34 protein-coding genes are annotated in these 41,349 nt (G+C 65.8%); 9 read left to right on the top strand and 25 right to left on the bottom strand.

Annotation, left to right across the window (positions count from 1 at the left end; genetic code table 11):
* Window positions 1-354 (top strand): peptidylprolyl isomerase (locus AB4Y44_RS37340; protein ID WP_368702304.1); only part of this gene is annotated, 354 nt, incomplete at its 5' end.
* Window positions 355-386: 32 nt separating this feature from the next.
* Window positions 387-1,184, top strand: coding sequence for a UDP-2,3-diacylglucosamine diphosphatase (locus AB4Y44_RS37335; protein ID WP_342921408.1), 798 nt, complete (start codon window positions 387-389; stop codon window positions 1,182-1,184).
* A 70-nt stretch (window positions 1,185-1,254) separates the two neighbouring features.
* On the opposite strand, the gene cysE is transcribed toward AB4Y44_RS37335, so the two are convergent.
* Both cysE and AB4Y44_RS37325 read right to left on the bottom strand, forming a co-directional pair.
* Window positions 1,255-2,079, bottom strand: a complete 825-nt coding sequence (gene cysE / locus AB4Y44_RS37330) for a serine O-acetyltransferase (RefSeq protein WP_342921409.1) — start codon at window positions 2,077-2,079, stop codon at window positions 1,255-1,257.
* 220 nt (window positions 2,080-2,299) lie between these two features.
* On the bottom strand, window positions 2,300-3,106 hold the full coding sequence (locus AB4Y44_RS37325; RefSeq protein ID WP_342921426.1) for an RNA methyltransferase: 807 nt from the start codon (window positions 3,104-3,106) through the stop codon (window positions 2,300-2,302).
* A 526-nt stretch (window positions 3,107-3,632) separates the two neighbouring features.
* Here AB4Y44_RS37325 and AB4Y44_RS37320 point away from each other — a divergent pair.
* The 4 genes from AB4Y44_RS37320 to AB4Y44_RS37305 all read left to right on the top strand — a co-directional run bounded on the left by AB4Y44_RS37320 (window position 3,633) and on the right by AB4Y44_RS37305 (window position 10,106).
* Complete coding sequence (locus AB4Y44_RS37320) at window positions 3,633-4,433, top strand: inositol monophosphatase family protein (protein WP_342921410.1); 801 nt, start codon at window positions 3,633-3,635, stop codon at window positions 4,431-4,433.
* Window positions 4,434-4,588: 155 nt separating this feature from the next.
* On the top strand, window positions 4,589-5,887 hold the full coding sequence (gene lplT, locus AB4Y44_RS37315) for a lysophospholipid transporter LplT (protein WP_368702303.1): 1,299 nt from the start codon (window positions 4,589-4,591) through the stop codon (window positions 5,885-5,887).
* Between the two features lie 96 nt (window positions 5,888-5,983).
* Window positions 5,984-8,668, top strand: a complete 2,685-nt coding sequence (mutS, locus tag AB4Y44_RS37310) for a DNA mismatch repair protein MutS (protein ID WP_368702302.1) — start codon at window positions 5,984-5,986, stop codon at window positions 8,666-8,668.
* A 100-nt stretch (window positions 8,669-8,768) separates the two neighbouring features.
* Window positions 8,769-10,106, top strand: a complete 1,338-nt coding sequence (locus AB4Y44_RS37305; protein ID WP_368702301.1) for a hypothetical protein — start codon at window positions 8,769-8,771, stop codon at window positions 10,104-10,106.
* 7 nt (window positions 10,107-10,113) lie between these two features.
* Here the strand turns inward: AB4Y44_RS37305 and AB4Y44_RS37300 are convergent, their stop codons facing one another.
* On the bottom strand, window positions 10,114-10,659 hold the full coding sequence (locus tag AB4Y44_RS37300; protein WP_342921414.1) for a peptidylprolyl isomerase: 546 nt from the start codon (window positions 10,657-10,659) through the stop codon (window positions 10,114-10,116).
* A gap of 32 nt (window positions 10,660-10,691) precedes the next feature.
* On the opposite strand from AB4Y44_RS37300, the gene AB4Y44_RS37295 reads away from it, so the two are divergent.
* Window positions 10,692-11,924 carry a cupin domain-containing protein gene (locus AB4Y44_RS37295; protein ID WP_368702300.1) on the top strand — a complete coding sequence of 411 codons (1,233 nt, stop codon included), beginning with the start codon at window positions 10,692-10,694 and terminating at the stop codon, window positions 11,922-11,924.
* Window positions 11,925-12,599: 675 nt separating this feature from the next.
* Here the strand turns inward: AB4Y44_RS37295 and AB4Y44_RS37290 are convergent.
* The 3 genes from AB4Y44_RS37290 to AB4Y44_RS37280 form a co-directional block, all read right to left on the bottom strand.
* A complete protein-coding gene (locus tag AB4Y44_RS37290) occupies window positions 12,600-14,870 on the bottom strand; it encodes an ATP-dependent DNA helicase (RefSeq protein WP_368702299.1) in 2,271 nt (756 codons plus the stop codon).
* A gap of 76 nt (window positions 14,871-14,946) precedes the next feature.
* Entirely contained in the window at window positions 14,947-15,180 is a 234-nt protein-coding gene (locus AB4Y44_RS37285; RefSeq protein WP_028204122.1) for a DUF465 domain-containing protein, read from the bottom strand.
* A gap of 87 nt (window positions 15,181-15,267) precedes the next feature.
* The gene (locus tag AB4Y44_RS37280) at window positions 15,268-16,104 is read right to left on the bottom strand and encodes a colicin transporter (protein WP_368702298.1); all 837 of its coding nucleotides are present in this window, start codon (window positions 16,102-16,104) and stop codon (window positions 15,268-15,270) included.
* Window positions 16,105-16,470: 366 nt separating this feature from the next.
* Between AB4Y44_RS37280 and AB4Y44_RS37275 the strand changes: the two genes are divergently transcribed.
* Complete coding sequence (locus tag AB4Y44_RS37275; protein ID WP_368702297.1) at window positions 16,471-18,822, top strand: Tex family protein; 2,352 nt, start codon at window positions 16,471-16,473, stop codon at window positions 18,820-18,822.
* A 99-nt stretch (window positions 18,823-18,921) separates the two neighbouring features.
* On the opposite strand, the gene AB4Y44_RS37270 is transcribed toward AB4Y44_RS37275, so the two are convergent.
* From AB4Y44_RS37270 to ndk, 17 genes are all read right to left on the bottom strand, one after another.
* A complete protein-coding gene (locus AB4Y44_RS37270) occupies window positions 18,922-20,808 on the bottom strand; it encodes a potassium transporter Kup (RefSeq protein ID WP_342925038.1) in 1,887 nt (628 codons plus the stop codon).
* 261 nt (window positions 20,809-21,069) lie between these two features.
* Window positions 21,070-21,639: a phosphoribosyltransferase gene (locus AB4Y44_RS37265; RefSeq protein WP_028204126.1), complete on the bottom strand. Its 570-nt coding sequence runs from the start codon at window positions 21,637-21,639 to the stop codon at window positions 21,070-21,072.
* Window positions 21,640-21,662: 23 nt separating this feature from the next.
* Window positions 21,663-23,009, bottom strand: a complete 1,347-nt coding sequence (locus tag AB4Y44_RS37260; RefSeq protein WP_368617664.1) for an adenylosuccinate synthase — start codon at window positions 23,007-23,009, stop codon at window positions 21,663-21,665.
* 167 nt (window positions 23,010-23,176) lie between these two features.
* On the bottom strand, window positions 23,177-24,328 hold the full coding sequence (locus AB4Y44_RS37255) for an ATP phosphoribosyltransferase regulatory subunit (RefSeq protein ID WP_342925036.1): 1,152 nt from the start codon (window positions 24,326-24,328) through the stop codon (window positions 23,177-23,179).
* Window positions 24,329-24,449: 121 nt separating this feature from the next.
* Entirely contained in the window at window positions 24,450-24,641 is a 192-nt protein-coding gene (locus AB4Y44_RS37250; protein WP_028210024.1) for a DUF2065 domain-containing protein, read from the bottom strand.
* Window positions 24,642-24,688: 47 nt separating this feature from the next.
* On the bottom strand, window positions 24,689-25,603 hold the full coding sequence (locus tag AB4Y44_RS37245) for a protease modulator HflC (protein WP_342925035.1): 915 nt from the start codon (window positions 25,601-25,603) through the stop codon (window positions 24,689-24,691).
* Between the two features lie 13 nt (window positions 25,604-25,616).
* Window positions 25,617-27,092: an FtsH protease activity modulator HflK gene (gene hflK / locus AB4Y44_RS37240; RefSeq protein ID WP_368702296.1), complete on the bottom strand. Its 1,476-nt coding sequence runs from the start codon at window positions 27,090-27,092 to the stop codon at window positions 25,617-25,619.
* Window positions 27,093-27,190: 98 nt separating this feature from the next.
* On the bottom strand, window positions 27,191-28,375 hold the full coding sequence (gene hflX, locus AB4Y44_RS37235) for a GTPase HflX (protein WP_342925033.1): 1,185 nt from the start codon (window positions 28,373-28,375) through the stop codon (window positions 27,191-27,193).
* A gap of 59 nt (window positions 28,376-28,434) precedes the next feature.
* Complete coding sequence (gene hfq, locus AB4Y44_RS37230) at window positions 28,435-28,671, bottom strand: RNA chaperone Hfq (protein WP_027793540.1); 237 nt, start codon at window positions 28,669-28,671, stop codon at window positions 28,435-28,437.
* A 162-nt stretch (window positions 28,672-28,833) separates the two neighbouring features.
* A complete protein-coding gene (der, locus tag AB4Y44_RS37225; protein WP_324160615.1) occupies window positions 28,834-30,171 on the bottom strand; it encodes a ribosome biogenesis GTPase Der in 1,338 nt (445 codons plus the stop codon).
* A gap of 328 nt (window positions 30,172-30,499) precedes the next feature.
* Window positions 30,500-31,645, bottom strand: a complete 1,146-nt coding sequence (gene bamB, locus AB4Y44_RS37220) for an outer membrane protein assembly factor BamB (RefSeq protein ID WP_342925032.1) — start codon at window positions 31,643-31,645, stop codon at window positions 30,500-30,502.
* 87 nt (window positions 31,646-31,732) lie between these two features.
* Window positions 31,733-32,362: a tetratricopeptide repeat protein gene (locus AB4Y44_RS37215; protein WP_342925031.1), complete on the bottom strand. Its 630-nt coding sequence runs from the start codon at window positions 32,360-32,362 to the stop codon at window positions 31,733-31,735.
* Window positions 32,363-32,453: 91 nt separating this feature from the next.
* Window positions 32,454-33,791, bottom strand: coding sequence for a histidine--tRNA ligase (gene hisS, locus AB4Y44_RS37210; RefSeq protein ID WP_342925030.1), 1,338 nt, complete (start codon window positions 33,789-33,791; stop codon window positions 32,454-32,456).
* 85 nt (window positions 33,792-33,876) lie between these two features.
* A complete protein-coding gene (gene ispG, locus AB4Y44_RS37205; protein WP_368702295.1) occupies window positions 33,877-35,196 on the bottom strand; it encodes a flavodoxin-dependent (E)-4-hydroxy-3-methylbut-2-enyl-diphosphate synthase in 1,320 nt (439 codons plus the stop codon).
* A 113-nt stretch (window positions 35,197-35,309) separates the two neighbouring features.
* Window positions 35,310-36,488, bottom strand: coding sequence for a helix-turn-helix domain-containing protein (locus AB4Y44_RS37200; protein ID WP_368702294.1), 1,179 nt, complete (start codon window positions 36,486-36,488; stop codon window positions 35,310-35,312).
* Window positions 36,489-36,689: 201 nt separating this feature from the next.
* Window positions 36,690-37,853, bottom strand: coding sequence for a 23S rRNA (adenine(2503)-C(2))-methyltransferase RlmN (gene rlmN, locus AB4Y44_RS37195; protein ID WP_342925028.1), 1,164 nt, complete (start codon window positions 37,851-37,853; stop codon window positions 36,690-36,692).
* Between the two features lie 147 nt (window positions 37,854-38,000).
* Window positions 38,001-38,426: a nucleoside-diphosphate kinase gene (gene ndk, locus AB4Y44_RS37190; RefSeq protein WP_133181406.1), complete on the bottom strand. Its 426-nt coding sequence runs from the start codon at window positions 38,424-38,426 to the stop codon at window positions 38,001-38,003.
* Between the two features lie 303 nt (window positions 38,427-38,729).
* Between ndk and AB4Y44_RS37185 the strand changes: the two genes are divergently transcribed.
* Window positions 38,730-39,428, top strand: coding sequence for a Bax inhibitor-1/YccA family protein (locus AB4Y44_RS37185; protein ID WP_342925027.1), 699 nt, complete (start codon window positions 38,730-38,732; stop codon window positions 39,426-39,428).
* A gap of 123 nt (window positions 39,429-39,551) precedes the next feature.
* Here AB4Y44_RS37185 and AB4Y44_RS37180 read toward each other — a convergent pair whose 3' ends face one another.
* Together AB4Y44_RS37180 and bamC are read right to left on the bottom strand one after the other, a co-directional pair.
* On the bottom strand, window positions 39,552-40,328 hold the full coding sequence (locus AB4Y44_RS37180) for an MBL fold metallo-hydrolase (RefSeq protein ID WP_368702293.1): 777 nt from the start codon (window positions 40,326-40,328) through the stop codon (window positions 39,552-39,554).
* A gap of 11 nt (window positions 40,329-40,339) precedes the next feature.
* The coding region (gene bamC, locus AB4Y44_RS37175) for an outer membrane protein assembly factor BamC (protein WP_368702292.1) at window positions 40,340-41,349 on the bottom strand (1,010 nt) is incomplete at its 5' end.

The raw sequence follows: 41,349 nt of genomic DNA, 5'->3' as shown, positions 1-41,349 counted from the left end.
TTCATGATCCAGGGCGGCGGCTTCGACGCCGGCATGAAGCAGAAGCCGACCGAAGCGCCGATCGAAAACGAAGCGAACAACGGCCTGAAGAACGAGCGCGGCTCGATCGCCATGGCGCGCACCAACGACCCGCATTCGGCGTCGGCACAGTTCTTCATCAACGTCGCCGACAATGACTTCCTGAACCACTCGTCGCCGACGCCGCAAGGCTGGGGCTACGCCGTGTTCGGCAAGGTCGTGGAAGGCCTCGAAGTGGTCGACAAGATCAAGAAGGTCAAGACGGGCTCGAAGGGCTTCCATCAGGACGTGCCGGTCGACGACGTCGTGATCGAGAAGGCTGTCGTCGTCGAGTAAGCTTCATACAACTCTCACGCCCCCCTTCATCGATGCTGCAGGAAAAGGCTTTACGACACGCTGCCGCGGGCGTGCCCGGCGAGGGCAAGCGCCCGCACGCGGCTCGTCCGTTTCTGTTCATTTCCGATGTGCATCTGAACGAAGGGATTCCGCGTACGGTCGCCGCGTTCGAGCGCTTCATCCGGGTCACGGCCGATCAGGCCGACTCGGTGTTCATACTCGGCGATCTCTTCGAATACTGGATCGGTGACGACATGCTCACCGATGCGTTCCCCGCGCGCATGGCTGCGCTGATGCATACGCTCTCCGAGCGCGGCATCGCGCTCTACATCATGCACGGCAACCGCGACTTTCTGATGGGCAAGCGCTTCATGAAAGCCGCGGGCGCGATCTGGCTGCCCGACCCCATCGCGATCACCGCGTTCGGCACGCGCCTCGCCCTCGCGCACGGCGACGCGATGTGCACCGACGATCACGGCTATCAGCTCTTTCGCAAGCTCGCGCGCAACCGGCTCGTGCAGTTGCTGTTTCTGGCGTGGCCGTTTCGCTGGCGGCGTGCGATCGCCGAGCGGGCGCGCCGCGCGAGCGAGAACAAACGCAGCGGCCCGCGCCTGCCGAAGTACGACGTCACGGTCAAAGGCGTTGCGGCGCTCTTCAAGCGTGCGCGCGCGAACACCATCGTGCACGGCCACACGCACCGGCCGGCGCGCCACCAGGAGCCCGGCGGCACGCGCTGGGTCTTGCCCGACTGGGATCTCGATCACGGCAAGCCGCGCGGCGGCTATCTGCGCGTGGATGCCGAAGGCTTCAGGGTCTTGCCGCTGGACTGAAGTGCGGCGCTTTTACTTTTAGCACCGCGCTTTTGGCGCCTCGCTTTTAGCACCCGCCGGGCGCCATGCCTCAAACGCGCGCAGGCGCCTTCTCGTCTTCGCGGCTCGACGCTTCGGCTTGCGGGCCGCCGCATTCCAGCCCCTCGGACAGACGCCGCAATTCGGCGAGCGCCGCATCGGCGCCATGCAGCGCCTCGAGTCGCGCGCCGAGCCGCTCGAGCGCGACGACGATCGCATCGACGCGCTGCGTCTGCGTAGCCGCGTGGTCGATCAGGCCGTGGATCGCGAGCGAAACCGGGTCGTCGGCATTGGGCGTGATGCCATAGGCGCAAAAGCCCTCGCGCGCCGAGGCCGGCTTGACCTGCACCGGCGCGGTCTTCGCGGGCGCGACGACGCGCGCGGGGTTGCCCACCGCCGTCGCGCCTTCCGGCACCGGCTTCACGACCACGGCGTTCGAGCCGATTTTCGCCCCGGCGCCCACGGTGAAGCCGCCGAGCACCTTTGCACCCGCGCCGACGATCACGCCCGGACCCAGCGTCGGATGGCGCTTCGCGCCCCGCGTGAGCGACGTGCCGCCGAGCGTCACGCCCTGGTAGATCGTGCAGTCGTCGCCCACCTCGGCCGTCTCGCCGATCACGACGCCCATGCCGTGATCGATGAACACGCGCCTGCCGATGGTCGCACCCGGATGGATCTCGATGCCCGTCAGGAAACGCGCGATCTGCGAAACGTAGCGCGCGAGCCAGCGGCGCTTCGCGAGCCAGCACGCATGCGCGAAGCGATGCAGCACGAGCGCGTGCAGACCCGGATAACAGGTCAGGACCTCCCACGCGCTGCGGGCGGCGGGATCGCGCTCGCGGATCGTGGCAATGTCTTCGCGAAGTCTCTTGAACATGGCAGTCACGCTAAAAACGGGTGAAACACGGGGAATGGCGGCCGCGCGACGCCGCAGCGCACGCGCAAGCGGCGCAGCGGCTATTGCAGCCGCGCGCATTTGCTTATGAATTTTTCGCCGGTTTTCAGCCGATTGTAGGCGCAAAGCCGATTCGAGGTCGGAAGCCCCCGTCGGCGGCAAGGTTGGATGCCGGCGAGCGCAGCCGCGCCGGCGCAGAGGATCAGCGGTTCTCGCCCTTGCCGTCGCCTTTGCCCTTGAGCAGGAGGATGTGCTTGGCGATGCCGCGCACGATATTGACCTCCTCGCGCTCGAGCCCCGAGCGGGCGAACAGCCGCCGCAGCCGCGACATCAGCTTCTTCGGATTGACGGGGTCGAGGAACTCGAGCGCGATGAGCGCGTTCTCGAGGTGCACGTACATGCGCTCGATGTCGTCGCTCGTCGCGAGCGGCGACCCGGCCGCAGGCTGGGCGGCGCCGCCCGCTCCGCCCGCCGCCGGCAGTGCGGCGGCCGGTGCGCTCTCCCCGAGGTACGCGAGGCGCAGCTCGTAGGCGAGCACCTGGACCGCCTGGGCAAGATTGAGCGAGCTATAGGCGGGATTAGCCGGGATATGCGCAAGCGCGCTGCAGCGCTCGACGTCGTCGTTCGACAGGCCCGTGCGCTCGTTGCCGAACACGAGAGCGATGTCGCCGCCGTGCACGGCCTGGCGGCAGGCGTCCTGCACCGCCTGGCGCGGCGCTGCCGGCGGCGGCCCGTACTCGCGCGTGCGCGCCGTCAGCGCGAGCGACCATTGCACGCCCGCCAGCGCGTCGGCGAGCGTCGGCACGATGTGGGCAGCCGCGAGCACGTCGTCGGCGCCGCTCGCCATGGCCACGGCTTCCGGGTCGCAGTGGACCTGCGGCACGCGCGGCGCCACCAGCACGAGGCGCGAGAATCCCATGGTCTTCAGCGCGCGCGCGGCCGCGCCGACGTTGCCGGGGTGGCTCGGCTCGACGAGCACGAAGCGGGTAGACGTGAAGCCGCCGCGCAGCGGCTCGTGGGCGTCGCCGGAAGCCGGCGCCGTAGCGTGGGAAGTTGCGTCGGAATCAGGTGAATCGGGGTGCGCCAAGATGGTTCTCTAACCGCGAAAAGGATATTGAAATGTCTATGTTAGCGCGCCCGGCGCCGCGGCGATGCGCGCTCATGCACGTCCTGCCGCGCATGGCCGCCGTGCGCCACGTTGCCTGGGCGGGCGCGCTGACCGAACGTCCTATCCATAGAAATCCCGATATCCTGCCCGGGAGAAGCCATGGAAACGCCGATACTCGGGTAAAATGGCGCTTTCGCGCGCGTCGGGCGAATCGTGCAGCCGTGTTGCTGCCCGCCAGGCGCCCGGCAAGTCGCTGGCCAGCAGCGCCGCCGCGCCCCGCTCTTATCCAATTCGTCTCCGTTGACGGGACAGGTTCCGCAGGTCCGCTCGAGGCCCGCGCCCTGTCCAATCGTTAGACGCTTTAATCTTTTGCACCACCGGCGCGCATCCAGCCTTCGCGAGCGCCGGACAACAAGGATCCTGGCTCATGCATCCCATGCTCAACATCGCTGTCAAGGCCGCGCGTCGCGCCGGACAGATCATCAACCGCGCGTCGCTCGACCTCGACCTCGTGCAGGTCGCGAAGAAGCAGCACAACGATTTCGTCACGGAAGTCGACAAGGCGGCTGAAGCCGCCATCATCGAAACGCTCAAGGCCGCCTACCCCGACCACGCCATCCTCGCTGAGGAATCGGGCCAGTCGGAGAACGAGTCCGAGTACCAGTGGATCATCGATCCGCTCGACGGCACCACCAACTTCATCCACGGCTTCCAGTACTACTGCGTCTCGATCGCGCTCGCACACAAGGGCCTCGTCACGCAGGCCGTGGTCTATGACCCGACGCGCAACGATCTCTTCACCGCTTCGCGCGGCCGCGGCGCGTTCCTGAACGACCGCCGCATCCGCGTGGGCCGCCGCGACCGTCTCGCAGACGGCCTGATCGGCACCGGCTTCCCGTTCCGCGAAAAGGACGGCCTCGACAGCTACTGCGAGCTGTTCGCCGCAATGACCAACGCGTGCGCGGGCCTGCGCCGCCCGGGCGCGGCCGCGCTCGACCTGGCCAACGTCGCCGCCGGCCGCATGGACGGTTTCTTCGAGCAGGGCCTCAACCCGTGGGACGTCGCTGCGGGCGGCCTGCTCGTGACGGAAGCCGGCGGCCTGATCGGCAACTACACGGGCGACTCGGACTTCCTGCACGTGGGCGAAGTCGTCGCGGGCAATCCGAAGATCTACGCGCAGATGGTGCCGATCCTCTCGAAGTACACGCGCGTGCCCAAGGCGGCGTAAGCGCCCATGCGCGTCGCGGTGCACGCCTTGTTCCACCGCGACGCGTGCAGAGCGCGCGCCAGTTCACGCCTGGCCCACGCATGCGCAGCGAGCGGCTTCGGCCGCTTTTTTGTTTCGCCCGTCGCCCGGCTGCAAGAGGACCACGCACGCATCCGATGAAAAAAGGCTTCTACACGATCATCGCCGCGCAGTTCGTGTCGTCGCTCGCCGACAACGCGCTCCTCATCGCGGCGATCGCGCTGCTCACGGTGATTGCTTCGCCCGCCTGGGTGACGCCGCTGCTGCAGATCTTCTTCACGATCTCCTACGTGCTGCTCGCGCCTTTCGTGGGCGCGTTCGCCGACGCCCTGCAAAAGCGCCACGTGATGTTCGTCTCGAACGCGCTCAAGGCGTGTGGCTGTCTGCTGATGATCGCGGGCGTGCATCCGATGATCGCGTATGGCGTGGTCGGCCTCGGCGCGGCGGCTTATTCGCCGGCAAAGTACGGAATCCTGACGGAATTGCTGCCGGCCGAAAAGCTCATCGCCGCCAATGCGTGGCTCGAATCGGCCACGGTGCTTTCCACCATCGTCGGCACGATGATGGGCGGCGCACTCGTTTCGACATACGCCGACCGCTTCGTCACGCGTCATCCGTGGCCGGCGATCCATTCGGCCGCCGACCTTGCGATGCTCGCCGTCATGATCACGTATGTGTTCGCCGCGATCATCAACATCGGCATTCCCGACACGGGCGCGCGCTATGAGAACCGGCTCCGGGAGCCGGCTCGTCTCATGGGCGATTTCACGCATAGCTTCAACGTGCTCTGGACCGACAAGCTCGCGCAGATCGCACTCTGGGTCACGACCCTGATGTGGGGCGCGGCGGTCACGCTGCAACTGCTCGTGCTCAAGTGGGCCGACGCGAATCTCGGACTCTCGCTCTCGAAAGCCGCCGTGATGCAGGGCGTGACGGGACTCGGCATCGCGCTCGGCGCGGGCGCGGCCGCCGCATGGGTGTCGCTGCGCGCCTCGCTGCGCGTGCTGCCCGTGGGCGTGCTGTGCGGGGCGGTGGCAACAGGCATGGCGTTCTACAGCAAAGGCCTCTTTCCGCAAGGCGTTGGCGTGCGCTTCGGCACATTCATCGTGCCCTTCTATCTGCTTTTCGCGTACCCGCTGATGGTGCTGCTCGGCGTGCTCGCCGGTTTTTTCATCGTGCCCATGAACGCCCTGCTCCAGCATCGCGGCGCGACGCTGCTTTCGGCGGGTCACTCTATCGCGGTGCAGAATTTCAACCAGAATCTCGCGGTGCTGCTCATGCTCGGCGCATATGCGCTGCTGCTCACCGCGAAGATCCCCGTGCAGTGGATCATCGTCGTGTTCGGCCTGTTCGTTTCGACGATGATCTGGCTCGCCATGCGGCACAGTGCGGCAAACGCGCGCACCGTGGACCTGCTGGCGCTGGTCGACGAATGACGGAAGCACGCGTGACGGCGTTAGCCGAAAGGCTGGCTTTACATGCAATCGGCGCGCGTTAAACTCACGCCCTGAACCCCTAGCAAGACACCGAGGATGGCTACACACACCGCAAGCGCAGCCGACATCGCGCAACACACCCCCATGATGCAGCAGTACCTGCGCATCAAGGCCGACCATCCGGGCACGCTCTTGTTCTACCGCATGGGCGACTTCTACGAGCTCTTCTTCGAAGACGCCGAGAAGGCCGCGCGCCTGCTCGACCTCACGCTCACGCAGCGCGGGGCCTCGGCGGGCAATCCGATCAAGATGGCGGGCGTGCCGCATCACGCGGTCGAGCAATATCTCGCGAAGCTCGTGAAGCTGGGCGAGTCGGTGGCGATCTGCGAACAGATCGGCGACCCGGCCACCTCCAAGGGCCCGGTCGAGCGCAAGGTAGTGCGCGTGGTGACGCCCGGCACGCTGACCGACGCCGCACTCCTTTCCGACAAGAACGACGTCTACCTGATGGCCGTTTGCCCCGGCCACAACCGGCGCGGCGCGACCGTCAACGTGGGCCTCGCGTGGCTCAATCTCGCGAGCGGCGCGCTGCGCCTCGCGGAAGTCGCGCCGGAACAGGTCGCCACGGCGTTCGAGCGCATTCGGCCCGCCGAAATCCTCGTCGCGGAAATGCCGGCACAAACCGCCGCCTGGGCACCACCGTCCGGATCAGGCGCGCTCACGCGCGTGCCTGCCTGGCACTTCGATGTCGGCTCGGGCAAGCAACGCCTGTGCGACCAGCTCGACGTGGCGAGCCTCGACGGCTTCGGTGCGCAAACGCTCACGAGCGCGTGCGGCGCGGCGGGCGCGCTGCTGCTCTACGCGGCGGCCACGCAGGGCCAGCAACTGCGCCACGTGCGCAGCCTGAAGGTCGAAGCCGAATCGGAATACATCGGGCTCGATCCGGCCACGCGCCGCAACCTCGAGCTCACGGAAACGCTGCGCGGCACCGAATCGCCCACGCTCTGCTCGCTGCTCGACACGTGCAGCACGGCCATGGGCAGCCGCTTGCTGCGTCACTGGCTCCATCACCCGCCGCGCGAAGCGGCGCTCGCGCAAATGCGCCAGCAGGCCATCGGCGCGTTGCTCGAGGCGCCGCCGCAAGCGAGCGTCGATACGTTGCGCGGCGCCTTGCGCCAGATCGCCGACGTCGAGCGCATCACCGGGCGCCTCGCGCTGCTTTCCGCGCGCCCGCGCGATCTGTCGAGCCTGCGCGACACCTTCGCGGCGCTGCCCGCGCTGCGCGAACAGGTCGTCGCCGCCAGCGGCGCGGCCACGTCGCTCGCGCGCATTGCCGAGGCGCTCGAACCGCCCGCCGGGTGCGCGGCGCTCCTGCAGCGCGCGGTCGCGCCGGAACCGGCGGCTATGGTGCGCGACGGCGGCGTGATCGCACGCGGCTACGACGCGGATCTCGACGAACTGCGCGACCTCTCCGAGAACTGCGGTCAGTTCCTCCTCGACCTCGAAACGCGCGAGCGCACGCGTACCGGCATCGGCAATCTGCGCGTCGAGTACAACAAGGTGCACGGCTTCTATATCGAAGTCACACGCGGCCAGACCGACAAGGTGCCCGACGACTATCGCCGTCGCCAGACGCTCAAGAACGCCGAGCGCTACATCACGCCGGAACTCAAGACGTTCGAGGACAAGGCGCTGTCGGCGCAGGAACGCGCGCTTTCGCGCGAAAAGGCGCTCTACGACGCGCTGCTGCAGTCGCTGCTGCCGTTCATTCCCGATTGCCAGCGCGTGGCCGCCGCACTCGCGGAACTCGACCTGCTGGCCGCGTTCGCGGAACGCGCGCGCGCGCTCGACTGGAATGCGCCCACGTTTACGCAGGCGCCCGGCATCGAGATCGAGCAAGGCCGCCATCCCGTGGTCGAAGCGCAGGTCGAGCAGTTCATCGCCAACGACTGCCTGCTTTCGGCCGAGCGCAAGCTGCTGCTCATCACCGGCCCGAACATGGGCGGTAAATCGACCTTCATGCGGCAGACCGCGCTTATCGCCCTGCTCGCTTATGTGGGCAGCTACGTGCCGGCAAAGCGCGCGAGCTTCGGGCCGATCGACCGCATCTTCACGCGCATCGGCGCCGCCGACGACCTCGCGGGCGGCCGCTCGACCTTCATGGTCGAGATGACCGAAGCCGCGGCCATCCTCAACGACGCCACGCCGCAAAGCCTCGTGCTCATGGACGAGATCGGGCGCGGCACGTCGACGTTCGACGGCCTCGCGCTCGCGTGGGCCATCGCGCGACATCTGCTCGCGCACAACGGTTGCCACACGCTCTTCGCCACCCACTACTTCGAGCTCACGCAACTGCCGGCCGAATTTGCGCAGGCGGCGAACGTGCATCTTTCGGCCGTCGAGCATGGCCACGGCATCGTCTTCCTGCATGCGGTGCAGGAAGGCCCGGCGAACCAGAGCTACGGCCTGCAGGTCGCGCAGCTCGCGGGCGTGCCTGCCGCCGTGATCCGCGCCGCGCGCAAGCATCTCGTGCATCTGGAGCAGCAATCGGCGGGGCAGCCCACGCCGCAACTCGACCTGTTCGCCGCGCCCGCCGCCGAGTATGAGGACGATGCACCCATCGTCGAAGATCGCGCCGCGCCGGTCGAGGAGGATCGTGGCGCGTCACTCGTCGCACAGCGGCTGCGCGAACTCGATCCAAACGAACTGCGCCCGCGCGACGCGCTCGACCTGTTGTACGAACTGCATGAGCTGGCCACGGCGCCGGACGCCAAACGCTGAGCGTCGCCTCGCGACGCCGCCGCGGCCGCCGCAACCGGCGGGCCGCGGCAGTCCCCGCTCGCGCTATCTGAAAATGATGCGCCGTGCGTCGTGCACGTTGATGCTGGCTGCTTCGCTGGGTTCGCCGCTCGCGGCGTTCGCGCAGGCGCCGCGCTATGCCTTCGCGGTCGTGGCGAACGCGCTCACCTCGCAGTCCGAGGAGGCGTCGGCGCAGCGACTCATCGACGCCATCGGGCGCGATCCGCAAATCGCGTTCACGGTCTACGACGGCAATCTCAAAGGCGCACACGAAACCTGTGCCGACCATCTTTACGAGCAGCGTCGCGACCTGCTCGATGCGTCACGTGCGCCGCTCGTGTTCGTGCCCGGCGAACGCGACTGGGTCAGCTGCGGCATGAACGGCTCGGGCGCCTACGATCCCGCCGAGCGACTCGACTTCCTGCGCCAGAACTTCTTCTCCGATCCCAACGCGCTCGGCCAAACCCCCTTGACGCTCACGCGCGAGAGTGAAGTCTCGCGCTTCCGGCCGTATCGGGAAAACGTGCGCTGGCAACTCGGCGACACCGTGTTCATCGGGCTGAACGTGCCGGACGGCAACAATCACTATCTCAATGCGGGCGGGCGCAACGGCGAGTTCGAAGACCGCGTGATCGCCAACGGCTTCTGGCTCGAACATGCGGCCGAATATGCGAAGCGCCGCAACGCGCGCGCGATCGTCATCTTCATGCAAGGCAACGCGATGCCCGAGCATTACGAGCGTCCCGACCGCTTCGCGTGGCTGCGCTTTCACCGCGCACCGCGCGACGGCTATCTCGAGTTGCGCCGCAGCCTCGTGAAGCTCGCCGAGATTTTCCGCGGCCAGATCATCGTCGTGAATGCCGACGACTCGAAGCTCGCGCATGGCTTCACGATCGATCAGCCGCTGCGTAACGACAAGGGCGCAAAGATAGAAAACGTTACGCGCATCGCGTTCTCACTGCGCGATCCGCTCACGCAATGGCTGCAGGTGGACGCCGACATGGCGCGCCGCACGCCGCTGCGCGTGAGCGTGCGCGATGTACCGAAGCATCTGCCGCTGTTGCCCGCGCAGCCTTCGCCGTACACGCCCGGCGCGGGATCGTCGCCGGCGATGCCAGAGATGCCCGAAGTATCGTCGATGCCGGACGTGACCGAGATTCCCGGCATGCCTCAGTCGCCCGACGTCGCGCCTGCGACGCCTGGCGCATCGGGAACCGCCGTGCCGCCCGGCTTGCCGCCGGCCGGCAACGGCGTGCTGATGCCGGCGTGGCCCACCCAGGGTGGCCAGAATGGACTAAATGGTCGGAACGATGCGAACGGCCAGAACGGCCTGGAGGGTGGAAACGGCAGCGGCAATGGCCAGCCGCCTGATCAGCTGCAGCCGCCCGGCGCACCGGCGTCAGGCGGCTTCGCGCATTGAGCGGCGCTTAGTGCAGGGTGGGTTTCGAGGCGCCTTCGTCGCCGTCGTCTTCTTCGTCTTCGTCGATGATTTCGAGGCCGTCCGCGCCATGCGCGTGCTCATGTTCGATTTCGTCTTCGGTGGCGGTGCGCACTTCCTTGACCGTCAGCGCGAAACGCAGCGCCATGCCCGCCAGCGGATGGTTGCCGTCGAGCACGACCTTGTCTTCGGCAACATCCGTGACCGTATAGATGAGCGTGTCGAGATCTTCGTCGCCTTCTTCGGGCGTGCCTTCGAACTGCATGCCGACTTCGAGCGGCTCGGGAAAGCGGTTGCGCGGCTCGATCTTCACGAGCTCGGGATCGTACTCCCCGAAAGCGTCCTGCGGCTCAAGCTGGATCTGGGTCTCGAAGCCCGGCTCCTGCCCGTCCAGCACTTCCTCGATCTTGGGGAACGTGCCATCATAGCCGCCGTGCAGATAGACCATCGGCTCGTCGCTTTCCTCGATCAGATTGCCCTGCGCATCCGATAGCTTGTAAGCGACCGACACGACGGTGTCCTTTGCAATTTTCATTCGATCCTCCAGATTACAGACCACATTATACGATGCCGAAGCGGTCCCCAGACCACCCGGTGGACGCGCGCAAGCGGCGCGCCTCCCTCCCCCCGGCATGCCCCGCGCCCGATGTTGCCACGCCGCTTCTGGGCGGCCTGACGCCGGCGCAGTTCATGCGCAAATACTGGCAGAAAAAGCCGCTGTTGATCCGCCAGGCGATTCCCGACATCGAAGCGCCGCTCTCGCGCGAAGCCCTCTTCGCGCTCGCAGACAGCGAAGATGTCGAGTCACGTCTCGTCACACACTTTCGCCGCCGCTGGGCGCTCGAGCACGGCCCGTTCTCGCCGGACGACCTGCCGACGCCGAAGACCCGCCAGTGGACGCTCCTCGTGCAGGGTGCCGACCTGCACGACGATCGCGCGCGCGCCCTGCTCGAGCGCTTTCGCTTCGCGCCCGACGCGCGGCTCGACGACCTCATGATCTCGTACGCATCGGACGGCGGCGGTGTCGGCCCGCACTTCGATTCGTATGATGTCTTCCTGTTGCAGGTGCACGGCAAGCGCCGCTGGCGCATCGGCGCCCAGCGCGATCTCTCCCTGCAGGAAGGCCTGCCGCTGAAGATTCTCGCGAACTTCGAGCCTGAAGAAGAGTGGGTGCTGGAGCCGGGAGACATGCTGTACCTGCCGCCGCATATCGCCCACGATGGCATCGCCGAAGGCGAATGCATGACTTGCTCGATCGGCTTTCGTTCTCCTTCCACGAACGAATTGACGAGCCAGTTTCTTTACTGGCTCGCCGAGCGCGGCGCCGATGACGGCAACGGCAAGCCCACGCTGTACCGCGACCCCGACCAGCCGGCCGTGGCGCAGCCCGCGCAGCTTCCTCCGGCACTCGTAGAGCGTGTCGGCGGCGTGCTTGCTAAAGTGCGCTGGAGCGACGCCGACGTCTCCTCGTTCGTGGGCTCGTGGCTGTCCGAACCGAAAGCAAATGTCGTGTTCGACGCCCCCGAAAAACCGCTCGACGAAGCCCGTTTCGTTGCGCAAGCGGCAAAAAGCGGGATAACACTCGACCGCAGGACGATCCTGCTTTACGATTCGCGGTCGTATTACCTGAATGGGGAACAGTACTTGCTCAAAGAGGCAAGAAAGTGGCTGCCGGCACTGGCCGACAGGCGCTCTATGGACGGGAAACGCTTTGTAACACTCTCACACGATTCGTGTGTGACAGCGTTGCTACACGAGTGGTATCGTGCGGGCTGGATTCGGACCGGGGTGCTTGCCTAAGCGCTTCGGACTGTTATACCGTACTAAAATAGTGCTTGTATGAGAAAGACAACGTATTGTCCCCGGATTTGTCGACGGTCGATACGAAAGTGCCTATAATTTCCGGCCAGGCCGTAGGGAAGATTCACGCTCTTGCAGTGCGTCTCCACCAGCGGCTCAGGTCGGTGTTGGGGCACATTTACCGGTATTATTTTGCGCTGTTGCTTACCTTTAACCATAAAAGGACGTGATCATGAAGAAATCCCTCCTCGTAGCATCCCTGCTGGCAGCTGTTGCACTTGCTGCGTGCAACAAGAGCAGCGATCAAGCTGCTGCGCCGGCTAGCGATGCTGCTGCTGCTTCGGCACCGGCTGCTGCTGCTTCGGATTCGGCAGCTGCTGCTTCGGGCGCTGCTGCTGCTGCGAGCGACGCTGCTGCTTCGGCTACCGCCGCTGCTTCGGACGCTGGCGCTGCTGCTTCGGACGCAGGCGCTTCGGCTCCGGCTGCTGCTTCGGGCGCAAGCCAGTAAGTTGCGTTCGCGCGACGCTCGCCCGGGGCCTCGGTCCCGGCGGGCAGCGCAGCGAATCGCCGTACGGTCTGCTGCTTGCGTCAAACGCGCTTCAGACATACGGCGGGCAAGCAAAAAAGCCACGAACTCACGTTCGTGGCTTTTTTGTTATGCGGCGCGCATGAAACTCAATGCGCTTCGCCAGGCTCCCCCGCCTGCCCGTTCTTCTCTTCGAAGAACGCCTGCACCACTTCGATCTCCCGGGTCCGCTTGAACGGCGGCAGGCTTTGCCAGATGCGTCGTCCGTACGGCTTGTCGACGAGACGGGTGTCGCAAATCATCAACACGCCGCGGTCGGTTTCCGCGCGAATCAATCGCCCCGCGCCCTGCTTGAGCGTGATCACCGCCTGCGGGAGCTGGTGGACCGCGAACGGGCTCAGACCTTTCTTCGCCAGCGCGTCGAGGCGCGCCGCCAGCACTGGATCGTCGGGCGGCGCGAACGGCAGCTTGTCGATGACCACGAGCGAGAGCGCATCGCCGCGCACGTCCACGCCTTCCCAGAAGCTCTGGCTGCCCACGAGGATCGCATTGCCATAGGCACGGAAGCGTTCGAGCAGTTCCGTGCGGCTCGCGTCGCCCTGCACGAGCAGCGGCGTATTCCAGCCGCGCGCCTCGATCGTGTCGCGCAGCTTCTGGGCAATGCGGTCGACGGCACGCAGCGTCGTGCATAGCATGAAGACACCGCCGCCCGACGCCTCGATCGCCGGCAGCGCCGCATCGAAGACGGCGTCGGTGAACTGCGGCGACGACGGCTGCGGCATGTTGCGCGGCACGTAAAGCAGCCCTTGCGTGGGATAGTCGAACGGGCTCGGCAGCGTCATCGAACGGCGCGAACTCAGGCCCATTTGCGCCGCGTAGTGCGTGAAGTCGCCACGCACCGAAAGCGTCGCCGACGTGAAGACCCACGTGCGCGGCACACCGGCGCGCTGCTTGGCGAAGATCGGCGCCACCGAAAGCGGGGTTTCGTGCAATTGCACCGTGTGCGAGAACACCTCGACCCAGCGGACTTTCTCGTCCGCGTCGTCCGGCGCGTGCGCGTTGTCGTCCTGCCCGTCCGCGTCGGCCTTGCGTGTTTCGCGCGCTGGCGCGGCGCCCTGCGGCGCGGTCCAGCCCGCGAGGATGCCCTGCAGCTCGCGCGCGCGGCGCAGGCACGCGCCGATCGATTCAGCGCGCTCGGCCTGCCCCGCAAGTGCCGTGGCAAGCGTGCCCAGTTCGGTCTGCAGCGCGTCGAGGGCATCGAAGAGCGGGTGATCCTCGGGCAACTGCGTGATCGACAGCCGCAGCGAATCTTCCTTGAACGCGAGCCGCACGTCGCGTGCAGCGCGTTCCAGCGCCGCGCCGAGCTTGACCCACTCCACCGCGTCGCGCGCGTGGCTCAGGCCTTCGGCCACGCAATCGCGTGCGAGCTCGAGGAACTGCGCCGTCGAGAGCGTTTCGCCGAAAAAGAGCGTTGCCGTTTCGGGCAGCTGGTGCGCTTCGTCGAAGATGATCGTATTCGCGCTCGGCAGCAGTTCGGCCATGCCGGTGTCGCGCAGCATGATGTCGGCGAAGAACAGATGGTGATTCACCACCACGATATCGGCCTGCTGCGCCTCGCGGCGCGCCTGCATCACGAAGCAGTCCTTGTAATGCGGGCACTCCTGGCCAAGACAGTTATCGCGCGTCGACGTGACCATCGACCAGACGGCAGCCGTCTCGGGCACGCTCGCGAGCTCGGCCTTGTCGCCCGAGCGTGTGATCTTTGCGAAGCGCACGATTTCCTGCAGATACGCGGTTTCCTGGCGCGACGGCAGCCGGCCGTTGTCGGCCGTGCGTTGCAGATAGTAGTGACACAGATAGTTGGCGCGGCCCTTGAGCATCGCCACGCTCACGGGCACCGCGAGGGCGTCGCGCACCGTGGGGATGTCGCGTGCGAAGAGCTGATCCTGCAAATGCTTCGTGCCCGTCGAGACGACCACCTTGCCGCCCCACAGCATGGCCGGCACGAGGTACGCATAGGTCTTGCCCGTGCCCGTGCCCGCCTCGACGATCAGCGTGTTGTCGCCGTTCTCGGCTGCGGCGCGCGCCGCTTCCCCAGCGGCGGGCTGCGCCGGCGCACCACGCTCGACCCGCCGCGCCGGGCGCGACTGGAGTTCGAACGCCGCGGGATCGGGCAGGGATTGCGCGGCGGCTTCCATTGCGGCCGCGACCGCGCGCGCCATTTCGATCTGGGCAGCGCGTGGGCGATAGCCGTCGATCTCGCGGGCGAGCAAGCCGTCGGCCGCGAAGAGCTCCTCGAGCTCGGCGGCGCGGCGGGCGCTCAACATGGGTGCAGCGGCTGTTTGCGCCGCGCGCGCGTCGGCCTCCGGCGCGCCGCCTTCGCGCGCGGGCCGGGAACGGGAAACGGTCGTTGAATTCAAGGCAAGCGGTTCCTGCTCGGTCCGGAACGGCGCAACGCGCCGACTGCCGCGCCCCGGCGCCTGCCAGGACCCGGAATCAGGCGTGCCCGTCCGAAGTCTTCGTTGAATCGGGGTCCAGCTGCAGTTGCAGCAGGAGGATGTTGTCCTTGACCTTGAGCTTGCGCTTCTTCAGCCTCTGCAGTTCGAGATCGTCATAGTCCGGGGTGTCGGACATCCTGTCTATCAGGCGGTCCAGATCGCCATGTTCCGATTCCAGTTGCAGAATGCGGTCACGAAGGACCTCGGTCTTGACTTCACGATGCTCGCGCATGCTCGCCTCCTCGACATATGCGGCGCGCGCTTGCGAAGGACGACGCGCCTGAGGTTGCAGTCCGGCTGAAAAAGCGTGCTACTCGTGCTACTGGTCCTGCTGTTCTTCCTGCAGCTGCTTTTCCTGTTGCTTCTGCTGTTCTTCTTGTTGCTGCTTTTGTTGCGCCTTCTCGGCCGCCTGTTTCTGACGCTCTGCGACATCGGCCTTGTGCTTCGCCGCGTCTTCCTGCTTCTGCTGGTAGCGCTGGGCCTTGTCGGCGCGTTCCTGAGCCTTTTGTTCGCCCTGGCGGCGCGCTTCGTCGAGCTGGTTCTGGTAGTTCGCCTGCTTCTGGTCGTACGCCGCCTGGTTCGCGTTGCGCTGCGATTGCTCGCCCTGGCGTTGTGCCTGGGCCAGCGCATGCTGCCGCTGCTTTTCCTGATACGCCTGCTCGTTCGCCGCACGCTGCGGCGCTTCGGCCTGGCGCTGCGCCTGATCGAGCGCGTGTTGCTGCTGCTTCTGTTCGTACGCCTGCGCGCTGGCCGCTTCGTTGGCGGCGCGCTGCGGCGCATTCGCTTCGTCCTGCGCGCGTTGCAAGGCGGCCTGCTGGTCGCGCTGCTGCGCATGCGCAGCACGTTTTTCGTCGTCGAGCGCCAGTTGCTCGCGGCGGATGTCGGCCTGCACGACACGCATCTTGTCGCGCGCCTTGCCGATGCAATGATTCACGAAGAACGTGCTGTAGCAGTTGTGCTGCGCGACTGCAAACTGATAGTCGTTCTCCGCGCTACGACGGTCCAGCACCTGTTGCCGCGCGTCGAAGTCGCTCGGCTGCGACTGTGGCGCGCCGGCGGCCCCAGCCGCGTCGGACGCCGCGAGCGGCGCGTTGCCCGAAGGCGCCGGCTGCACCGGCGCAGTTGCCGCACCCTCCTGCTGCAGCGGCCCTGTCACCCCGACCGCCTGCGCGAGGGCCGGAACGCTCGCACCGAGGCTCAACGCGACGGCACAAATTGCCCCGAGAGCGGGGAACCGCCGCGAGACGCCGTGGGGCGTGCGAAACCGGGCAAGGGGCGAATCAGGGGAGAAGCGGGAGGTCGTCAACGTCTTCTGTGGGCAGCGGAACATGGGGGAAATTCTATCACCCCCCGGGTTGAGCGCTCGGCCATTTATGGCAAAATGCCCCGCTCCACCGGCCGGCGGGCGCACCCGGCAACGTGCCGTTTTGCACACTGGGCGCCCCGGGCGCTCGAGCCCGCACCGGCCGCCGGACCGCAAACCCGGACCGCAATCCGATCCTCGCAGGAATATCCAGACCCTATGACGGAAACCGTAGCACTCAAGATCGTCCAGCGTATCGCCACTGAACTGAGCGTGCAGCCGCGCCAGGTCGCAGCCGCCGTGCAGCTTCTCGACGAAGGCTCGACCGTTCCGTTCATCGCCCGTTACCGCAAGGAAGTCACGGGCAATCTCGACGATACGCAACTGCGTACGCTCGAAGAGCGCCTGCTTTATCTGCGCGAACTCGAAGACCGCCGCGCGGCGATCCTCGCGAGCATCGAGGAACAAGGCAAGCTCACCGACGAATTGCGCAGCGCCATCGAAGCGGCCGACAGCAAGCAGGTGCTCGAAGACCTCTATCTGCCCTACAAGCCCAAGCGCCGCACGCGCGCGCAGATTGCGCGCGAAGCCGGCCTGCAGCCGCTCGCCGACGCCCTGCTCGCGAACCCGCTGCTCGACCCGCAAACGGAAGCCGCACAGTACGTGGACGCCGAGAAAGGTGTCGCCGACATCAAGGCCGCGCTCGACGGCGCGCGCGACATCCTCTCCGAACAGTTCGGCGAAACGGCCGAGCTGCTGGGCAAGCTGCGCGACTGGCTGCACAACCAGGGCGTAGTGATGTCGAGCGTGGTCGAGGGCAAGGAAAACGAGGAAGGCGAGAAGTTCCGCGACTACTACGACTATTCCGAGACCATCAAGACCGTGCCGTCGCACCGTGCGCTGGCGCTGTTCCGCGGCCGCAACGCCGGCGTGCTGATGGTCAAGCTCGGCCTTGGCGGCGAGCTGGATGCGCAGGTGCCGCATCCCGGCGAAGCGATGATCGCGCGCCACTTCGGCATCGCGAACCAGAATCGCCCGGCCGACAAATGGCTCTCCGATGTCTGCCGCTGGTGCTGGCGCGTGAAGGTGCAGCCGCACATCGAAAACGAGCTGCTCACCAACCTGCGCGAGCAGGCGGAAAACGAAGCGATCCGCGTTTTCGCGCGCAACCTCAAGGATCTGCTGCTTGCCGCGCCGGCCGGTCCCAAGGCCGTGATCGGCCTCGATCCGGGCCTGCGCACGGGCGTGAAGGTGGCCGTGGTCGACCGCACGGGCAAGCTGCTCGCCACCGACACGATCTACCCGCACGAGCCGCGCCGCGACTGGGACGGCTCGCTCGCGAAGCTCGCGCGCATCGCCGCGCAGACGCAAGCGGAACTCATCAGCATCGGCAACGGCACGGCCTCGCGTGAAACCGACAAGCTCGCGAGCGAGCTGATCTCGAAGCATCCCGAACTGAAGCTGCAGAAGATCGTGGTTTCCGAAGCCGGGGCGTCGGTTTATTCGGCATCCGAACTGGCTGCGAAGGAATTCCCCGAGCTCGACGTGTCGCTGCGCGGCGCCGTTTCCATCGCGCGCCGTCTGCAGGACCCGCTCGCGGAACTCGTCAAAATCGAGCCGAAAGCGATTGGTGTGGGCCAGTACCAGCACGACGTGAACCAGCGCGAACTCGCACGCTCGCTCGATGCCGTGGTCGAGGACTGCGTGAACGCCGTGGGCGTCGATGCGAACACGGCCTCCGTCGCCCTGCTCGCACGCGTGTCGGGCCTGAACTCGACGCTCGCGCGCAATATCGTCGACTTCCGCGATGCGAACGGCCCGTTCCCCTCGCGCGAGCATCTGAAGAAGGTGCCGCGTCTGGGCGACAAGACCTTCGAGCAGGCCGCCGGCTTCCTGCGCATCAACGGCGGCGACAATCCGCTCGATCGCTCGTCGGTGCACCCGGAAGCGTACCCCGTCGTCGAACGCATGCTCGCGAAGATCAAGCGTACGATCGGCGACGTGCTCGGCAGCCGCGAAGCGCTTTCGGGCCTTGCGCCCACCGAGTTCGTGGATGAACGTTTCGGTCTGCCGACGGTGCGCGACATCCTGAGCGAGCTGGAAAAGCCGGGCCGCGATCCGCGCCCCGAGTTCAAGACAGCGACGTTCCGCGACGGCGTCGAGAAAGTGTCCGACCTCGTGCCGGGCATGCTGCTCGAAGGCGTCGTGACGAATGTGGCCGCGTTCGGCGCATTCATCGACGTGGGCGTGCATCAGGACGGGCTCGTGCACGTCTCGGCGATGTCGACGAAGTTCATCAAGGACCCGCACGAAGTCGTCAAGGCAGGCCAGGTCGTGAAGGTGAAGGTGCTCGACGTCGACGTGAAGCGTCAGCGTATCGCGCTCACGATGCGTCTGGACGACGACCCCGCGAGCGCCGGCGCGTCGCGCAGCGGCGGCGGCGCGGGCCAGCCGGGCAACCGCGACAATCGCGGCGGTGGCAATCGTGACAACCGCGGCGGTCAGCGTTCGCGCGATGCGGAACCGGCAGGCGCGATGGCGGCGGCGTTCGCGAAGCTCAAGCAACGCTGATGTCCGCATGACGCAGCGTGGGCCGCAATGGCACGCGTTGCGTGCGCAACAAAAAAGGCACCCCGCAGGGTGCCTTGTTTACTGGTCGAAACGACGCGATCAGATTTCGATTTTCGTCCCGAGTTCGACTACGCGGTTCGCAGGAATGCTAAAGAAGTCGGTGGGCTTCGCGGCGTTTTGATGCATCCACGCGAACACGCGTTCGCGGAAGATCGACATGCCCGGCAACTGCGTCGGTACGACCGTCTCGCGCGCGAGGAAGAACGACGTGTCCATCATCTCGAACGTCATGTTGTGGGTGCGCGAAATCTCGTCGAGCACCGCCTGCACGTCGGGCGTTTCGTTGAAGCCGTAGTCGGCCTTCACGAGATAGAGCCCGCCGCCGATATCCTTCACCGTCACGCGCTCCGCGTCTGCCACATACGGAATGTCGCGAATCACGAATGTGAGGAAGATCGTGCGTTCGTGCAGCACCTTGTTGTGCTTGAGGTTGTGCAGCAGGCTCACCGGCACGAGCGACTCGCTGCCCGTGAGATAGATCGCCGTGCCCGAAACGCGATGCGGCGGGTGCGCGAGCAGCCCCTGCAGGAAGGGCATGAGCGGAATACCGTCGGCGGCCGTGCGGTCCTTCACGATCATGCGGCCCTTGAACCAGGTCATCAGCAGGAAGAACAGCAGCGCGCCGATGCCGAGCGGCAGCCAGCCGCCCTCCTCGACCTTCAGCAGGTTCGCGCCGAAGAAGCCCAGATCGACGGCCAGCAGCACCGCGATGATGCAGGTGACGAGCGCCTTGTTCCACTTCCACACCTTCGTCATCACGACGGCGACGAGCACCGTGGTGATCACCATCGTCGCGGTCACGGCGATACCGTATGCGGCCGCCAGATTGTCCGAACTCTTGAAGGCGACCACGATGCACAGAATGATGAAGAGCAGCATCCAGTTCACGACCGGCACGTAGATCTGGCCGATGGCGAGGTCCGACGTGTGCAGCACCTTCATGCGCGGCACGTAGCCAAGCAGAATGGCCTGGCTCGTGAGCGAATACGCGCCCGAGATCACAGCCTGCGAAGCGATCACGGTCGCCACCGTGGAAAGCACGACGAGCGGCAGCAGCGCCCAATCCGGCGCGAGCAGGAAGAACGGATTTTCGATCGCGCGATGGTCCTGCATCAGCAGGGCGCCCTGCCCGAAGTAGTTGAGCACGAGCGAGGGCATCACGAGCGCGTACCAGGCAAAGCGAATCGGCTTCGCGCCGAAGTGGCCCATGTCGGCGTAGAGCGCCTCCGCGCCGGTCAGTACCAGCACGACCGAGCCGAGGACCACGTAGGCCTGCAGCATGTGCGCGCCCATGAAACTGATCGCGTAATACGGGCTGAGCGCCGCGATGACGCCGGGCGCCTGGACGATGCGCGAGACGCCGAGCACGCCGATGGTGATGAACCAGAGCACCATGATCGGCCCGAACAGGCGGCCCACCAGCGCGGTGCCGTGCCGCTGGATCCAGAACAGCAGGATCAGGATCACCATCGTGATCGGCAGCACCAGATGCGAGAGCTTGGGCGCGGCGATTTCGAGGCCTTCCACCGCCGACATGACCGAGATGGCCGGCGTGATGACGGCATCGCCGTAGAACATGCACGCGCCGAAGATTCCCAATGCGGTGAGCAGCGCAGCCGACCTGCTCTTGCGGTTGAACGAGCGCATGGCGAGCGCCATGAGCGCGAGCACGCCACCCTCGCCGTTGTTGTCGGCGCGCATCACAAGAAGGACATACTTGACGCTCACGACGATCACGATCGCCCAGAACAGCAGCGAAATGACGCCGAGAATGGACGTGTCGTTGAGCGGAATGCCGTGCGATGGGCTGAAGGCCTCTTTCAGCGAATACAGCGGGCTTGTGCCGATGTCGCCGAACACCACGCCGATGGCCGCTACGGCGAGAGTAGGTAGCGGCTGCTTGGCCACGTGTGTGCTAGTTGTCATATACGCGGTAATCCGTTGCGAGGCGGAAAAAACGAGCGCTATTCTAAACCGGGCTGCGGCGGAAACCGAGCGGTCGTCGCGGCACTGCGACATCCGCCGATCCCCGCGCAGTTTAGCACCGGCCCCAGATGCCGTCTGCCCGCCTGCGCCGCCGCCGGCGATTCAGTGGGCGACGCACAAAAAAAACGGAGCCATGAAGGCTCCGTCACTGGATCTGTCCGCCGCGGATATGGGAACCCTGGCGGCGGCACGAATCCTCCATTACTTCTGCGCGTCTTGCGCTCGCTGCAGACCACGCTTGATCCACGCACTGAGATTGTGCGGGCGTACTGTATCCCACTCCTCGAACGGCTGGTGGATCCACGGATTGGTCGGCAGATGCTGGACGAAATAGTCCGGCGTCACCTTCGAGCAGCCCTTGTACCAGAGCACCGCCGAGCGCACGCCGGTCACGGCCGGGTAGCGCTCCTTGAGATGCTCCTGCACGCGTGCGAGCGTGACGCCTGAGTCGACGAGATCGTCGACGAGCAGCACGTTGCCTTCCAGGTGACCGCGCGTCATCGTGATGTACTGCGCGATGTCGAGCTCGCCCTGCTCCGTGCCGGCGGCTTCGCGATACGAGCTGGTAGCGAGGATCGCCAGCGGCAGGTCATAGATGCGCGAGAGCTGGTCGCCCACGCGCAGACCGCCGCGTGCGAGGCACAGGATCTGGTCGAACTTCCAGCGCGACTCGTGCACCTTGAGCGCGAGCAGTTCGATCAGCCGGTGATACTCGTCCCAGCCGACCCACAGGTTCTTTTCGTCGTTGCGCGGGTCCATCATTTGAATCATTTTTGCTTCTGCCTTCTTACCACTTAGACCTTGAACGGATGACGCAGCAGGATCGTTTCGTCGCGATCCGGACCGGTCGAAACCATGTCGATCGGCACACCGGCGACTTCCTGCACGCGCGTGAGATACGCCTGCGCGCTCTTCGGCAGCGCGTCGAACTGCGTGATGCCGATGGTGCTTTCGTTCCAGCCTTCGAACGTTTCGTAGACCGGCTCGCATGCGGCCACTTGCGAGGCGCCGCGCGGGAGAATGTCCACGTCCTGGCCAGCCACCTTGTAGCCGACGCAGAGCTTCACTTCGTCGAGACCGTCGAGCACGTCGAGCTTCGTGATGCACAGCCCCGTCACGCCGTTGATCTGGATCGAGCGGCGCAGCGCGGCGGCGTCGAGCCAGCCGGTGCGGCGCGGACGGCCGGTGACCGAACCAAATTCCTTGCCGACCTTCGCGAGCGTGAGGCCCACTTCTTCCTGGCGATCGGCGTTGTCGGCGTCGTACAGTTCGCTCGGGAACGGGCCCGAACCGACGCGCGTGCAGTACGCCTTGGTGATGCCGAGCACGTAGTTGAGCTTTTGCGGACCCACGCCCGCGCCAGCCGATGCCGCGCCCGCGACGCAGTTGCTCGACGTGACGAACGGATAGGTGCCGTGGTCGATGTCGAGCAGCGTGCCTTGCGCACCTTCGAACAGGAGGTTGCCGCCTTCGTGGTTCACGTCATACAAACGACGCGACACGTCCGTGACCATCGGCTTCAGACGATCGGCGTACGAGAGCATCGTGTCGAGCGTTTGCTGATAATCAACAGCCGGCGCACCCAGGTACTGCGTCAGCACGAAGTTGTGGTAGTCGAGGTTCTCGCGCAGGCGCTCGGCGAAAGTTTCCGGCTCGAACAGGTCCTGCACGCGCAGGCCGCGGCGTGCCACCTTGTCTTCGTAGGCCGGACCGATGCCGCGACCCGTCGTACCGATCTTCGCGGCGCCGCGCCTGGCTTCGCGCGCCTGGTCGATGGCGATGTGGTACGGCAGGATCAGCGTGGTGGCTTCGGAGATGAACAGACGCTTCTGGACGTCGATGCCCGCATCTTCGAGCTCGCCGATTTCCTTGAACAGGGCCTCGGGCGAGAGCACCACGCCGTTGCCGATGTAGCAGGCGGTGCCGGCACGCATGATGCCCGACGGGATCAGTCGGAGAATGGTCTTCTTGCCGCCGATGATGAGCGTATGGCCGGCGTTGTGACCGCCCTGGAAACGCACCACGCCTTGCGCGTGGTCCGTCAGCCAGTCGACGATCTTGCCCTTGCCCTCATCGCCCCATTGGGTGCCCACGACGACGACATTGCGCCCCGGGGTTACATTCACTGCGCTGGCAGACATGGTGTTTCGTTAGCTGGTTAAAAACGTATTCTACCTGGGTTCAGCGGCAAGGCCGCCTTTTTTTCCCGAAATTCGCGGAATTTCCTTTTGCACTCAACGGCATGCGCGATGTTAAGCATGCTTTGGCGCGCTTGCGCGGCGGCGCGAATCGCCGCCCGGATGCGCTATCAGGCGTGCTTTTCGACGACCCAGACGCCGTCGCGCTCGACGAGCACGCGGTCGCAGGCGAACTCGTCCATGTCGTGCTCGTGGCCCGGCAGCGCCTGGATCACGACCTCGCCCGCATCGCGCAGTGCGGCGACCGCGCTGCGCAGCGCCTCGTCATGGCGCCACGGCGCGAGGATCGCGCTGCTGCGCGCTTCGACCGGCGAAATACGCGCCACTTCGCGCAAATCGAGCGAAAAGCCCGTTGCGGCCCGAGCGCGGCCATAGACCTCGCCCACCTTGTCGTAACGGCCGCCGCGGGCCACGGCGTTCGGCACGCCGTCGACGTAGGCCGAGAACATCACACCGCTGTGGTACGCGTAGCCGCCGAGATCGGCGAGGTCGATCATCAGCTCCGCACCCTTGATCTCGCGCACGAGGAACGCGAGGTCGTCGAGCGCACGAGCAATGCCCGGCAGCGCCGGCAGACGCGTGCGCGCCTCGTCGATCACGCTCGCGTCGCCGTAGAGCGACGGCAGCGCGCGCAAGGCCTCGCGCGTGGCGGCTTCGAGGTATTGCGTGAGTTCCGCGAGACGCGGCACGTCCTTGCCAGCGAGCGCTTCATACAAAGCATCGCCGAGCGCCGCCGCAGCGGGATCCGCTTCGAAGATCGCCGCGAGTACGCCGGCGTGCGAAAGGTCGAGACGCACCTTCGCGAGGCCCGCGAGGCGCAGCGCATCGAGCATCAGCTGCTGGATTTCGAGGTCCGCTTCGAGGCCCGCGTGACCATAGATTTCCGCGCCGGTCTGGATCTGTTCGCGCGTGGCGTGCAGACCGCGCGGCAGCGTGTGCAGCACGTTGCCCGCGTAGCACAGGCGCGTCACACCCTGGCGGTTCAGAAGGTGCGCGTCGATACGCGCGACCTGCGGCGTCATGTCGGCGCGCAGGCCGAGCGTGCGGCCCGAGAGCTGATCGACGAGCTTGAACGTGCGCAGGTTCAGGTCGCGCCCGCTGCCCACGAGCAGCGACTCGAGATACTCGAGCAACGGCGGCATGACCATTTCGTAGCCATAGGCGCGAAAACGGTCCAGCAGGCGGCGGCGCAGCTCTTCGATCTTGCGCGCTTCGGACGGCAGCACGTCCGCAATATTCTCGGGGAGTAACCAGGTCGACATCGGTTGAGTCCTACCACAATGAGGGCCGCGCGCGGCCAAACGCCACGCGGCCCGATATTTCGGAATCCGTCAAAAACGCCAATCGCACACCGCCTCTGAGGGCGACTGCGGCACGAGGCCGTCAGGTCGCCAGCATCAGCAGGACGAGGCCGAGCCCCATCACGATGAGCCCGCCGATCCTGATGTGATGCGGCGGCCGTTCCGCGATTTTACGGAATGTGTCGCGCCACGCCGTCGGAAAGACGAACGGGAACATGCCCTCGATAATCAGCATCAGCGCGATCGCGAGCAAGAGGGAGCCAGCTATGTCCATGCGAAGAAATACGCCGCGCAGTGCGCGGCGCGTGTGTCTCGTTTTGTCTAGTGTTTGCGCGGGGTGGCGGAAGCGGGAGCGTTGTCTGCGCTAGTCGCGCCGCCGTTCGGACCACGCATGAAGCGGAAGAAGTCGCTCGACGAATCGACCACGATGACATCGCCGGGCCGGAAGCTCTCGCGGTACGCGAGCATGCTCTGATAGAACCGGTAGAAGTCCGGGTCGCGCCCGAACGCCTCGGCGGCAATCGCGGCGGCCCGGCCGTCACCTTCGCCCTTGATCGCTTGCGCCTGCGCGTAGGCATCGGCCAGCACGCCCTGCTGCTTGCGCTGCGCGTCGTCCTTGATCTGCTGCGCTTCGGCCGCGCCCTTCTCGCGAATCTCGGCAGCGGCCTGCTCGCGCGCGGCGCTCATGCGCTTGAAGACTGTCTGCGCCAGCTCCGGCGGGTAATCGACGCGCGTGAACTCGATGGCGATCACGTCGATGCCGAGCGGCGCCGCGGTTTGCCTCAGCGCGTCGCGCGCGCCGTTGGCGATCGCTTCCTGCTGCGCGAGCGCCTCGCTGAGCGTGACCTTCGAAATCGCGGCGCCGAGTGCGTCGCGCGACAGCGAAGCGAGACGATCGGATAGCGTCTGCGCATCGCCCTTGGTGGCCGCGAACAGCTTGAGCGGATCGGCGATGCGGTAACGCACGACCGGGTTCACGAGCAGCTCGGTCTTGTCCGAGGTCGTGTAGCGGTCGGCGTCGGGCGCATCGAACGCCTGAATGCGCGTGTCGATGAACGTGACGGTCTGGAACGGCGGCGGCAGCTTCACATGCAGCCCGGGACCGGCCAGCGTGGCGTTGGCCCCGCCCGACGAAGAAATGATGGCGACGTGGCGCGGATCGACCATGAAGACGGCCGACGACGCAACCAGCACGACAACCACGACGGCAACGACGAGCGCAATGATCTTGTTCATATCGGCGCGCCCCTTATTGCACGTCGCTTTCGCGGCCGCGCGAGCGGAACGCATCGCGCGAACGGAAGGCGTCGCTCGCGGCGGCTGCCGCGTCGCTGGCCGTGGTTGCGGGAGCCGCGCCTTGCTGCTGCGAGCCTTGCTGCTGGGCCCCTGGCTGTACGCCCTGCTGCGCGCCTGGCTGTGGCTCGCTGCCGGCTGCCGGCGCGGAAGCCGCATTGGCGTCCGAAGCCGCGCCTGCCGGCGCAGCGCCGGCGCCCGAGGCCGCAGCCGCGCCCGTCGCGCCCGCCGCGACGGCGGCACGCTGACGCGTCGTATCGACGAGTTTGTCGAGCGGCAGATAAATCACGTTGTTGCCCGACTTGCTGTCGACGAACACCTTCGTCGCATTCGAATAGATGTGTTGCATCGTCTCGAGATACATGCGCTCGCGAATCACAGCCGGCGCCTTCGCATATTGTTCGTAGACCTGCATGAAGCGCTGCGCGTCGCCCTGCGCCTGCGAGACCACGCGTTCGCTGTACGCCTTGGCTTCGTCGACGAGACGCGCCGCCTCGGTCTGCGCGCGCGGCAGCAGCTGGTCGGCATAGGCCTGCGCGTCGCGCTTCGCGCGGTCGCGGTCCTGGCGCGCCTTGGCTTCGTCGTCGAGCGCGGCCTGCACCTGATCGGGCGCCGAGACGCTCTGGATCGCGACGCCGGTCACGCCGAGGCCCGTCTTGTACTCGTCGAGCGAGTGCTGGATCGTATCGGCAAGCTGGGCGCGAATCGGCTCGCGGTCCGCGTACAGCATGTCGTTCGTGCTGCGCGCGCCCACCACGGTGCGCACCGCCGCCTGGGCGGCCTGCGTCACGGTGAGGTCGGGATCGACGCTGCGGAACAGATAGTCGGTTGGCTGCTTGACCTGGTACTGCACGGTCAAGCGCACGTTGAGAATGTCGCCGTCATGCGTGATGACCGCGGCGTCCTTCACGTTTGCCGGACGCACGAGGTTGCTGCGGCCAATCTCGACGGTGCGGATCTGACCGATGTTGACGATTTCGTGAGTCTGGAACGGATACGGCATGCGCCAGTGCACGCCCTGGCCAACCGTGTGCCGATACTGGCCGAACTGCAGCACGACGCCGGCCTGGCCTTCCTGCACGACGAACACGCCGCTGCCCACGTAGATCGCGATCAGCACGCCGAGCACGATGCCCACGCCGATGCGCGCGCCATGGCCATTGTCCGGGCGCGGTCCGAAGCCGCCCGGACCCTTGCCCTTGCGGCCGAAGAAAGCGGACATGCGGCGGTTGAAGTCGCGCCACATTTCGTCGAGGTCCGGCGGACCGTCGCCCTTGTCGCCGTTGCCACCCTTGTTGCCGTTATTGCCCGGCGGGCGGCGCCCGTCGTCAGAACGCTGGCCATTGTCGTCGCCCCGACCCCAACGCGGGTCGTTCAACGAGAAAATGGCGCGCGCGCGCTGCCAGCCAGTCCGCTTGTTGTAATCGTTCACCTGTGTTCGTTCACCAGAGTAGACAGCGGGTCAATTGCGTGCGGATTCCGTCGGAGCCGCTGGGCCGGGCTTGCGTGCAAGACAATGCCGGGCGCGCCTCAGCGCTCGTGTTCGGGTTCCCAGCGAGGTTCTTCCTGCACCGCGCTCCAGTCTGCGGCCAGGGACTGCGGCGCATCGGCAAGCGGCTCGGCAGTCGCGATTTCGGCGATGACGGAGCGCAGCGCATCCAGTCCGACACCTGTGCGGGCGCTCAAAAAGACGCGCGAAATATTACCATATTCATCACGCTCGACCGTTCCGCCGCGGGCCGCCAGTTCCGGCACGGCGTCGATCTTGTTGAAGACCAGCACCTGACGGATCGTGTCCGCCCCGATATCGTGCAGCACGCCGTTCACCTGATCGATCTGATCGAGGCGCACGGCGCTCGACGCGTCCACCACGTGCAGCAGCAGGTCGGCCTGCACCGTTTCCTGCAGCGTCGCGCGAAACGCGGCGACGAGCTGGTGAGGCAGTTCGCGGATGAACCCGACCGTATCGGACAGCACGATCTGCCCCACTTCGTCGCCGAGCCAGACGCGCCGCGAGGTCGTGTCGAGCGTCGCGAACAACTGGTCGGCGGCGTAGGCCTGCGCCTTCGTGAGCGCATTGAAGAGCGTAGACTTGCCCGCGTTCGTATACCCCACGAGCGACACCGACATCGTGCGGTTGCGCTCGCGCTGACGCCGCTGTGTGCCGTGCTGGCGACGCAGCTTCGCAAGCTTGCCCTGCAGCATCTTGATGCGCTCGCCGATGAGCCGGCGGTCGGTTTCGAGCTGCGTTTCACCCGGGCCGCGCAGGCCGATACCGCCCTTCTGGCGCTCGAGGTGAGTCCAGGCGCGCACGAGGCGCGTGGCGAGGTATTGCAGCTGCGCGAGCTCGACCTGCAGCTTGCCTTCGTGGCTGCGGGCGCGCTGGGCGAAGATGTCGAGGATGAGGCTCGTGCGGTCGACCACGCGGCGATTGAGCGCGCGCTCCAGATTACGTTGCTGGGCGGGCGACAGCGCGTGATTGAAGATGACGATTTCGATGTCGTTCGCCTCACAGGCGAGACGCAGTTCCTCGGCCTTGCCGCTGCCGATGAACATGGCGGCGTCAGGGCTGGAGCGTCGCCCGGTGAGCGTGACAGCGGGAGTGGCGCCCGCGCTTTTGGCGAGCAGGCTGAGTTCTTCGAGACTGGCTTCGAACTCGGTCTTGCCGAAGTCGATGCCGACGAGTGCGGCGTTGATCAAATTAGAGGATGTCAAAATGAAAGCGGCCGGACCAGAGCAGCCTGCGAGGCGCCCCGGGCCGGCCGCGTCATGGGTCAGGACGCTTCCGTGTCCGGGTGGAAGTTCACCGGACGGGCCGGAACCACCGTGGAGATGGCGTGCTTGTAAACCATTTGCGTAACCGTATTACGGAGCAACACGACGTACTGGTCGAACGATTCGATGTTCCCTTGAAGCTTGATGCCGTTGACCAGATAGATCGAAACAGGCACGTGCTCCTTGCGCAGCGCGTTCAGAAACGGGTCTTGTAACAATTGCCCTTTGTTGCTCATAGCAAACTCCGTATTTTTTTGCAGGTTTAACTTATATTGGGGTGAAGAAAAAGAAATCCACCGCCAATCGCTACACTATAGCCGATTCTCGTTCCCCCGCGCGGTTCCTGGCGGTTCGGCCAGGAGGCCTTTGCGGGGTAGCGAACGCTATTCAGCAACAGCCTAGTTTTTCTCAGTATAGGGATTCGTCGAGGAGCGAAACTCTATGCGCAATGGAGTGCCGGTGAGCGAGAAAGTTTCCCGGAAACGGTTCTCCAGATAGCGCTTGTAGGTTTCCGTCACGGCGTCGAGCGCGTTGCCGTGAATGACGATGATCGGCGGGTTCTGTCCCCCCTGGTGCGCGTAGCGCAGCTTCGGACGCACGGGGCCGCGGCGACGCGGCTGCTGGAACTCAACGGCTTCGATGAGCGCGCGCGTGAGCTTCGGCGTGGGCAGTTTCGCCATGGCGGCCGCGTAGGCGTCGTCGACCGAGCGCATCAGCGGGCCGATGCCGAACTTTTCAGTCGCCGAGATGAAGCGCATTTCCGCGAAGTCGAGGAACTTCAGCTTGCGCTGCAGGTGGTGCTTGGTGCGCTCGCGCGCGTGATCGTCCATGCCGTCCCACTTGTTCACGCCCACCACGAGCGCGCGGCCCTGCTCCACCACGAAGCCCGCGATATGCGCGTCCTGGTCCGAGATTTCCTGCTGCGCATCGAGCAGCAGAATCACGACGTTGGCGTCGGCGATCGACTGCAGCGTCTTCACCACCGAGAACTTCTCGATCGCTTCGAACACCTTGCCGCGGCGGCGCAGACCCGCCGTGTCGATCAGCGTGTACTTCTTGCCGTTGCGCTCGAAATCCACGTAGATCGAATCGCGCGTCGTGCCCGGCATGTCGAATGCGATCACGCGGTCTTCGCCGATCAGCGTGTTGACGAGCGTCGACTTGCCCACGTTCGGGCGGCCGACGATCGCAATCTTGACGCCGTGCTTCGCGGCGTCCTCTTCGCTTTCCTCGGGCTGGTCGGCGTACGCCTTTTCGAGCGCCTCGTTGATCATTTCCGTCACGCCGTCGCCGTGCGCCGCGGAAATCGCGCGCGGGTCGCCGAGACCGAGTTCGTAGAAGTCGGCGGCCACGGCGCTGTACTTCATGCCTTCGGCCTTGTTGACGACGAGGAAGATCGGCCGGCCGGTCTTGCGCAGGTAGTCGGCGATGTGCTTGTCCTGCGGCGCGAGACCATTGCGGCCGTCGCAGATGAACACGACGATATCGGCTTCTTCCACGGCCTGGCGCGTCTGGCGCGCCATCTCGTGCAGGATGCCGTCCTTGGCGACCGGCTCGAAGCCGCCGGTGTCGACCACGAGATACGGGCGATCGCCCGTGCGCCCTTCACCGTAGTGACGGTCGCGCGTGAGGCCGGGCAGGTCGGCCACCAGCGCATCGCGCGAACGCGTGAGCCGGTTGAACAGCGTGGATTTCCCCACATTGGGGCGCCCGACGAGGGCGATTACGGGTTTCATCTGATCTTTTCTACAGTAAGGCGCAGCGCCGGCGAGTCCGGCGCGCTGCGCGGCAAACCCCGCGCCTGCGGGGCTGCATCAGTTGCAAATTATCACGAAATTCACGGGCCGGGCCGTGGACCCGAGCCGAAAACGCGGCGCGACCGGGGCTGGACGCCGCGCGACCGCCGGGTGGCGGTAACGGTGAACGGCGGGGTCGTGCACGCCGCCGTCCGAAAATGCGCATGGCCGGCTTCAGCCGGCCAGCGGGCAAGGCATCGGAACCTGCGGGCTCCGGCGCCTCATGCATCTGTAACCATCTGAGCGCCGCTCGTGAGGCGCCCGATGTTTAATGCGGACGCAGACCGTACAGGTCGCCGTCCTTCGTCTGCACGACGAGCGTGTTGCCAGCGAGCACCGGCGCGGCCGTGATCGGGCTGCCGTCGGTCTTCACGCGCGAGACGAAGCTGCCGTCGTCGAGCGAGAGGAAATGCACGTAGCCCTGAAAATCGCCCAGCACGACCGCGTGGCCCAGCACGGCGGGCACGCTCACGTCGCGGCTCTTGAGCTTCTCGTTCGTCCAGGTCGGCTCGCCCGTCGACACGCTGAAGGCCTTCACGACCGACCAGTCGTCGCCGCCCACCACCGTGGTTTCATCCTGCGCAATGCCGCTCGTGCTCGAGAACGCCTTTTGCCACATCGGACGACCGGAATTGGCGTCGAAACAGCCAAGCTGGCCCTGGAACGTGACCGCGCAGGTCGTGGCACCGACCAGCGTGGGCGGACCGCTCACATCGTTGATGCGCTCCACCTCCGTCACGCCCTTCGGGTACGAGACCGGCGTTTCCCAGAAGGCGTCGCCGCTTTGCAGGTTGATCGCCGCGAACGAGCCGCCCGGGAACCCGGCCAGCACGGCCTGGTCGCCCGCGAACGTCATGCCGGCCGAAACGCGCAGGTTCAGCGGCACGGCGCGGTTGCGGTAGATCCACTTCTGCTCGCCCGTCTGGCCGTTGAAGGCGACGATCTGGCCGTCGATCGTGCGCACGATCACGAGGCCGTTGCCGACGAGCGGCGGCGAGATGATCTCGCCCGGCGCCTTGGCCTGCCACGAGAGCTTGCCATTCGAGTCGAGCACGTAGACGTCGCCCTTCAGGCCGCCGACTGCCGTGAGATTGCCGTCGCTGCCCACGCCCGCCGAGAGGTCGTCCTTGAGCTTGGTGCGCCAGACGTCCTTGCCCGATGCGGCGTCGATCTTCGCGACCGAGCCGTTCTCGCCCGCCGCGTACACAGCGTCGCCCACAGCGACCGGCGCGAACAGATAGCGACCCGCCTTGCCGACACTCGATTTCCACACCTGCTGGACGTCCAGCGCCGGCTTGAATTCGGTCAGCGGCACCGGCACGCGGCGCACGTCTTTCGTCGATGAGCAGGCTGCGAGAGCCAGGACGGTCATCGCGAGAGCGACGGGCACAACGGTTCGTTTCAGCAGATTCATCGGTGAACGACGCATGAATGAAGTTGGTTTGAATGGTTTCGCAACGCGGCGCGCACGTCCGGTACGCTTCGCAATTTAGCCAGCGATTCAGCCGCCGAGCGCATCCAGCTTGAACTGGATCAGCTGACGCTCGGAAGCGTCGCTCTTCGGCAGGCTGTCGAGGGCCAGCTTATAGGCCGCGCGCGCGTCGTCACGCTTGCCGGCCGCGGCCAGCAGATCGCCGCGACCGTCGGCCACGATGCCCTTGAACGGACCCGAATCGGGTTGCGGAATCAGCGCGAGGCCCTGATCGTAGGCCTTTTCGTCGAGCAGGAGCGAAGCGAGACGCAGCTTTGCGATCTGGCGGAATTCGTCGTCCTTCGCGTGGTCGGCGGCCCATTGCAGCTGCGCCTTCGCGCCGGCCGTGTCGCCCGCCATATAGAGTGCCTTGGCCACGCCGAGCGCCGTCATTTGCGCGTACGCCGTGCCGCCGAAGCGATCTTCCATGTCGGACGCCACGCGCGTGAGCATGGCCTTGTCGCTGCTGTTCGCGGCCTGCTGCACCTGGTCGTACAGCACGGCGGCTTCGGCCGCCTGGCGGCGCTGCCAGAAGTTCCAGCCGTTCCACGCTGCGAGCGCGAGCAGAACGATCAGCACGACCCACGTAGTGGCGTTACCCCACTGCCCCCACCATGCCTTGAAGCTCTCGATCGATTCCTGTTCGTCGTGGTAACTCATCGCGTAGCGATTCCTCGTTTATTCTGAAGCCTGTTTTCGAATGCGCAGCGACCCGGGCAGCCCCACCGGGGCGGCCCATTGGGCGGCCCTGTTAGTCGTCGCCGTCTTCGGCGGATGCAACCATCGCATTGATCAGATATTCGGTCAAGTCCTCAAGCGCTACCGTTTGTTGCTCGCTGCGGGCCTCCGCCGCCGTGCCGCGCAGCGCCTTCACACCGGCCTCGCCTCTCGCCACTTCGTCCTCGCCAAGCACCACGGCAAAGGCCGCGCCGCTCGCATCCGCGCGCTTCATCTGCGACTTGAAGCTCGCGCTCTGACCGTCGGCGCTGCAATGCAAGATCACGTCGAGACCCGTATCGCGCAGACGCTCCGCCACGATGAACGCCTGCTCGCGCGCGGCTTCGCCCTGGTGGACAACGTAGACGTCGCAACCATCGTCTTCCGGCACGAGGTCTTCTTCCTTGAGCAGTTCGAGAATGCGCTCGATGCCCATGGCCCAGCCGCACGCGGCCGTCGGCTTGCCGCCCAGCTGCTCGATCAGCGGATCGTAACGGCCGCCCGCCGCGACGGTGCCCTGCGCGCCGAGCTTGTCGGTCACCCACTCGAACACGGTCAGATTGTAGTAATCGAGACCGCGCACGAGACGCGGGTTGATCTTGAACGGTATGTTGTTCGACTTGAGAATGCGCTGCAGCCCTTCGAAGTGCGCACGCGATTCTTCGCCGAGGAAGTCGATCAGCTTCGGCGCCTTGTCGGCGATCTCCTGCAGCGCGGGATTCTTCGTGTCGAGCACGCGCAGCGGGTTCGTGTAGAGGCGGCGCTTGCCGTCTTCGTCGAGCAGATCGACGTGCTGCTCGAGATACTTGATGAGCTCGACGCGATGCGCCGCACGCTCTTCGGCCACGCCGAGCGAGTTGATCTCGAGCTTGATGCCGGTGAGGCCGAGGTCGTCCCATAGGCGCTGGCACATCAGGATGATTTCAGCGTCCGCGTCGGGGCCCGCGAAACCGAGCGCCTCGACGCCCACCTGATGGAACTGACGATAGCGGCCGCGCTGCGGACGCTCGTGACGGAACATCGGGCCGATGTACCACAGGCGCTTCGGACCGTCGTAGAGCATGTTGTGCTCGATCGACGCGCGCACGGCTGCCGCCGTGCCTTCCGGGCGCAGCGTGAGGTTCTCGCCGTTGAGCGCGTCGGTGAAGCTGTACATCTCCTTCTCGACGATGTCGGTCACTTCGCCGATGCCGCGCGTGAACAGCTGCGTATGCTCGACGATCGGCGTGCGGATATTTTGATAGCCGTACGAACGAAGCATCGACTTCACCGTGGTTTCGAAGAATTCCCACAGCCCTGCCTCCTGCGGCAGGATGTCGTTCATGCCCTTCACGCCCGAGAGCTTCTCGGGCTTGCGTTTTTGTTCAGTCATTGCGTTGCGAATTGGCTTTATGCGGTTGTGCGTATCGAGCGACAAGCGATCTACATGCGAACTACGAGCGGATCGACCGGCTTGCTCAGTTCGTCGCTTCGGCCTTGCCGTACTTGCGCGCGACGTAGTCGCTCACGATCTGCTGGAATTCTTCGGCGATGTGTTCGCCGCGCAGCGTCTTCACCTTCTCGCCGTCGATGAAGACTGGCGCCGCGGGGTTTTCGCCCGAGCCCGGCAGGCTGATGCCGATGTTCGCGTGCTTCGACTCGCCCGGGCCGTTCACGATGCAGCCCATCACGGCGACGTTCATCGTCTCGACGCCCGGATACTCGTCGCGCCACAGCGGCATCTGCACGCGCAGATAGCCCTGGATCTGCGAAGCCAGCTCCTGGAACAGCGTGCTGGTCGTGCGGCCGCAGCCGGGGCACGCGATGACCATCGGAGTGAACGAGCGCAGGCCCATGGTCTGCAGGATTTCCTGGCCGACCACGACCTCGCCCGTGCGCGCACCGCCCGGTTCCGGCGTGAGCGAGATGCGGATCGTGTCGCCGATGCCCTGCTGGAGCAGCACGGAAAGCGCCGCCGTCGAAGCGACGATGCCCTTCGAGCCCATGCCCGCTTCCGTCAGGCCCAGGTGCAGCGCGAAATCGCAACGCTTCGCGAGTTCCTGGTAGACCGCGATCAGGTCCTGCACGCCGCTCACCTTGCACGACAGGATGATCTTGTCGCGACCGAGGCCGAGTTCGACCGCGCGTTCCGCCGAGCCGATGGCCGACTGAATGAGCGCTTCGTACATCACGCTTTGCGCTTCCCACGGCTCCTTGCGGGCGCCGTTCTCGTCCATCATGCGCGCGAGCAGGTCCTGGTCGAGGCTGCCCCAGTTCACGCCGATACGCACCGGTTTGTCGTACTTGATGGCCGCTTCGATCATCTGCGCGTACTGCGTGTCGCGCTTCGCGCCCTGGCCCACGTTGCCCGGGTTGATGCGGTACTTCGACAGCGACTCTGCGCAGGCGGGATAGTCGCGCAGCAGCAGGTGGCCGTTGTAGTGGAAGTCGCCGACGAGCGGCACCATCACGCCCATGCGGTCGAGCTGCTCGCGGATATGCGGTACGGCTGCCGCCGCTTCCGGCGTGTTGACCGTGATACGTACGAGCTCCGAACCCGCCTGCGCGAGTTCCTTGATCTGGATCGCGGTGCCGATGGGATCCGCGGTGTCGGTGTTGGTCATCGACTGCACGCGCACCGGCGCGTCGCCGCCGATCGTCACCAGTTGGCCGCCCCAGCGCACATGCACGGCATGCGACTTGCGGCGCGGCGCGTGGCCGCCGAGAACCGGCTCGTTCGAGCAGATCTGACTGTTGCTGGTCGAGGATTGCGTTTCGCTTTGCATCGAAAAACCCATTTACGCCTCACGCGCACTCTCGCCGGGCTAGCCGGCGGCGGCACTGCGTGAATTGAAAAAGCGTCGCGGCCGGCAATCAGACTTGCCAGGCCGCGACGCATGCCATGTCTTGATCAGGGCAGCACGAAGCGCGCGACATTGCCACGCGCCGACGCGTACTTCGACGTGTCGACCGGCTGGCCGTCGATGGTCATCGACTCGATGCCGGCCTTGTTGCCCACGGTCACCTTGAGCGGCTCGGTGCCGGTGATCTCACGCGCGTCGCTGCCGTGGATCAGCCCCGAGAACACCTCCTTGCCATCCTTCTGGCGCACGCTAACCCAGGTGTCCTGCGTCACGCGGATCGCGAACGTCGAGGTGTCAGCGCCGTTGTCGGCAGCCGCGGTCTGCGCTGCCGCTGCGGCCGGCGCGCTCGCCGCCTGGGCGCGCGCAGCGCTGGCCGCGTTGGCAACGGCCGCAGCCGGCGTGGCGCTTGCAGCGGCGGGCTTCGCCGCCTGGGGCGCCGGCTGCGTTGCTTGAGGCGCCGGTTGCACAGCTTGCGGCACCGTTTGCGGTGCACTCGCAGCGCCTTGATCGGGCGCCGCGTTCGCGTTGTCGCCCGCGTCGTTTGCGTCACCGGCCTGCGGCGCCGCGGACTGATCCGTGCCCTGCGTGGCCGAGGCATCTGCGCTGCCGGTTGCAACGCCCTGCGTCACTGTGGGCGACGATGCGCCCGTCTGCACGCTCGCGCCGTTCGCCATCGCCTTCAGGCGCGCAAACCAGGCCGACGATTCGCCACTGTTCGTGTGCCACATGGAAATCGCGAGCACCGCGATCACGATGATCGCCACCCCCCACAGCCACGACGCGCGGCGGCGCGGAGCCCGCGCGCCACTGCCGCCGAGCGAAAGCGAAACGCGGCCGCGCGGCAGATCGGAGCCCGCCGAAGCCGGCATCGACAGATCCGGCTGCGCCATGCCGCGCTCGCGGCGCAGCGCCTGCGTAAACGGCGCGGAATCGGTACCGAGCAGCTTCGCGTAGGCACGCACCACGCCGAGCGCGAACGTCGTGTCCGGCAGATGGCTGATATCGCCCGCTTCGAGTTCGCGCAGCTTCGACACCGACACCTTCAGGCGCGCCGAGACATCTTCGATCGCCCAACCCTTGGCCTCGCGCAGCTGCGCAAGACGCGCGCCGGCCGCGGCCAGCGTGTCGGGCACTGCCTGCACCGGCGAAGGTGTGGCGCCCGGCGCCGAACGACCTGCGTTGCTGTCAGTTCCGTCTGTCCCGAAAGGGTGCTGCGGCTCGCTCATCCCAAAGTCCTTGCGTCGATTCTTTTCAATACTGGAACCGGTTGGGCGCGTCCCGCCACGCCTCTACCGGATTCGCAGACCGTTTATAACAAAATGCGCGGCCAGTGTGCCGCTTCCGATCGCTTCTGCAACGTTTCTTTTACTACCGCCCACGGCCGCGCGTTTCCCCCGCACGCCGCCGTCGGCCCTCCTGATGCCGGTTCAGTGCTGAACCGGCCGTACTTCGATGACCTTGCCCGCGGCCCGGCCCGTGCGCTCAGCAAGGCGCGTGCGGTCCTTGACCTCGCCGGCGAGCTGCCCGCAGGCCGCGTCGATGTCGTCGCCGCGCGTCTTGCGCACGGTCGTGACGACGCCCGCATCCATCAGGATCTGCGCGAAGCGCTTGATCTGGTCCGATTTCGAGCGCAGCAAGCCCGACTCGGGGAACGGATTGAACGGGATCAGATTGAACTTGCACGGCACGTCACGCGTCACGGCGAGCAACTGGCGTGCGTGCTCTTCCGTGTCGTTGACGCCGTCGAGCATGCAGTACTCGAACGTGATGAAGTCGCGCGGCGCGACCTCCAGATAACGCTGGCAGGCCGCCATCAACTCGCGCAGCGGGTACTTGCGGTTGAGCGGCACGAGTTCGTCACGCAGCGCGTCGTTCGGTGCATGCAAGGAAACGGCGAGCGCCACGGGCAGTTCGGCCCCGAGACGATCCATCATCGGCACGACGCCCGACGTGGACAGCGTGACGCGCCGGCGCGACAGGCCGTAGGCGTTGTCGTCGAGCATCAGGCGCATGGCGGGCACGACCGCGTCGTAGTTCAGAAGCGGCTCGCCCATCCCCATCATCACGACGTTCGTGATGACGCGCTCGCCCTTGCCGTCACCGCCGGTCGCACGGCCTCCAGCCTCGCCCAGAAGGGAGGCGCGCAGGGCGAACTCCGCCATGCGCAGCTGGCCGATGATCTCGGCGGTGGTGAGATTGCGTGAAAAACCTTGCTTGCCGGTGGAGCAAAACCGGCAATTGACCGCGCATCCCGCCTGCGAGGACACGCACAGCGTGCCGCGGTTGTCTTCGGGGATGAACACGGTTTCGACCGCGTTGCCGTTGCCGACGTCCACGAGCCACTTGCGCGTGCCGTCGGAAGAAACGTTGTCGCTGATGATGCCGGGCATGCCGATCGTGGCGCGCCCTTTGAGCTTCTCGCGCAACGATTTGGCGAGATCCGTCATGCCGTCGAAGTCGGCGGCGTTGTACTGATGGATCCAGCGCTGAAGCTGTTTGGCGCGAAACGGCTTCTCGCCCAGGCTCTCGCAATAGGCGACGAGCCCTTGGGCGTCGAGATCGAGAAGGTTGACGGTGGAACTGCTCGTCATGTCGAATCCTGCCATTTCAGTGCGAGAGCGCGCTCACCGCCCGCGCTGCCCGGCTGCCTGCGCACCTGCGCGGCATCGGGAACTGGACGGTGAGCGTCATCGCCGTTCGCGACCCTATGCTACTACTGCAGTCAGCTCGCGCCGTGCTTAGCGCGAGTAGACGTTGACTTGCGGGAAGAAGAACGCGACTTCCACGGCTGCCGTTTCAGCGGCGTCCGAGCCGTGCACGGCGTTCGCGTCGATGCTGTCGGCGAAGTCGGCGCGGATCGTGCCCTTCTCAGCCTTCTTCGGATCGGTTGCGCCCATCAGATCGCGGTGCTTCAGGATAGCGTTCTCGCCTTCCAGAACCTGGATCACGACCGGACCCGAGATCATGAAATCGACGAGGTCCTTGAAGAACGGGCGCGCTGCGTGAACAGCATAGAACTTCTCAGCGTCGGCGCGCGAGAGGTGAACCATGCGGGAGGCAATGATCTTCAGGCCAGCGTTTTCGAAACGGCTGTAGATCTGGCCGATCACGTTCTTCGCCACTGCGTCCGGCTTGATAATCGACAGGGTGCGTTCGATCGCCATAAAAACTCCAGAAAATTAAGAGGTTACAGATTCAAATGAATCCGCAATTGTAGCATGTTCCCATGTATGATTGCGATTGAACCCTCATAGCCCGGCAAACCGGGGCAAATGAGCGCAAGCCGGGCACACACACTGCGCTGCCGTACCATTCAGAGAGGCTTAAGTTTGGCGGCATACGCTGTGCAAACATAACGGAAACTGTGTGGCAACCCGTTGAAACTCTGGGTCAGCGCACTTATCTTATGGGGGAGCGGACCGCGCACCTGCGCGCCCTCACCCACGCGTCTCACGCAAGGAGAAAGCATGAACGAGTATCCCTATAACTTCGGCCGCGGCGGCAGCGTCACCTCGGCGGAGACCCGCAACCGCGTACTGCGCAACACCTACTGGCTGCTCGCGCTGTCGATGGTGCCGACGGTGCTCGGCGCGTGGGTGGGCGTCGCGACCGGCTTCTCGCTTTTTGCCGCTACCAGCCCGGCCATGAGCCTGCTCGCGTTCTTCGCGATCGCCTTCGGTTTCATGTTCGCCATCGAGCGCACCAAGAACAGTTCGATCGGCGTGTTCGTGCTGCTCGGCTTCACGTTCTTCATGGGCCTGATGCTCTCGCGCCTGCTGTCGTTCGTCCTCGGCTTTTCGAACGGCCCGCAGCTCATCATGCTCGCGTTCGGCGGCACCGGCATCATTTTCACCGCCATGGCCACCATCGCCACGGTCAGCAAGCGCGACTTCTCGGGCCTCGGCAAGTGGCTCTTCATGGGCGTGATCGTGATCCTGCTGGCCGGCGTCGCGAACATGTTCCTGCAGCTGCCCGCGCTGATGCTCACGGTTTCGGTGCTCGCCATCGCGATCTTCTCGGCCTACATGCTGTTCGACGTGCAGCGCGTCGTGAACGGCGGCGAGACGAACTACATCTCCGCCACGCTCGCGATCTATCTGGACCTGTATAACGTGTTCACGAACCTGCTGGCCATCCTCGGCATTTTCGGCGGCAACCGTAACTAAAGTCTAATCAAAGCTTGGCGGGGCCGGATCGACGGATTCCCGCCTCTGCAAGCAAAAAGCCCATGACTGTCGTCATGGGCTTTTTTTTCGTCTATTCGTTTGGCTGCGTCGCGGGCGCGGGACTCAGAGCGCAATCCAGTCGAAACCCTCGGCTTGCGAAGCGACCCCGATTTGCGTCGCGGCATTTCCCAGAACCGCGGCCATCGCCGCGCGCGCAAGCTCCGGCGTGTTGTTCTGCTGGCTCAGATGCGCAGCGATCAAATGCCGCAGCTTCGCGCGATCGAGCCCCGCGAGAATACCGCCGGCCGCCTCGTTGTTCAGATGGCCATGCGACCCGCCGATACGCGCCTTGAGCGAAGCCGGATAGCGGCTCGCCGCGAGCATCTCGAGGTCGTGGTTGCATTCGAGCACCAGTGCGTCACAACCGCTCAGCACGTTGCTGATATGCGAGGTCGACTCGCCGACGTCGGTCAGCACGCCAAGCCGGCTCGCGCCGTCGCTGAACACGAACTGCAGCGGCTCGCGCGCGTCGTGCGGCACCGTGTAGGGCAATACGCCGAGTTCGCCGATCTCGACCGTCTCGTCGCCCCACAACACGTTGAGCTCGACGCCTGCGGCGTCGTCGGCCCCCACGGCCTGCGCCGTACCCCAGCTCATGTAGAGCGGAATCGACCAGCGGCGCGCCAGCGTGAGCGCGCTGCCGACGTGATCGCTGTGTTCGTGGGTGATGAGAATCGCGGTGAGCGCGTCGGCGGCCAACCCCGCACGGACGAGGCGCCGCTCGACTTCCTTCGCTGAGAATCCGCAGTCGAGCAGCACGCGCGTGGGCGTCGTGCCGCTGCCTGCTTCTACGACCAGTGCGTTGCCCTCGCTGCCGCTGCCAAGGCTCGCAAATCGCATATCAGCGCACGTCAGTTCAGCTGCGCGTGGAGCGCGGAGACGATACGCTGGGCGTCCGACGAGGTGTCGATGCGGCCGGTCTGGTCCACCACAGCGACCTGGGTCGAATTGCCGGACGACCGTACGGCCACGCGGTATTCCGGACCCTGATCCTTCGCGGCCTTCTTCGGATTGTAGAAGAGCTTGCCGAGCAGGCCGTCGCCCTTGAGTTCCTGCATCGAATCGGCGTAGCGCACGTAGTAGAGGCCCTTCTCGCGGTCGCGGTTGTCGACCGTGAAGTTCGTGCGGTCGAGCGCGAGGCCCACGCGCAGCCACGCGGTGTCGAACGCTTCGGGCAGGTCGAGCGTCGTACCGTCAGCACCAGCGGCGACCTTGACGCCAGCCGTCGACGGGCGCGCGTCGGTCAGCAACTGCTTGGACTGCGCGTCGGTCAGGCCGAACTTCTGCATGATCTTGGCGAGAAATGCGGCTTCGAGCGCCGGGTCGCGTGGACGCTCGACCCACTTCGACCCCGTCTTGTCCTGCCCCGTCAACACTTCTTCCATGGCGTTATGCGTGACGGAAATATCGGTTTGACCGTCCGGGCCACGCGACACCAGCACGCGGAAGCGGTCGCGCGTGCCCGACGAGTACGCGAAGTCGATCACGCGGCCGATCGTACGGCGGAACCAGTCGTCCGGAATGTTGGCGCGGTTCTCGGCCCAGTCGGTCGTCATGATGCCCGTGGACGGCGAATCGGTCGTCAGCGTGAAGCCATTTTCCGTCCAGAATTCCTGCAGCTGCGGCCAGACGTCGTCAGGCGAGCGGCCGTCCACCACGAGCCAGCGGCGGTCGCCGTCGCGCTCCACGTGCATACCGAACGGGTCCTGCGCATCCGGCACGCCGAGCGTGGCGTTGCCGGCCGGCATGACAGTGCGCTGAGCGGAGCCGCCAAGCGTAATCGTGGGCGGCGGCGCGACGTACTTCTGGTCGTTCGGCGCCGACGACAGATCCTGCGGCACATTCAGCGGCGGCGCGGTCG

Origin of the sequence: Paraburkholderia sp. BR10937 (assembly GCF_040965695.1) — a bacterium.
Taxonomy (GTDB): Bacteria; Pseudomonadota; Gammaproteobacteria; order Burkholderiales; family Burkholderiaceae; genus Paraburkholderia.
The sequence above is the reverse complement of the archived record's forward strand: the minus strand, read 5'-3'. Positions and strand labels throughout refer to the sequence as shown.

What these genes read in the sequence shown, in the direction of transcription:
- hisS (WP_342925030.1), bottom strand. Translation starts at nt 33,791, where the DNA reads ATGACTGAACAAAAACGCAAGCCCGAGAAGCTCTCGGGCGTGAAGGGC.
- ndk (WP_133181406.1), bottom strand. Translation starts at nt 38,426, where the DNA reads ATGGCGATCGAACGCACCCTGTCGATTATCAAGCCGGACGCAGTGGCG.
- AB4Y44_RS37250 (WP_028210024.1), bottom strand. Translation starts at nt 24,641, where the DNA reads ATGGACATAGCTGGCTCCCTCTTGCTCGCGATCGCGCTGATGCTGATT.
- AB4Y44_RS37260 (WP_368617664.1), bottom strand. Translation starts at nt 23,009, where the DNA reads ATGTCTGCCAGCGCAGTGAATGTAACCCCGGGGCGCAATGTCGTCGTC.
- AB4Y44_RS37295 (WP_368702300.1), top strand. Translation starts at nt 10,692, where the DNA reads ATGCCGAAGCGGTCCCCAGACCACCCGGTGGACGCGCGCAAGCGGCGC.
- AB4Y44_RS37270 (WP_342925038.1), bottom strand. Translation starts at nt 20,808, where the DNA reads ATGACAACTAGCACACACGTGGCCAAGCAGCCGCTACCTACTCTCGCC.
- AB4Y44_RS37180 (WP_368702293.1), bottom strand. Translation starts at nt 40,328, where the DNA reads ATGCGATTTGCGAGCCTTGGCAGCGGCAGCGAGGGCAACGCACTGGTC.
- AB4Y44_RS37300 (WP_342921414.1), bottom strand. Translation starts at nt 10,659, where the DNA reads ATGAAAATTGCAAAGGACACCGTCGTGTCGGTCGCTTACAAGCTATCG.
- bamB (WP_342925032.1), bottom strand. Translation starts at nt 31,645, where the DNA reads ATGAATCTGCTGAAACGAACCGTTGTGCCCGTCGCTCTCGCGATGACC.
- AB4Y44_RS37200 (WP_368702294.1), bottom strand. Translation starts at nt 36,488, where the DNA reads ATGAGCGAGCCGCAGCACCCTTTCGGGACAGACGGAACTGACAGCAAC.
- AB4Y44_RS37335 (WP_342921408.1), top strand. Translation starts at nt 387, where the DNA reads ATGCTGCAGGAAAAGGCTTTACGACACGCTGCCGCGGGCGTGCCCGGC.
- AB4Y44_RS37285 (WP_028204122.1), bottom strand. Translation starts at nt 15,180, where the DNA reads ATGCGCGAGCATCGTGAAGTCAAGACCGAGGTCCTTCGTGACCGCATT.
- AB4Y44_RS37245 (WP_342925035.1), bottom strand. Translation starts at nt 25,603, where the DNA reads ATGAACAAGATCATTGCGCTCGTCGTTGCCGTCGTGGTTGTCGTGCTG.
- AB4Y44_RS37215 (WP_342925031.1), bottom strand. Translation starts at nt 32,362, where the DNA reads ATGAGTTACCACGACGAACAGGAATCGATCGAGAGCTTCAAGGCATGG.
- AB4Y44_RS37185 (WP_342925027.1), top strand. Translation starts at nt 38,730, where the DNA reads ATGAACGAGTATCCCTATAACTTCGGCCGCGGCGGCAGCGTCACCTCG.
- mutS (WP_368702302.1), top strand. Translation starts at nt 5,984, where the DNA reads ATGGCTACACACACCGCAAGCGCAGCCGACATCGCGCAACACACCCCC.
- AB4Y44_RS37255 (WP_342925036.1), bottom strand. Translation starts at nt 24,328, where the DNA reads ATGTCGACCTGGTTACTCCCCGAGAATATTGCGGACGTGCTGCCGTCC.
- rlmN (WP_342925028.1), bottom strand. Translation starts at nt 37,853, where the DNA reads ATGACGAGCAGTTCCACCGTCAACCTTCTCGATCTCGACGCCCAAGGG.
- cysE (WP_342921409.1), bottom strand. Translation starts at nt 2,079, where the DNA reads ATGTTCAAGAGACTTCGCGAAGACATTGCCACGATCCGCGAGCGCGAT.
- lplT (WP_368702303.1), top strand. Translation starts at nt 4,589, where the DNA reads ATGAAAAAAGGCTTCTACACGATCATCGCCGCGCAGTTCGTGTCGTCG.
- der (WP_324160615.1), bottom strand. Translation starts at nt 30,171, where the DNA reads ATGAAACCCGTAATCGCCCTCGTCGGGCGCCCCAATGTGGGGAAATCC.
- hfq (WP_027793540.1), bottom strand. Translation starts at nt 28,671, where the DNA reads ATGAGCAACAAAGGGCAATTGTTACAAGACCCGTTTCTGAACGCGCTG.
- AB4Y44_RS37275 (WP_368702297.1), top strand. Translation starts at nt 16,471, where the DNA reads ATGACGGAAACCGTAGCACTCAAGATCGTCCAGCGTATCGCCACTGAA.
- ispG (WP_368702295.1), bottom strand. Translation starts at nt 35,196, where the DNA reads ATGGGTTTTTCGATGCAAAGCGAAACGCAATCCTCGACCAGCAACAGT.
- AB4Y44_RS37320 (WP_342921410.1), top strand. Translation starts at nt 3,633, where the DNA reads ATGCATCCCATGCTCAACATCGCTGTCAAGGCCGCGCGTCGCGCCGGA.
- AB4Y44_RS37305 (WP_368702301.1), top strand. Translation starts at nt 8,769, where the DNA reads ATGCTGGCTGCTTCGCTGGGTTCGCCGCTCGCGGCGTTCGCGCAGGCG.
- AB4Y44_RS37265 (WP_028204126.1), bottom strand. Translation starts at nt 21,639, where the DNA reads ATGATTCAAATGATGGACCCGCGCAACGACGAAAAGAACCTGTGGGTC.